The sequence below is a fragment of the Pseudomonas sp. LBUM1648 genome (genome assembly GCF_059716145.1).
In genome coordinates this window covers 1,671,975-1,729,515 of sequence record NZ_CP166808.1, presented here as the reverse complement: position 1 = coordinate 1,729,515, position 57,541 = coordinate 1,671,975, and the positions used below count along the sequence as shown (strand labels likewise).

Sequence of the window (57,541 nt, the reverse complement as noted above, 5' to 3'; positions counted from 1 at the left end):
GATCGTTGGCAGCCGGTGTACCGCTGATGTTGAAACTCACACCCGAAGCAGTGGCCACGCCTGCGACCACAGTGCCGCTGGACACCGGTTTGCTGTCAGCGGTCAACGGTGCAGCGTACAGATCGAACGCGGTCGCGCTGGTGAATTTCATCACCGCTGAACCGGTCGGGAAACTGGCTTTGTAGTCCGTCGAGTTGGTGACGCTGCTGCCGGTGATCTGGGCCGACGACGGGTTGCCCGGGCTGCGGGTGCCGGTGAAGGTGTCAGGCTTGGCCGCCAGTGTGAACGTGTGACCCGGCAGCACGGTGCCCGGTACATCGCCCGATTGCAGGTTGATGTTCAGCGTCAGGTCCACGCCCCGGAAGCTGACCGTCTGACCGGCCGTGCTTTTCGGATCGAACGCGCCACCCTGACTGGCTTCGGCCGTCACATCATTACCGGCCGAGTCAGTGATTTTGAGCTGGGTACCGCTGACAAAATCAACAGTGTACGGCTCGCCGCTACGGAACTTGCTGTTGTAGCTGACATTCGACGACACCTGACCGTTGGACAGAACCACGCGATTGTCATTGACCGCTGGCGCTGTCATGGTGACCTGGCTGCGGCTGGTGTTGACCGCTTGCTGGAAAGCTTCCCAACCGGTGGTGTTGGTGGCCATCTTCATGTTGTCACCGATCGCCAGATCGAGGGTCACCTGGTCGCCGTTGTAGGCGTAAGTGCCATCGTCATTGCGAGTGAACGGTACGGTGTCGCCCTTGGAGCCGGCGAAGATGTATTTACCGTTCTCGTCCTTGCTGTTCATCAGGCTGAGCAGTTGCTCTTCGATCTGACCCAGCTCGGACGCCGTGGCCTGACGGTCGGCGTCCGTGTACCCGGCGTTGCCGGCACTCACAGCCAATTCCTTGGCACGCTGCAGCACGTTGTTGATGCTGGTCATCACCGCTTCAGCGGTACCCAGTGTGCCTTTGATGGTAGTGGCGTTGGCTTCGTACTGATCAAGCATCGAAGCCTGTTGGCCCAATTGCAGCAGACGCGAAGCGCCAACCGGATCATCTGCCGCCGTGTTGACGCGAATCAGGCTGCTGGCCTCTTCGCTGCTCTTGACCACGTTGGCGAAGTTTTTCTGATAGTTGGCTGCCGAAGATTCGTAAAACTGGCCGGTAGAAATGCGCATGGATTACGACTCCCTTAAAGACTGTTGATCAGTGTGCTGAAAATTTCCTGCGCAGCCTTGATGATCTGCGAGGACGCGGTGTAGTACTGCTGAAACTTGACCAGGTTGCCGGTCTCTTCGTCGAGGTCGACGCCGGACAACGAATCACGCGCGCCCTTGGCGTTGGCCAGAATGGCGTCGGTGGCCGCGCTGTCGAGCTTGCCCTGGGCAGCTTTGGCGCCGACACCTTCGACCAGTTTGCCGTAGGAGTCGGTCAGGGAAATACCTTTGCTGGCCGAACCGGTGTCCACTGTCTGCTTGGTCTGCAAGTCAGCCAGTACACCGCCGTTGCGGTTGTCCAGTGTGCCCGGCTGGCTGAGGCTGACATTGATCGCCGAGCCTTTGCCTGGCGAGCCGGCGACGGTCATATCGAAATTGACGGTGTACTGGGTGGCCGGAGCTGGCGGGATCGCAGCGCCGGTCGAGTCCTTGAGCGGAATACTCAGGTTCAGGGTGTTGTTCTGGCCCGGCTTGATGGTGCCGCTGCTCAACACACCGCCCTTGGCATCGAGTAGCTGGTAACCCTGACTGGTGCCGTCCGCCGAAGGATCGCCAAACACCACTTTGACCGGCGTCGAGTACTTCATGCCGTTCTGCATCGCCGTGGTGGTGGTGGCGTCGTAGATATCAAACTTCGTGGTCAGGGTCGGTTGACCGCTGGCCGGAATAGTCAGCGTGCCGCTGCCGCCGGGGGCAATGGCAGCGCCCAACGGAGCTGCGATGGCCAGACGCTTGGAGTCGGTCATCTCGGTCTTGATGTTGGCCGCCGCGCTGCGCGTCGGGGTGATCTTGAACGTGTCGCCCGCCGCCGCCGTGCCGCCAGTGAGTTTCAACGAGAAGCCGTCGATGACCGGAGGCGGGTTGGTGGTGGTACTGAACGCGCCCATGGCGGTGCCTTCCGGCAGACGCTGCACGGTGTAGTCCGTGGCGCTGGTGAAGGTCACTTTGTAATCGTTGATGGTCAGCTTGCCGGTGTCTTCGATGCTCACATCGAATTTGCCGGAACCTGCGCTGTTGCCGATAGTGGCGGTGCTGCGCGCAGACATGTTCGCCGCAGTATTGATACTGGTGAACAGGCTGCCGCCAAAGTCACCGTTCTTGTCGATGCCTTGCGCCTGAATCGTGTTCATCTGATCGGCAACGACCAGTGCCACGCGGCCCAGCTCGTTCATCGCAGGGTCGAGCACGGTGCTGCGATAACGCAGCAGGCCACCGATCTCGCCACCGGTGATGCCCGAGGTGATGTCGACAGTGCTGGAACCGTTATTGAGCTGCAGGGCCATACGCGATGGGTCGGTCTTGCTTGGCGTGACTTCCAGCTTGCTGACCGTGCTGCCCATCACCAGCGGCTGACCGTTGCCCAGATATATATCCATGTTGCCGCCACGCTCGACGACCTGCGCACCGGTGAAGGTCGACAGTTGGCGAATGGTCTCGTTACGCGCGTCGAGCAGCTCGTTGGGCTGGCCACCGGAGTTGGAAATTTCGGAGATTTTCTGGTTCAACTGAGCGACAGTGTTCGCCAGTTTGTTGACCTGATCAGCCATGCTCGTCAGGTTGCCGTTGATGTCCGAGTTCTGCGCGTTCAACTGGCTGGAAACCGAGTTGAAGCGCGCGCTCAAGGCTTGGGCATCACTGAGCAGCAGTTGGCGCGAAGCATCATCACCCGGCTTGGCGTTGACGTTCTGCACCGAGGCGAAAAACTTGGTCAGCGCGCCATTGAGGCCGGTGCCGCTATCGGACAGCAATTTGTCGAGCGGAGTGACCTGACCCAGGTAAGCCGCCGCATCGCTGTTGAGCGAAGTGGTGGTCTGCAACTGGGCGTCGATGTAGCTGTTGTAGACACGGCGCACGTCGGCCAGGGTCGTACCGGTGCCGATCCAGAGGTTGCCGTTCTGAATCGAGCTTTTTGAATTCTGCACGGTTTGCTGGCGCGAGTAGCCGGCCGTATCGACGTTGGCAATGTTGTTGCCCGTCACCATCAAAGAAGATTGGCTAGCGGATAAACCCGACATCCCGATGTTGAGCAAACTCATGGTTCAAACCTTACTTTATGTTTTATAGAGGCGTTGTCGAAACGCCCGCCGCAGCGTAGTTCTGGTTAACGTTCATCTGCTTGGCAATCTGCGAAATCTTGCTTGCGTAGTTCGGGTCGGTGGCGTAACCGGCCTTTTGCAACTCGCGTACAAACTGTTCTGGGTTATCGGCCGACTTCAGCACTTCTTGATAGCGATTATTGCTCTGCAGCAAAGTCACCAGATCGTGGAAGCTGTCCTTGTACGAGGCATAGGAACGGAACTCGGCCGTCTCCTTGACCATCGCGCCATTACGGAACTCGCTGGTGATTGCCCGGGCCGAATCACCCTTCCAGTTGCTGCTCGCCTTGATACCGAACAGGTTGTGGCTGCTACTGCCATCCTGAGCACGCATGACCGACTTGCCCCAACCGGTTTCCAGTGCGGCTTGCGCCACTAGGTAACGCGGATCGACGCCGATACGAGCGGCGGCTTCCTCGGCCATCGGCAGCATGGTGTTGACGAATTCGTCGGCAGAACTGAAGGCTTTTTTCGCCGGCGCCAATGGAATCTGCGCCATCGCCCGGCCGTAAACCTGCATCTGCCCACCGGAGGCTTTGTCAGCCTCGGCGCGTGCCAGCCAGTCGCCGTTGTACAGCGGACCTGCGCCAGTGGTGGCGGTAGTCGTGGCGCGCTGTGGCAATTGCGTTGCGGCGCTTGTCGTGGTGGCCGAAGGCACCAGGCCTGCGAGCAAACGATCGGCCAGTTTCGGCGGCAGGGCCAAACGGCGCTGGTTGATCAATTCCATGTCGTTGCGGTGGGCCAATTGCGTGTTAGGCGCATTGACCGAACGCGAGGCCCACAGCGGACGCTCACCATTGAGGCGCGACAACGGGCCATTGGTGGCGACGGTGCCAGCGGCAATCGGCGTTGCCACGGCAGCGGCCTTGGCTTTGGCTTCTTCCTGCTTGGCGGCGGACGCGGCCGCAGCCTCACCCGGCGCCATTGGTTTGTTCTTCGACATCTGGCGCATCAGCACGTCGGCCAGACCGATACCACCGCCCTCGCGGGACATGGAAACGGCCAGTTGCTGGTCGTACATTTCCTGATACTGCTTGGCGGCCGGCGTGTTGAGAGGATTGTCCTCACCCAGGGCATTGGTCGCCGAACGCATCGATTTGAGCATCTCGCCGAGGAACAGCGATTCGAATTCCTGCGCAACTTTGCGCATGTTCGCATCACTGTCCTTGTCACCGACCTTTAGCTGGTTCAGACGATTGAGGTCAGAGTAAGAACCCGAATCGCTGCTGCTGACCAGACCGCTCTTGCGCATATCCATAGTCGTCGGCCTCAGATCACGATCAGGTCGGCTTGCAACGCGCCGGCCTGCTTCAGTGCTTCGAGAATGGCCATCAAGTCACCCGGTGCCGCGCCGACCTGGTTCACCGCACGGACGATCTCGTCGAGGGTGGTGCCCGGGCCGAACTTGAACATCGGTTTGGCTTCCTGTTCGGCGTTCACGCGCGAACGTGGCACGACAGCGGTCTGGCCGTTGGAAAGTGGGCCTGGCTGGCTGACGATCGGGTCTTCAGTAATGGTCACGGTCAGGCTGCCGTGGGTTACGGCGGCCGGCGAGACTTTCACGTTCTGACCGATGACGATGGTGCCGGTGCGCGAGTTGATGATGACTTTCGCCACCGCCTGACCCGGATCGACTTCGAGGTTTTCCAGGATCGACAGGTAGTCGACACGCTGGCTCGGATCGAGCGGTGCGGTAACGCGGATCGAGCCGCCGTCGATGGCCTGAGCGACACCAGGGCCGAGCATGTCGTTGATCTTGTCGACGATGCGTTTGGCGGTGGTGAAGTCGGAACGGTTGAGGTTCAACGTCAGGCTATTACCCTGATTGAAACCACTCGGCACCGAGCGCTCCACCGATGCACCGCCAGGGATGCGACCAGCCGACGGAACGTTGACAGTGATCTTCGAGCCGTCTCGACCTTCAGCATCGAAACCGCCCACGACCAGGTTGCCCTGGGCGATCGCATAGACGTTGCCGTCGATACCCTTGAGCGGGGTCAGCAACAGGGTGCCGCCACGCAGGCTCTTAGAGTTACCGATCGAGGCAACGGTGATATCGACCTGTTGGCCTGGCTTGGCAAACGCCGGCAGATCAGCACTGATGGACACCGCCGCGACGTTCTTCAACTGCACGTTGCCCGATCCCGGCGGCACTTTGATACCGAACTGCGAGAGCATGTTGTTGAAGGTCTGCAGGGTGAACGGAGTTTGCGTTGTCTGGTCACCGGTGCCGTTAAGCCCGACCACCAGGCCGTAACCGATCAATTGGTTGGACCGCACGCCGGAAATGCTGGCGATATCTTTCAGCCGCTCGGCGTGGGCACCAAAGGCTGCGGACATCATGGCCGCAGCGAGCATGAGGCTCTTGAAGTTCAACGTAGCCACCTAGAAAGGGAACAGCGGGCTGAGGAAGAAACGGTCGAACCAGCCTGGCTGACTCGCATCGGCAAACGAACCGGTGCCCGAGTAGGTGATGCGCGCGTCGGCGACACGGGTCGACGAAACGGTGTTGTCAGTGGCGATGTCATCGGCACGCACCAGACCGGCGATCCGCACCAGCTCATCGCCCGTGTTGAGGGTCATCCACTTCTCGCCGCGCACGGCGATGATACCGTTGGGCAGTACGTCGGCCACGGTCACGGTGATCGAACCGGTCAGGGTATTGCCCTGCGCAGCCTTGCTGTCGCCCTTGGTCGCGCGGTCAGCGCTGTAGCCGGCGTTCAGGCTCAGGTCATTGCTGCCCAGCGGGTTATTGGTGGTCAGACTGGAACCGAACAACGAAGTCAGGCCGACCGTGGTATCGCTGTTCTTGCCGATCTGCGAGTTAGCGTTTTTGCTCGCCTGGGTTCTCTCGTTCAGGGTGATGGTGATGATGTCACCGACCCGGAACGCCTTGCGATCGCTGTACAGGTTCTGCTCGAAGCCGGCCTGATAGATCGAGCCGTTGTTGGCGGCCGCCGGCAACGGCGTGCGCGGCAACACCGGGGCGTAGTAAGGGTCATTGGGCTTGGGCGTCGGAGCGACGCAGCCCGCGAGCGAGACGACTCCACTCAATGCCAGAACAGATACGAAGCGATTCATGACCCTACCTCACGGTGTTGCAGGCGACCTCATGGCCGCCTCATAGACTTGATTACAGATTCTGCGTTACGAACGAGAGCATCTGGTCGGCGGTGGAGATCACCTTGGAGTTCATCTCGTAAGCGCGCTGAGTGGTGATCATGTTGACCATCTCTTCAACGGTGCTGACGTTGGACGTTTCCAGGGTGTTCTGCAGCGTGGTACCGAAACCGTTCAGGCCCGGAGTACCGACTTGCGGCGCGCCGGAAGCAGCGGTTTCCAGGAACAGGTTGTTGCCCACCGCTTGCAGGCCGGCCGGGTTGATGAAGTCGGCGGTTTGCAGGTTGCCAATCACTTGGGAAGCCGGGTTGCCGGCAACGGTGATCGATACGGTGCCGTCACGGCCGACGGTGAAGGTCTGGGCATCGTTCGGAATGACGATGGCTGGTTCCAGAGCGAAACCGCTGGCGTTGACGACCTGGCCATTGGAATCGAGGTGGAAAGTACCGTCACGGGTGTAGGACGTGGTGCCGTCCGGTTGCAGAATCTGGAAGAAACCGCGACCGTCAACGGCCAGGTCCAGCGGCTGTTCGGTGGTTTGCAGGCTGCCGGCGGTGAAGTTTTTCTGCGTGCCGACAATGCGCACACCGGTACCCACTTGCAGACCCGACGGCAGTTCGCTGTCCTGGGTCGACTGGGCGCCTGGCTGACGCTTGATCTGATACAGCAAGTCCTGGAACTCGGCGCGGTCACGTTTGAAACCCGTGGTCGAGACGTTTGCCAGGTTGTTGGAAATGGTGGTCAGGTTAGTGTCCTGGGCGGACAGACCGGTTTTGGCAACCCATAGAGCCGGAAGCATTCGATTCTCCTCGTGCGCCTGTTTTACGGCGCGACGTTCTGATAATTAGCTGATCTGCAAGACCCGAGCCATGGCCTGGTCGTCGTCTTTGGCGGTGTTCATCATCTTGACGTGCAACTCGAACTGCTTGGCCAGGGCCAGCACCGAAGTCATTTCTTCCACGGCATTGACGTTGCTCGACTCCAGGAAACCCGACACCAGTTTGACGTTGGCATCGATCGGCGCAGGCTGGCCGTCCTTGGTGTAGATCGAGCCGTCGAGGCCCTTGTTCATGTTCTTGATGTCCGGGTTGACCAGTTTGATCCGGTCGACTTCCGCCATGACGCGCGGGCCTTCGCCCATCGCACGAATACTGATGGTGCCGTCTTCGCCGACTTCAATCTGCTGCTCGGGTGGCACGGCGATCGGACCGCCATTGCCCATCACCGGCATACCGTTGCCGGCACGCAGGACGCCGAGGGCGTCGACATTCAGGCTGCCGGTGCGCACGTAGCTTTCGCCGCCGTTGGGATTCTGCACGGCGATCCAGCCATTGCCGGTCACGGCGACGTCGAGGTCACGGCCGGTCTGCACCAGCGAGCCTGGCGTGAAATCAGTGGCGGGCCGTTCGCTCAGGGCAAACGCGCGCGCCGGAAAGCTGTCACCGAACACCGGCATCGAACGCGCCTGCTCCAGGTCGCGCTGAAAACCGTTGGTGGAGATGTTCGCCAGGTTGTTGGCATGAGCCTTCTGCGCCAGTGCGTTCTGGCTGGCGCCGGTCATTGCCACATAAAGGTACTTGTCCACACTCTTTCCTCTGCATGCCGGACGTTTGCCGCCCACCGCTGTACTGCTGAGCCATAAGCAATTTGCAGACCAACTTTTTTCTGGCGGCTTGAGGCCCGGCAAACAAAGGACTTGAGGGGTATTGCGGGGAATTGGGAAATGTATCGAAGTCGAAAAACCGGCGGTGTTATGCCGCTTCGCGGCAATCGACCAAAAGATCGCAGCGTGCCGCAGCTCCTACAGGAATCCGCATTCCAACTCTAGAAGCTGCCGAAGGTTCGGGCCGCGTCCGGACGATCTTTCGATCTTAGGCTTCAGGCTCTTTGCCCACCTCATACTCACGCAACTTATTGGCAATGGTCGTATGCGAAACCCCGAGGCGCTTGCCCAATTGCCGACTGCTCGGGTGCTCGGAATACAGACGTTCCAGCACGGCCTTCTCAAACCGCCCGACGATCTCGTCCAGCCCACCTTCAAGGGAAAAATCGCCAAGCGGCTGACGCACGCCATAATCCGGCAGGCGAATATGCTCGGCCTTGACCGTGCCGCCATCACACAGCGACACCGCCTGAAACAGCACGTTCTCCAACTGCCGCACATTACCCGGCCAGTGATAATGACTGAGCCGATCCATGGCCGTCGGCGCCAGTTTTGGTAGCGAACAGCCGATCTGTCGACTGGCCTGATCAAGAAAGTGCTCGACCAGCGGCGTCAAACCGTCGAGGCATTCGCGCAGGGGTGGAATATGCAGCGAAAGCACGTTCAAGCGGTGGTACAAATCCTGACGAAACTCGCCGCGAGCGCACAACTCGGACAAGTCCACCTGTGTTGCGCAGATCACCCGCACATCCAGATAAACCTCTTCATCGCTGCCGACGCGACGGAAGCAGCCGTCCTGTAAGAAGCGCAGCAATTTCACCTGCAAGCGCGGGCTCATTTCGCCGACACCATCGAGAAACAGCGTGCCGCCCGCCGTCAACTCCAGCAGACCGAGCTTGCCTTCAGCGCGTGCGCCTTCGAAAGCACCGGGGCCATAGCCGAACAGCTCGGTCTCGGCCATCGACTCCGGCAGGCCGGCGCAGTTGAGCGCCATCAGCGGCGATTGTCCGCGCGGACTGGCGAGGTGACAGGCGCGTGCCAGCAACTCCTTGCCGGTGCCGGTTTCGCCTTCTATCAATAGAGGTGCATCGAGGGGCGCCATGCGACGCGCTTCGCGCACCACCGCCGCCATGACTTTCGAGCTTTGGAAGATGCTGTCGAAACCGCGCAACTCCTGCTTGCGCACGTTATAGATGCGCTCGCCGACACGGTCGGCGCGATGCAAGGTCAGCACCGCACCGGCCATGGCTTCGCTGTCGTCGTGCTCCGATTGCAGCGGAGCGATGTCGGCGAGAAAAACGTCGCCCTTGACCTTGACCCGCATGCCGTTGATTCGCGATTTATTGGCGCGCACCAGTTCCGGCAGGTCGAAATCTTCGGCGTAGCGGGACAGCGGAATCCCCGGCACCTCGTCGACGCGCACGCCGAGCAACTGCGCCGCCGCGCGGTTGGCGGCGACAATCGAGCCACCCATATCGATCGACAACACCGGAAATTCCAGCGCACCGAGCAGTGCGTTCAACTCCATGTGCCGCCGCTCGCTGGGCATCAGCCCTACCCGCTTGACGCCGAACACCCCGGCAATCGATTCGAACTTCGGGCGCAACGCCTGGAACTGGATGTTGATCAGGTTCGGGCAATGCAGATAGATCGCGTTGCCATGCTCACCACCAACCTCGCCGCGCGCGACGTTGATCCCGTACGCCACCAACAGGTTGAGAATGTCGCGCAGGATGCCGATGCGGTTTTGGCAGTGGACTTTGATACGCATATAAAAGGCCCGAAAACGATGATTAACCTGTAGGAGCGAGCCTGCTCGCGATGAGGCTAGCCCAGCCAACTTCCCCATTGACTGATACACAGCAATCGCGAGCAGGCTCACTCCTACAGGGGGGTTGCGCCAGACTTTTCTGTCGCAGCGCGCAGATAATTGTCAAGATTATGTGACAGCAATGACCCTTTTCAAACCTGCAAATCACTGCAAACGCGAGATATCCGTCAAAGCGTAACGATTACTTTACGAATTAAAGGGAAAATTCCTACGCGAAGGCGATTCAACCTGCTGCACATCAACGCGCTCTCGGGTAATTCTGAGTCCATCGCTGGACATAACAAGAACGAATTCCCCTAGCAGGAGAGCAGTATGAAGCAGACGCAATACGTGGCCCGCGAGCCCGATGCGCAAGGTTTTATCGACTACCCCGCCGAAGAACATGCGGTGTGGAACACGCTGATCACTCGCCAACTGAAAGTGATCGAAGGTCGTGCGTGCCAGGAATACCTGGACGGTATCGAAAAACTCGGTCTGCCCCACGACCGCATTCCGCAACTGGGCGAGATCAACAAGGTGCTCGGCGAGACTACCGGTTGGCAGGTCGCGCGCGTTCCGGCACTGATTCCGTTCCAGACCTTCTTTGAATTGCTCGCCAGCAAGCAATTTCCCGTGGCCACCTTTATTCGCACCCGCGAAGAGCTGGACTACCTGCAAGAGCCGGACATTTTCCACGAGATCTTTGGTCACTGCCCGCTGCTGACCAACCCGTGGTTTGCCGAATTCACCCACACCTACGGCAAGCTCGGCCTGCAAGCCACCAAGGAAGAGCGCGTGTATCTCGCGCGCCTGTACTGGATGACCATTGAATTCGGCCTGGTCGACACCCCGCAAGGCAAACGCATCTACGGCGGGGGCATCCTCTCCTCACCGAAAGAAACTGTTTACTCGCTGTCGGACGAGCCCGAGCATCAGACCTTCGATCCGCTGGAAGCCATGCGCACGCCTTATCGCATCGACATCCTGCAACCGCTGTACTTTGTCCTGCCGAACCTCAAGCGTCTGTTCGACGTGGCCCATGAAGACATCATGGCCATGGTCAAGCAAGGCATGCAGCTGGGATTGCATGCACCGAAATTTCCGCCGAAGCCGAAAGCGGCCTGAGCAGAACCCGCTCGCGACTTGCGCGCAAAGATAGTAATTTCCAACAAGAATCGAATTCAGGAATACACCATGTCAACTTTGAACCAAGCCCACTGCGAAGCCTGCCGCGCCGATGCGCCACAAGTCAGCGACGAAGAACTGCCGATCCTGATCAAGCAGATCCCAGATTGGAACATCGAAGTTCGCGACAGCATCATGCAGCTGGAAAAAGTCTTCCTGTTCAAGAATTTCAAGCACGCGCTGGCGTTCACCAACGCCGTCGGCGAAATCTCCGAGGCCGAAGGTCACCACCCGGGTCTGCTGACCGAGTGGGGCAAAGTGACCGTGACCTGGTGGAGCCACTCGATCAAAGGCTTGCACCGCAACGACTTCATCATGGCCGCGCGCACTGACGAAGTGGCCAAGACCGCAGAAGGACGCAAGTAATGCACTTCGACGCCATCGGCCGGGTGCCCGGCGACCCGATCCTCGGTTTGATGGAGGCGTATGCGCAGGATGCCAATCCGCGCAAATTCGACCTCGGCGTTGGCGTCTACAAGGATGCCCAAGGCCTGACGCCCATCCCTGAAGCGGTGAAAATCGCCGAAGCGCGGCTGGTCGAAAGCCAGGACACCAAAACCTACATCGGTGGCCACGGCAACCCGCTGTTCGGCAAAGTCATCAATGAGCTTGTGCTGGGTGGCGACTCGAAACTGATCGCCGAACAGCGTGCAGGCGCCACCCAGACCCCGGGCGGCACCGGTGCCCTGCGTCTGGCTGCCGACTTCATCGCCCAATGCCTGCCGGGCAAAGGCGTGTGGTTGAGCAACCCGACCTGGCCGATCCACGAAACCATTTTCGCCACGGCTGGCGTCAAGGTCAGTCACTACCCTTACGTGGGCAGTGACAACCGTCTCGACGTCGACGCCATGCTCGCCGTGCTCAACGAAGTGCCGAAAGGTGATGTGGTGCTGCTGCACGCGTGCTGCCACAACCCGACCGGTTTCGACCTGAGCCACGACGACTGGCAGCGCGTGCTGGACGTGGTGCGCCGTCGCGACCTGCTGCCACTGATCGACTTTGCCTACCAAGGCTTTGGCGACGGTCTGGAGCAGGATGCGTGGTCGACCCATTTGTTCGCCGCGCAAGTGCCGGAGTTGCTGATCACCAGTTCCTGCTCGAAGAACTTCGGCCTGTATCGCGACCGTACCGGTGCGCTGATCGTCTGCGCGAAAACCGCCGACAAGCTCATCGACATTCGCAGCCAACTGGCCAACATCGCCCGCAACCTGTGGTCAACGCCACCGGATCACGGCGCGGCCGTGGTCGCGACCATCCTTGCCGACCCGGAGCTGAAAAGCCGCTGGGCCGACGAGGTGGAAGCCATGCGTTTGCGCATCGCGCAGTTGCGTAGTGGTTTGGTGGAAGCGCTGGAGCCGCACGGTCTGCGCGAGCGTTTTGCGCACATTGGCGTGCAGCGCGGGATGTTCTCTTACACCGGCCTGTCGCCGGAGCAAGTGAAACAACTGCGCGAGCATCACAGCGTGTACATGGTGAGTTCGGGCCGGGCGAACGTGGCCGGTATCGATGCGACACGTCTGGCGCTGCTGGCCGAGGCCATAGCCAACGTCTGCAAGTAATACCGCAATACCCCTGTAGGAGCTGCCGGAGGCTGCGATCTTTTGATCTTGTTTAAAAGCAGGATCAAAAGATCGCAGCCTTCGGCAGCTCCTACATTGGTTTCGGCGACCTGCCTCCCTGCGGCCATTTGTCGCAATAATTCGAATTAAAAGTCTGATTGTCATTTTTCCTGCTGTATCCTGCGCAGGCTTTCCAAAAGCGCGGATCTACCAGATCTATCAACAGACTTAGCGAGGAGCGCAACCATGCACGAGATTCCTAATCTCCCCTTCCCAAGCCTGCACGTACCTGAGCAGACGACCACGCAACAAGCCGGTGCCCAACAGCCCGAGTCGAAAGAAGCCGTTGAGAGCCGCCCGGCCGACAGCGAAGAGTAAAACCCGCCGTACAGACCGTGTGGAAAGCGCTAACATGCGCTTTCCACACTGCCTGAATGCCCGAGCCCTGCCATGACCGACGAATTCTCCGAAAACCAAGCCGCCGTTCTGATCGGTGCCACCGAGAAAATGATCGAGATCTGGAGCCGACTCTCCCCCGAAAAACAGGCCGCTCTGCTCGCCCGTTTTGGCAGCGAAGAAAACGCCCTCGCCGCACTGGTCACCACGCAACTGGTCGCCCCGGCCAAATCCTGAAACCGCCGTCTGGCAAATAGTTTTACTTTTCCCCGCCCCAGAGCCGTTCGCGTCGGTATCATAAGCAGCCTATCTAATCTGCTGCTCCCGTGGACCTTTTCCCATGTCGTTCTCCAAGTCAGAGCCCCAGCGCCCCCTGGCGGTCACGCTGCAAGTCGTTTCCATCGTCCTCTTCACCTTTATCGGCTATCTCAACATCGGCATCCCGCTCGCTGTGCTGCCGGGCTACGTCCACAGCGACCTAGGTTTCGGCGCAGTAATCGCCGGTCTGGTGATCAGCGTGCAATACCTCGCCACCCTGCTCAGCCGCCCTTACGCCGGCAAGATCATCGACAACAAGGGCAGCAAACTCGCGGTGATGTATGGCTTGGCCGGGTGCGGTTTGAGCGGCGTGTTCATGCTGATTTCGGCGTGGACTCCGAACATGCCGATGCTCAGCCTGATCAGCCTGTTGATCGGTCGACTGGTGCTGGGCAGCGCGGAAAGCCTGGTCGGTTCCGGCTCGATTGGCTGGGGGATCGGCCGCGTCGGCGCGGCGAACACCGCCAAGGTGATCTCGTGGAACGGCATCGCCAGTTACGGCGCACTGGCCGTCGGCGCACCGTTCGGGGTGTGGCTGGTCGGCCAACTTGGCTTGTGGAGCATGGGCGTCAGCATCATTTTGCTGGCGGCGTTAGGCCTGCTGCTGGCATGGCCTAAGACTGCCGCGCCGATTGTCATCGGTGAGCGTCTGCCGTTCATGCATGTGTTGGGACGGGTCTTTCCTCACGGTTGCGGACTGGCGCTGGGTTCGATCGGCTTCGGCACCATCGCCACCTTCATTACCCTGTATTACGCCACTCAGCATTGGGACAACGCGGTGCTGTGCTTGAGTCTGTTCGGCGCCAGCTTCATCGGCGCGCGCCTGCTGTTCGGCAACCTGATCAACCGCCTCGGCGGCTTCCGCGTGGCGATTGCCTGCCTGTCGGTTGAAACCCTTGGCCTGTTGCTGTTGTGGCTCGCGCCGGATGCGCACTGGGCATTGGCTGGCGCGGCATTGAGCGGTTTCGGCTTCTCACTGGTGTTCCCGGCGCTGGGTGTGGAAGCAGTGAATCTGGTTCCAGCGTCGAGTCGCGGCGCAGCAGTCGGCGCCTATTCGTTGTTCATCGACTTATCGCTGGGGATCACCGGACCGGTGGCCGGGGCAATTGCTGCCGGATTCGGCTTCGCCTCGATCTTCCTGTTCGCCGCCCTCGCCTCCCTGAGTGGGTTGGCGTTGAGCGTGTATCTGTACAAGCACACCGCAAAATACCGGGAAGACTAGAAATCCACCTTGCCACGCCCGGCCTTGATACTGCCGCGCTTGGTTTTCGACTCGAGCCGACGCTTCTTCGAGCCGAGCGTCGGCTTGGTCGGACGGCGTTTCTTTTCGACTTTGGTGGCGCTGAGGATCAGCTCGACCAGACGCTCCAGCGCATCGGCACGGTTGGCTTCCTGCGTGCGGTACTGCTGGGCCTTGATGATCAACACGCCATCGCTGGTGATACGACTGTCGCGCAACGCCAGCAGCCGTTCCTTGTAGAACTCGGGCAAGGACGAGGCCGGAATATCGAAGCGAAGGTGCACGGCGCTGGAGACCTTGTTGACGTTCTGCCCCCCGGCGCCCTGGGCGCGAATGGCCGTCAATTCGATCTCGGCATCCGGCAGATGCACGTTGTTGGAAATCACCAGCATGGAAAAGCGTCCGTATTCAGAACGCGCAGGATACCGCGAAACAGATGCCGGGCTTGCTCGCCATTTGAATCAGGCCGCCACCGTGTTTGAGTTACCATTCCAAATCTTGCCCTTACTACATCAATGCAGGAAGCATAAGCATGACCAACAAAGCAGTTATCGTTTTCAGCGGCGGACAGGACTCAACCACCTGTTTGATCCACGCACTGACTCACTACGATGAAATACACTGCATCACGTTTGACTACGGTCAGCGTCATATCGCCGAAATTGAAGTCGCGCAGCATCTTTCCAAAAAGCTCGGCGTGACCGTGCATAAAACCCTTGATGTGTCCTTGCTCAATGAGCTGGCGATCAGCAGCCTCACGCGCGACAACATTCCGGTCCCGACCGTGAATAGCTCCGGAGAAAGCCTGCCAAGCACTTTCGTGCCGGGAAGAAACATTCTTTTTCTGACCCTGGCTTCAATCTATGCCTATCAAGTTCAGGCTAAGACGGTCATTACCGGTGTTTGTGAAACAGACTTCTCTGGTTACCCCGATTGCCGGGATGAATTCGTCAAGGCACTGAATAAAGCCCTTGAGCTAGGCATGGATTATAAGTTGCAACTTGAAACGCCACTGATGTGGCTGAACAAGGCAGAGACCTGGGCCTTGGCGGATCACTATAACCAGTTGGAACTGGTTCGCGAAGAAACACTGACCTGTTACAACGGCATCAAAGGCAGCGGATGTTCCGATTGCGATGCATGTAATCTTCGCGCGAAAGGGCTGAATGAGTTTCTGACCAACAAAGAACAGGTTACGCGCAGCCTGAAAGCGAAACTGAGTTTGAAGTAAACCCACAGCAAGAAGCGCTCACTAAAGCATGAAAATATCATGCCCAGTGAGCGCCATCCTTCATTTATTGCGTCTGCGCACCTGTCAGATATTTCTTGAACAAAGACCTCGCGCCGTAGGCTGGCAAAATATTAAAAAACGCGAAGCCTACCTTTATCGCAATCTGAACATAGATCATGCCGAGTATCGCGCTGTTCTCCATCGTTCCGTAAAAGGCGATATAGCAGAATAGAAAACTATCGATGATCACCGCAAACAACGTACTTAAGAACACTCGCAAAAACAGAAATCTGGAATTGGTGAGTTCTTTTATCTTGCACAACAAATATGAATTTATATTCTCGGAAACCAGAAACGAAACCGAAGAGGCTACCAGGACTGCAGAGAGTTGACTGATAACATCATTGTAAGCCCCATCAAGCTTCCAACCCGGCAGCCCTGGAAGATGGGTAGTAATGGCAAGCAAGATGATAATGGCCGCATTACTGATGAAAGCAAAGAGAATCGCCTTTCGCGCGAGCCTGAGGCCGAACGTCTCATTCAGCAGGTCAACGATCAGAAACGTCAGCGGATAAAGAAAGGTCCCCGGCGTGACGACAATATCAAAATATTCCAGATAGATCGGCTTCGTGGCGGCAATACTGGTAAAGATGTAAAGCGTGAACAGCATCAGGTTCAGGATGATGTAGATCATCCAGGAACTCTCGTGACGGTCATTTATTTCGTAGGCGGTGAGCGCTCCGCCCTGGGAATAAAACTTCTTGTACAGGTTTTTCACTTCTATTTTATTTAGATTATCCATAATCTCACTATTCAACACTTCACTTAGCTTTATTTTGATTATTTTTCCGGTCGCAATGACCATAATGACGGCCAGGCTTTTTCCATTTTCAAACCCTAGCAGCTTGTACTTGCTGTTTTCCGTTTCAACGCTGCAGTCCATTAAATCGTTCCTCGATTATATCCCCGATAACACAAACACGATCAGAGCCAGCGTCAACTTCATGGGTAATAAACATTTTGCCTGTGAGTTTGTCATACACCAGCTTTTCCTTATCGCTGCTCGCCGCCCCCTTCTGCACGATCAATAAGTCGCCCGGCTCATTCATACCCCTGATCTCATTCTCCAGCAGCACGCCTATCAAGTTGAAGGATGTACCGAAGTAGTAAGTCAGTGGGTAAATCGTGGCCAGTTCACCAATTCTTTTGTCAAGACTCTGGACAACCAGGCTTTCCTTTATCACTGGCACGGCCGCTGGATTCATGTTTCCCTGCGGCGAAATGCTGCTGTCTATTATTTCTTTCTCTTCAAAGTCGATCGTCTCTATTTCCTCATAAGAAACCCCGAAGAAATCAGAAATCTTGCGGACAGTGGCGTGCTGTACATTGACCACCTTGCCCTCAAGAATGTTGTAGATGGTCGTTCTGGTCAATCCACTGGAATTGCACAGAGACAACTGCGTCTCGCCCCTGCTCTTTATCAAGTATTTGATATTGTTTTTCAGATTCTCCGATCTTTCTCTTCTGTGCATAAAATGCTTACCATCTTTTTATAAAGGCAATTGGAAACACGCCACGAGTGATCATTCAGTGGTCACAGGCAAACTATGCAGATAGTTGTACTGGTGTTAGAGCCGCGAGAGATCATAGCATTCTCCATCCTTGGTTCCGGTACAAAAAGTCATCTGAAAAACAGCGCATGGTGCAGCTTCGCAGGATCACTTCGCAATCTGTAATGACTCGTTAATTCACTTGGCCTCCCCCGAGGCTTGGAGCGCCCAAGCTCCCGACCTGCAGTTCTACACCCACCTACCGGACAAAAAGAATCATTTTCTTTGAACAATGTTCATTTTTTTGATTAATTTTTCTGGCGTTCCCCAGTGAAAAATCTATGATGCGTCGAGCAACCCGCTCCTCCACCAACAAACGGCGGCCATGGAAACGGGTTATTCATACAGGGATAAGTTTGCGCGTACTGACGCCAAAACACGGAATCCAACTGTATAGCGCTCAGCCAACACGGACGTACGCGAACACGCGAAACCAGGGAAGGAATAGCAATCATGGCAGTCACTACCGAACCGCTTGTAAACCAGGCTGACCTACTGCAACGAGGCCTGGCGGAACTTCGAACGGAAGATGCCGAACTGGCGGCGATCCTCGACGCTGAAGTCGCACGCCAACACCAAACATTGTCACTGGTCTCTTCCTCCTGCGCAGTCAAGCCTCGTACTTTGGTGGCATCCGCGTCAGCGCTGGTCAACGTGACGGCCGAGGGCATGCCCGGCAGGCGCTATAACGCAGGGTGCGAGAACGTCGATCTGGTCGAGTCGCTGGCCATCCGCAGAGCTCGGGAGCTGTTCGGCGCCCAATACGCAAACGTCCAATCACACTCGGCATCGAACGCCACTTACCAGGTGCTTACTGCTTTGCTCGAGCCGGGCGATACCCTGCTGGGAATGGCCGTTGAACACGGCGGTGATCTCACCCACGGCAGCTCAAAAGCCTTCTCGGGCGCCTACTACAAAGCGATCCAGTACGGGACGACTTCAGAGGGTGTCATCGACTACGACAATGTGCGCAGACTGGCCCTTGCTCACCGCCCGCGCATCATCATGTGCGGCGCAACAGCCTATTCGCGGGCCGTGGATTTCGAGCGCTTTCGCGAAATTGCCGATGAAGCCGGGGCCATTCTGCTCGCTGACATTTCGCATATCGCCGGACTGGTTGCCACGGGACGGCATCCCAGCCCGATCGACGTCGCACACATCACGACGACCTGCACACACAAGCAACTGGCGGGACCTCGCGGCGGGTTGATCCTCTCGGGTCGTGACGCGAACACCAAAGTTCCCGGCTTGCGGATAACCTTCCGTCGCGCCCTCGATCAAGCGGTGTTTCCGCAAATGCAGGGAGCGCCAGCCGTCAACATGATCGCGGCCAAGGCTGCCGCGCTGGGCTACGCAATGTCTGCAGAGTTCGACGCGTACATGTCGCGGATTCGCAGCGCAGCCGATGAACTCGCCAGTGCGTTTCAGGCCCATGATTACGAGGTAGTGGGCGGGCGCAGTGAAAACCACACCGTACTGATTCGCTTGCGTGGCGGCATTACTGGTGCCATTGCCGAGTCGGCGCTGGAGCGCTGCGGGATCATCGTCAACAAACATCGTGTTCCCGGCGAGACCCGACCTGCGCTCATTACCAGCGGGTTGCGCATCGGCACCGGCTCGATGGCGCAACGTCACATCGACGGCAAGGGATGCCGTGAAGTCGTCGATTTGATCTGCCAGATCCTCGACAAGGTGACGCCGCTCGGCGAGCTGGAGTACACACTGGATCCCTCGTTACAGGAGCAATTCCGTTCTCAGGTCGAAGCGTTGTGTAAGGCCTATCCCATCGCCGATTACGTATAACGGCGAACACAAAAAACCCGGCACTTGGCCGGGTTTGTTGTTTTTGCGGTTGGCTTACTTCGCCGCAGAACCCGCCGCGTGCAACGCCTGCTGCGCACCACGCTTGTTTTTGATCACGTAGCAGCCCCACATGAACACAACCCACACCGGAATCGCGTAGACCGAGATCTGGATGCCCGGGATCAGCAGCATCACACCAAGGATGAACGCTACGAACGCCAGGCAAATGTAGTTGCCATACGGATACCACAGGGCCTTGAACAGCGGCGTCTGTTTGGTCTTGTTCATGTGCTGGCGGAACTTGAAGTGCGAGAAGCTGATCATCGCCCAGTTGATCACCAGGGTCGCCACTACCAGCGACATCAGCAACTCCAGCGCGTGTTGCGGGATCAGATAGTTGAGCAGCACCGCCACCAGCGTCACCGCCGCCGAAGCGAGGATCGAACGCACTGGCACGCCGCGCTTGTCGATCTTCGCCAGACCTTTCGGCGCGTCGCCCTGCTCGGCCATGCCCAGCAACATGCGGCTGTTGCAGTAGGTGCCGCTGTTGTACACCGACAGCGCCGCAGTCAGCACGACGAAGTTGAGGATATGCGCTGCGGTGCTGCTGCCGAGCATCGAGAACACTTGTACGAACGGGCTGCCGCTATAGGAATCGCCGGACGCATTGAGGGTTTCCAGCAGGCTGTCCCACGGGGTCAGCGACAGCAGAATAACCAGGGCGCCGATGTAGAAAATCAGGATCCGGTAGATCACCTGGTTGATCGCTTTCGGGATCACGGTTTTCGGTTTGTCGGCTTCGGCTGCGGTGAAACCGAGCATTTCCAGACCGCCGAAGGAGAACATGATGATCGCCATGGCCATCACCAGACCGCTAACGCCGTTGGGGAAGAAGCCGCCGTGAGCCCAGAGGTTGCTGACCGAGGCCTGCGGGCCACCATGGCCGCTGACCAACAGGTAGCTGCCCAGCGCGATCATGCCGACGATCGCCACGACCTTGATGATCGCGAACCAGAATTCGGCTTCACCGAAGACTTTGACGTTGGCCAGGTTGATCGCATTGATCAGCACGAAGAATGCAGCGGCGGAAACCCAGGTCGGGATATCCGGCGCCCAGTAATGAATGTATTTGCCGACCGCAGTCAGCTCGGACATGCCCACCAGAATGTACAGAATCCAGCAGTTCCAGCCCGACAGAAAGCCGGCGAAGCCGCCCCAGTACTTGTGCGCAAAATGACTGAAGGAACCGGCCACCGGCTCTTCGACAATCATTTCGCCGAGCTGGCGCATGATCATGAAGGCGATGAAGCCGCAGATGGCGTAGCCGAGGATCATCGACGGGCCAGCGGATTTCAGCACCCCGGCCGAGCCGAGGAACAATCCGGTACCGATCGCGCCACCGAGGGCGATCAGTTGAATATGGCGATTTTTCAGGCCGCGTTTCAGCTCGCCTGATTGCGAGGGTTGTCCACTCATGAAAAAGGTCTCACGCAAGGTTTGATGATGTTCAGTAGACGTTGCTGCAAGGTTGCGATTTCAAGCAGCCCCGATCAAACCCCAGCGCAGGCACCAGGAGTTCAGCTTTTTTACAACGGTCATGCGTCACCTGTTTGTTTTTATCTGTGACGAAATCGAACCCGACACGCTTGTGGCGCGGCGGAGTGAACAAGGCGGGTAGCCTTGAGATTTGCGCGATTACGCAGAGGGTCACAGTTAAAACGCGGCGCATTGTACACCGCTAACCCCCTGCTGCCAGACTCCGCTGGATCAGCGTGTCGGTTGCCGGGATTGCGTGTGTCCGCCTCGAGACGCTCGAGCGGCTGCAAAAATTGAGTCAGACCTTTGCAGGTCATCGACGGGGACGAGGGGAAAACCGTCCCACGGTGAGAGGTGGAGATCAGTCACGGCGTTCATTGCGCCTCCTTCTTGTTATGCACCTGCACGACAGGCATGGGACGCATCTCACCCTTCCAGCGCAGCTGAAACAAGCGTGCCAGAGCCTTGCACAACACCCAGCTGGGCGAGCTCCGGCAGTTTTTCCTTACAGCTTCGGCGCACGTTGTCGTTCATTGGGTTTTCGCGTGGTTTTCGTAAATATTTCTTTACGAGGCGTAACGTGAAATTTCCATTTCAGAATTTTCTGTCAGACGTCTGCACATTGACGGTGGTTTGCGCTGGATGACAATCCGCTGGCTGATGGGCGTTTTGTTTCCAAGTGAGCGGAAATATTTTTGCCAGACGAAAAAAAACGCCAACCCTGAGGTTGGCGTTTTTCATTCAGTCACTGAATCCGATCACTCAGGCTTCTTGCGACCGAACCCCGGACGCTGACCAGAACCGGCCGGTGCGCCACGGCGATTGCCCGACGGCTTGTCACCGTCAACAAGCTTGATGCCCGGACGCTTCGGCGCCGGTTTGGCCGGACGCTTGTTGGTGGTGTCAGCAGGACGATCCGCTACCGGTGTACCGCGACCGGCAGGTGCACGGCCTTCGCCACGCTCGGTACGGCCGCGTGGAGCGCGCTCGCCATCCGGACGCGCGGCAGGCTTGCGACCCGGACGCTCACCTTCGATCTGCGGCTCGCGGCCTGGACGTGGGCCGGTCGGCGCGCCAGCGGCTGGACGCAGAGTGCGCACGCGCTCGGTCTTGGCCATCGGCCGCGACGATTTGCGCTGCATGCGCTCAAGCTTGTCTTTGCTCTTGGCGTTCAGTTGTGGCATCGCTACCGGCGTCAGACCGACTTCAGCACTGAGGATGTCGACTTCGTACTGACTCATTTCGCGCCAGCGCCCCATCGGCAGGTCGGAGTTGAGGAACACCGGGCCGAAACGCACGCGCTTCAGACGGCTGACAACGAGACCTTGCGACTCCCACAGACGACGAACCTCACGGTTACGACCTTCCATGACCACGCAGTGATACCAGTGGTTGAAACCTTCGCCGCCCGGAGCCTGCTTGATGTCGGTGAACTTGGCCGGGCCGTCTTCCAGCACGACGCCAGCCTTCAGACGCTCGATCATTTCGTCATCGACTTCACCGCGTACACGCACGGCGTATTCACGGTCCATCTCGTAGGACGGGTGCATCAGGCGGTTGGCCAGTTCACCGTCGGTGGTGAACATCAACAGACCGGTGGTGTTGATGTCGAGGCGACCGATGTTGATCCAGCGTCCTTCTTTAGGACGTGGCAGCTTGTCGAACACGGTCGGACGGCCTTCCGGGTCGTCACGGGTGCAGATCTCGCCATCGGGTTTGTTGTACATGATCACGCGGCGTACCGATTCGGCAGCTTCTTCACGCTTGATCACCTTGCCATCAATGGTGATGGCGTCGTGCATGTCGACGCGCAGGCCGAGGGTGGCGTCTTTGCCATTGACCTTGATCCGGCCCTGGCTGATCCAGGCTTCTACGTCGCGGCGTGAGCCGACGCCGATACGGGCGAGGACTTTCTGCAGTTTTTCGCCTGCTGGGCCGATTTCCTGGTCGTCTTTCTGAATGATGTCGCTCATCTGGGCACCTCCCGGTGTGGTCTGTTCAGGCGGCGCCTGAAGCATTGAAAACTGTTTGCTTTGCCGAAGGGATCGACGAAGGGTCGCGAATCATACGCGGATGTGGGCCATCGCGCATCAGAGACTAGCTGATCGATCGACAGTTATTTCTTTTTCCGCCGACCGGCGCCGCCAAGCTTGATCAGGCGCAGCGCAGCTTCGGCCAGCACGATGCGCTTGTCATCCTTGTCGAGTTTCTTCCAGGCTTTGATTTCGCGCTTGCTGCGCCCGCAGCCGAGGCAAATGTCATCGGTGAATTTGCAGAGGCTGATGCAGGGGTCTTTAGTCGAGCTCATGGGGTCTCACTTGAAGATCAAAAGATCGCAGCCTTCGGCGAGCCTCAGTCCTCGAACTCGCGGCGTTCGGCTTCGATCGCTTCGGCCAGCGCGCGGGCTTCGGCTTCTTCTTCGCTCAGTTCGGGTTCTGGTGCGGACTGCTCCAGGGCAGCAACGGCAGCCAAGAGTTTTTCCCGGGCCTCGGCAACACCAAGAATGTCCTCTTCAGGTTCGGCTTCAGGCTCGGTCTCAGGTTCAACATCAATGACTGGCTCGACAATTTCAACCTCAGGCTCGGTCGGCAGCACGTCGCCATCGGCACCATCACGCAGCAAATCGTCGAAGTCGGTCTTGATCCCCTCCTCCATGCTGTCCAGCTCCAGCAGCAAGGTGTGGAAACTGGTTTCCTCCTTCTCCTCTTCCGGCTCGGCACTGGCGTCGGCCAGTTCCTGCAAACTCTGCGGCACCGGGGCATCGTCGAAATCCAGCACCGGGTCGGCTTCCATCTCGCGCAACTCGGCCAGCGGCGGCAGGTCTTCAAGGTTCTTCAGGTTGAAGTGATCGAGAAACGCCTTGGTGGTGGCGAACATCGCCGGTTTGCCCGGCACGTCGCGGTAACCGACGATGCGGATCCACTCGCGCTCGATCAGGGTTTTGACGATGTTGCTGTTGACCGCCACACCACGAACGTCTTCGATCTCGCCTCGGGTGATCGGCTGGCGATAGGCAATCAGCGCGATGGTTTCCAGCAAGGCACGGGAATAACGCTGCGGGCGTTCTTCCCAGAGGCGGCCAACCCACGGCGAAAACTTCTCGCGAATCTGCAGGCGATAGCCGGACGAGACTTCCTTCAGCTCGAACGCGCGCCCATCACAGGACTTGGCCAACAATGCCAGGGCTTTCTTGAAGACCGGCGGTTCTGGCCGCTCGCCCTCTTCGAACAGTTCGTAGAGGCGCTCAAGGGATTGCGGTTTTCCCGAGGCCAACAGAAAGGCTTCAAGCAGGGACGCCAGCTCGCGGGGTTCAGTCAGGTTCATGTTTCGACTCGTTATTCGGCTCGGGCTCGCACGTGGATCGCGGCGAACGGCTCATTCTGCACCAGCTCGACCAAGGATTCCTTGACCAGTTCAAGGATCGCCATAAAGGTCACTACCACACCGAGGCGACCTTCTTCGGCAGTGAACAGCTCGACGAACGGCACAAAACCGCCGCCCTTGAGCCGTTCCAGCACATCGCTCATGCGCTCGCGGGTGGACAGGGCCTCGCGGCTGACCTGATGGCTTTCAAACATGTCGCCACGGCGCAGCACTTCGGCCATGCACATCAGGATTTCTTCCAGCGCCACATCGGGCAACAACTTGCGCGCCCGGGCTTCCGGGGCGTCGAGCTTGGGCACCACGACGTCGCGGCCAACCCGGCTCAAGCCATCAATGCCTTCAGCGGCCGCCTTGAAGCGTTCGTACTCCTGCAAGCGGCGGATCAGTTCGGCGCGCGGGTCGTCTTCTTCGTCTTCGACGGTTTCGGCCCGTGGCAGCAGCATGCGCGACTTGATCTCGGCCAGCATCGCGGCCATCACCAGATACTCGGCGGCCAGTTCAAGACGCACCGACTGCATCAACTCGACATAACCCATGTACTGGCGGGTGATTTCCGCCACCGGGATGTCGAGGATGTTGATGTTCTGTTTGCGGATCAGGTACAGCAGCAGGTCGAGCGGGCCTTCGAAGGCTTCAAGGAAGACCTCGAGTGCATCCGGTGGAATGTAAAGGTCCAGCGGCATTTCCATGACCGCCTGGCCATAGACCATGGCAAACGGCAGTTCCTGCTGGGCGCCGGCCTGCGGATCGACAACGGTTTCTACTGCGGACATTCAGGCCTCGACCATGAACGGGGCAGGATCGCCGCAACCGACGCGGATCACTTCCGGATCGTCGCCGGTCAGGTCGATCACGGTGGAGGCCTTGATGCCGCCAAAACCGCCGTCGATGATCAAGTCCACTTGGTGTTCGAGCAACTGGCGCATTTCGTACGGATCGCTCAGTGGATCTTCGTCGCCGGGCATGATCAGGGTCACGCTCATCAGCGGCTCGCCGAGTTCGGCCAACAGCGCCAACGCAATCGGGTGGCTCGGCACGCGCAGGCCGATGGTGCGCTTCTTCGGATGCAGGAGCAGCCGCGGCACTTCACGGGTGGCATTGAGAATGAAGGTGTACGGCCCTGGCAGGTGCGCCTTGAGAATGCGGAAGGTGCCGGTGTCGATCTTGGCGTAGTTACCCAGTTGCGACAGATCGCTGCAGATCAGCGCGAAGTTGTGTTTCTCATCGAGCTGACGCAGCCGCCGCACGCGCTCAATGGCCGTCTTGTCGCCAATCTGGCAACCAATGGCGTAGGAAGAGTCCGTGGGATAAATCACCACCCCGCCCTTGCGGATGATCTCGACTGCCTGTTTGATCAGGCGCGCTTGCGGGTTTTCCGGATGAATCTGGAAAAATTGACTCACATTCTCTACCTGTTCAGACGGCGGCAATAACTGTGTCATGTTTGAACCGACACCACAGGGGTGGAAGGTCCTCGGGAACCGGCCGGTATTGGCCGATCTCGGACCAGCCTCCAGGGCCATGAAAATCACTGCCGGCGCTGACCAGCAGACCGAACTCACGGGCAAGGATTGCCAGGCTGCCCACCTGTTCCGCAGGCTGATGGCCATTGACCACTTCGATCGCATGCCCGCCCGCTTGAATATAGTCGGCAATCAGCTTTCGGCGCTTGCTGCGGGTGAAATCGTAGTGCCATGGATGCGCCAGACTGACCCAAGCCCCGGCGGCGCGCAGAGTACCGACAGTGTCTTCCAGAGTCGGCCAGTGCAGTTTGACGTCGCCCAGCTTGCCGGCGCCAAGCCATTTGCGGAATGCCTCGGCGCGATCCTTTACATAACCTTCACGCACCATCCAGTCGGCGAAATGCGGACGGGCCGGCGCGTTGCCGCTGTCACCCAGTGCTTGCTGGATCTGTCGTGCGCCGTCGAGGGCGCCGGGCATGCCCTTGAGGGCGAGCTTGCGGCTTATTTCTTCCGACCGCAGCCAGCGGCCATCGTGCAACTTGGCGATGGCCTCGACCAGCGGCGCGGCGTTGACGTCGAAACCGTAGCCCAACACATGGATGGTCGCGCCGCCCCAGGTGCAGGAGAGTTCGACGCCATTGACCAGTTGCATCCCCAACTCAGTCGCGGCCATGCGCGCTTCGGCGAGGCCTTCGAGGGTGTCATGGTCGGTCAATGCCAAGACTCGCACGCCGTTCTCGAACGCACGCGCAACCAGAACCGCAGGCGCCAGGGCGCCATCGGAGGCCGTGCTGTGGCAGTGCAAATCAACATTCACGGGGAGTTGTAACCTCAAATCAGCCGGCGCTATCGCGCGCCCATATGTTTGTTATTATGCCGCCACATCCAGCTTCTGGCTCTCACTGTGAAACAATTCATCGATTTCATCCCGCTTCTGCTGTTTTTCATCGTTTACAAACTTGATCCACGGGTCGTCGACATTGCGGGCCATGAAGTCACTGTAGGCGGTATTTACAGCGCCACTGCGATGCTGATCATCAGCTCTCTGGCGGTGTACGGCGCGCTTTTCATCAAACAGCGCAAGCTGGAAAAGAGCCAATGGCTGACCCTGATCGCCTGCCTCGTGTTCGGCAGCCTGACCCTGGCCTTCCACAGCGAGACGTTCCTGAAATGGAAAGCCCCGGTGGTCAACTGGTTGTTCGCTGTCGCCTTCATCGGCAGCCACTTCATCGGTGACCGCCTTCTGATCAAGCGCATCATGGGCCATGCACTGACCCTGCCGGATCCAGTCTGGACGCGCCTGAACATCGCCTGGATCGCCTTTTTCCTGTTCTGCGGGGCCGCCAACCTGTTCGTCGCCTTCACCTTCCAGAGCATCTGGGTGGACTTCAAGGTGTTCGGCAGCCTGGGCATGACCGTGCTGTTCCTGGTGGCTCAGGGCATTTATCTGTCACGTCACCTGCACGACACCGATACCACAACACCAAAAACCGAGGACTGACATGCTCTACGCAATCATTGCCACCGACGTTGCCAACTCGCTCGAAGCTCGCCTGGCCGCGCGCCCTGCGCACCTGGAACGCCTGCAAGTGCTCAAGGGCGAAGGCCGCATCGTATTGGCCGGCCCGCACCCGGCCGTCGACAGCAATGATCCGGGTGCAGCGGGTTTCACCGGCAGCCTGATCGTCGCCGAATTCGATTCCCTTAGCGCCGCGCAAGCCTGGGCCGATGCCGATCCGTACATCGCTGCCGGCGTGTACGCCACTGTGATCGTGAAGCCGTTCAAGCAAGTCCTGCCGTAACTTTCCCCCGCAAATCCTCCACGCGATGAACCTTGTCGGTTCATCGCGTTCTCAATCGCTCATTATTCTTGTTTGCCTGCCGACAACCTGCCCAATATCCATTTGGAAACAGGTGTCGCGATGCGCAAGGGTCCGTTGTGTCTGATGTTGGTCACGTTGTCGATCATGGCGCCCGCCCATGGTGAGGAAGCCACCGAAGGCGGCAGCTCTACGCCATTGTCATTGAGTGCCGGCAGCCAGATCACCGAGTTGCAACAGCGTCTCAAGGCCAGCGAGCAGCAGCGCGAAGAATTGAACAAACAACTGCAAAATGCCGACAACACCCAGCTCGCCCGGTTGCGCCAAGAGAACCAGCGCCTCAAGCTGCAACTCAAGGAAGCCCAGGCCAGCACGCTGCCGCGCCTGCTGACCGATCAGCAGCAGTGGTTCGTCACCGGCGCCGGGGTAGCGCTATTGGCGCTGCTCTGCGGTATCTTTGCCAGTGGTGCAAGCCGAAAACGTCGGCAATGGCTAAATTGAGTGAGTCATGAGCGAGCTGTTACTTATTGATGATGACGTGGAGCTGTGTGAGCTCCTGAGCAGTTGGTTGAGCCAGGAAGGCTTCCAGGTGCGCGCCTGCCACGACGGTCAGAGCGCCCGCAAGGCCTTGGCCGAAACCGCTCCGGCGGCAGTGGTGCTGGACGTGATGCTGCCCGATGGCAGTGGTCTGGAACTGCTCAAGCAATTGCGTAACGATCACGCCGATCTGCCGGTGCTGATGCTCTCCGCCCGTGGCGAGCCGCTGGACCGCATTCTCGGCCTGGAACTGGGCGCCGACGATTACCTGGCCAAACCCTGCGACCCGCGTGAACTGACTGCCCGCTTGCGCGCCGTGTTGCGCCGCAGCCATCCGGCCGCCGTGTCGACGCAGTTGGAACTGGGTGACCTGAGTTTCAGCCCGGTGCGCGGCGTGGTCAGCATCGACGAGAAAGAACTGACCCTTACCGTTTCCGAAAGCCGCTTGCTCGAAGCGTTGCTCAAACAGCCCGGCGAGCCGCTGGACAAACAGGAACTGGCGCAACTTGCCCTCGGCCGCAAGTTGACCCTGTACGACCGCAGCCTCGACATGCACGTCAGCAACCTGCGCAAAAAGATCGGCCCACACCCCGACGGCCGCCCGCGGATCGTGGCTCTGCGCAGCCGCGGTTACTACTACAGCCTCTGACGCTGTGTCATTTTTGTCAGGTCAGCGCCGTATCGTCTTTACCCAAGCTTTACGTAGCGCTGACCGCCGCTGACCTTGATCTCCGTAATCTGAACTCATCCGGAACGTACCGGGAACGAGACAAGGAGATACACCATGCGCAAGACTCTTATCGCTCTGATGTTCGCTGCCGCTCTGCCAACCGTCGCCATGGCCATGCCGCAAGATGGCGGCCCGATGGGTGGCCCGCTCGACGGCCCACGCCACGGCGGTCAGATGCACGGCATGCACGGCAAAGGCCCGTACAGCCAACTCGACCTGTCCCGCGAACAACGCGAGCAGATCCGCAAGATCATGGGCGAGCAGATGCACGAGCGTAAGCAAGTGGTCGACAAGTACCTGGAAAAACTCTCGCCAGCCGACCAGAAAGCCATGAAGGACGAGATGGCGGCCAACCACAAAAAAGCCGAGTCCGATGTCCGCGCCGTGTTGAAACCGGATCAACAGAAGAAATTCGACGAGATGCAGAAGAAACAGGCCGAACGTCGCGCAGAATGGGCCGAGTTCAAGGCCTGGAAAGCGCAACAGCCGCAAAAGGCGCAATAATGTTCTGACTTCAGGCCCAACGGCTTAAACCGTTGGGCCTGCTTACATTCGACCCTGCAGGAGCTGCCGCAGGCTGCGATCTTTTAGCTGTGGGACGCAGAGCGTCCCCGGCTGCATTCCCACGCAGAGCGTGAGAACGATCAGATCGCAGCCTGCGGCAGCTCCTACAGGGGTTTTGTGTCTGATTGAGGATTTTCTGTGCGTTCATTGTTCTGGCGTATTCTCGCGAGCTTCTGGCTGGCTATCGCTCTGGTGGCAGGGCTCTCCATTCTGCTGGGGCACATGCTCAATCAGGACGCGTGGATCCTCAGTCGTCACCCGGGCCTCAACACTCTGGCCGCCGAGTGGACGCAGACCTACGAAGCCCAAGGCGAAGAAGCCGCCCAGAACATCCTCGAGCAACGCAAACGCCAGTACCACATCGACGTTCAGGTCCTCAACGAGACCGGCGACCCAGTGGTGCGCGGCACCTTTCCCCGCCGCGCGGCAGCCTTCGAAGCCCGCCAGAACAACGATGACCGCCGCCTGCCATGGCGGCGTCTGACCGATGAATTCACCAGTGATAAAACCGGCGACACCTACCTGTTCATCTACCGCATCCCGCACCCGGAACTCGACGCCTGGCACCGCGAAAGCCTGCTCTGGCCGTTAAGTGCGCTGGGTATCGCGCTGGTGGTGCTAACCCTGTTCAGCCTGCTGGTGACGTTCTCCATCACCCGCCCGCTCAGCCGCTTGCGCGGCGCGGTGCATGATCTGGGGCAAACGACTTATCAGCAAAATAGCCTGGCGAAACTGGCCAACCGCCGCGATGAATTCGGCGTGCTGGCAACCGACTTCAACCGCATGGGCGCGCGCCTGCAAAGTCTGATCGGCAGTCAGCGTCAATTACTGCGAGACGTGTCTCACGAACTGCGTTCACCGCTGGCACGCCTGCGCATTGCCTTGGCGCTGGCCGAACGGGCAAACCCTGAAGAACGGGAAAAGCTCTGGCCCCGCCTGACCCGCGAATGCGACCGGCTCGAAGCGTTGATCAGTGAAATTCTGGTGTTGGCGCGGGTCGATGCCGACAACGCCAGCGCTGAAGACGTGGACTTGAACGCACTGCTCAGCCTTCTGCAAAAGGACGCGCAACTCGGCTCGCCAGAGCAGACCGTGCACCTGGACGTCGAGCCGCAACTGAATTTCAAGGGTTGGCCGACCATGATCGAGCGCGCTGTCGATAACCTGCTGCGCAATGCCCAGCGTTTCAATCCGGAGGGCCAGCCGATTGAAATGAAGGCCTCACGTCAGGGCGAACGCATCGTGGTGAGCGTGCGTGACCATGGGCCGGGGGTGCAGGCCGAGCATTTGAACCAGTTAGGCGAGCCGTTCTATCGGGCGCCGGGGCAGACCGCAGCGGGGCATGGTCTTGGATTGGCGATTGCCAAGCGGGCGGCGGAGCGCCATGGCGGGAGTCTGGTGTTGGCGAATCATTCTGAGGGCGGGTTTATTGCCAGTCTGGAGTTGCCGTTGGTGCCGGGTGCTGTAGTGCAGCCCTAAGAGCCACCCTCACCCCAGCCCTCTCCCGGAGGGAGAGGGGGCCGACCGAAGGGTCTTGCGTCATACATCGACCTGAAAAACCGTGTCGATTATGGTTACACCAAGCGCTAAACCGAGTCGATTCCGGATTCACCAAAAATCGCTCAGGTCGGCGTATCTCTGGAGTATCCCCCAATCAGTCCCCTCTCCCCCCGGGAGAGGGTTAGGGTGAGGGGCTTTTGATCTTCAGGCTTTACCCGGCCAAGCGCTGACAAACTCCGCCAGATCAACCTTCTCGGCCACACGCGGTTCTTTCTGCGGCGTGCCGAGGTACAGGAAGGCAATCACTTCTTCACCTTCCGCCAGCCCCAGGCCTTTGGCCACATGCGCCGAATAAGCCAGATCACCGGTACGCCAAACAGCACCAATCCCCTGCGCATACGCTGCCAGCAAAATCCCGTGTGCCGCACAGCCCGCCGCCAGCAATTGCTCAGCCTTCGGGTACTTGACGTGTTCCTGCAACTTCGCGATCACCACAACTACCAACGGCGCCCGCAGTGGGCCGTTGCGGGCTTTGTCGATCATTGCTTCAGTGACTTCGCCTTCCTGCTTCTGCGCAGCCTCGGCCAGCAACTCGCCCATCTGCTCACGCGCCGCGCCTTCGACAGTCAGGAAGCGATACGGCTGCAAATGCCCGTGATCCGGTGCACGCAGCGCCGCGCCAAACAAGGCTTCGCGCTGCTCGGCAGTCGGGGCCGGTTCGACCAGTCGGGGAACGGAAACACGGTTGAGCAAAGCGTCGAGAGCCTGCATCGGCCACCTCCTGAGAAAAATGTGCGGCTATTCTAGCTGTATCTGTCAAAGGGATGCCGGTTTACATGCCCTGCCCCACAGGTAGAATGGCGCCCTTCCCACATCAGCCCGAGCGGACTTCATGGCGTTGCCGACCTTACGGATCATTGGTTTCATCATCGGCATCTTCCTGATCACCCTGGCGATTGCCATGGTCGTGCCCATGGCCACCCTGGTGATTTTCGATCGCACCGGCGATCTGCCGTCGTTCCTCTGGGCAAGCATGATCACCTTCGTCGCCGGCCTCGCGCTGGTGATTCCCGGTCGCCCGGAACACATTCATCTGCGCCCGCGCGACATGTACCTGCTGACCGTCAGCAGTTGGCTGGTGGTGTGTATCTTCGCGGCGCTGCCGTTTCTGCTGACCCAGCACATCAGCTACACCGACTCGTTTTTCGAAAGCATGTCCGGCATCACCGCCACCGGTTCGACCGTGCTCACGGGTCTGGATAACATGTCCCCCGGCATCTTGATGTGGCGCTCGTTGCTGCACTGGATCGGCGGCATCGGCTTTATCGGCATGGCGGTGGCGATTCTGCCGCTGTTGCGCATCGGGGGCATGCGCCTGTTCCAGACCGAATCGTCGGATCGCTCGGAAAAAGTCATGCCGCGCTCGCACATGGTGGCGCGGCTGATCGTGGCGGCTTACGTCGGCATCACCATCCTCGGAAGCCTGGCGTTCTGGTGGGCCGGGATGAGCCTGTTCGACGCGATCAATCATGCGATGTCGGCGATTTCCACCGGCGGGTTCTCGACCTCCGACCAGTCGCTGGCCAAGTGGACGCAACCGGCGGTGCATTGGGTGGCGGTGGTGGTCATGATTCTCGGCAGCTTGCCGTTTACCCTCTACGTAGCCACGTTGCGGGGCAACCGCAAGGCGCTGATCAAGGATCAACAGGTGCAGGGTTTGCTCGGCATGTTGCTGGTGACCTGGCTGGTGCTCGGCACCTGGTATTGGTGGACGACCAATCTGCATTGGCTCGAAGCTTTGCGCCATGTGGCGCTGAACGTGACGTCGGTGCTGACCACCACCGGTTTTGCCCTCGGTGACTACAGCCTGTGGGGCAACTTCTCGTTGATGTTGTTCTTCTATCTGGGTTTTGTGGGTGGTTGCTCGGGCTCGACTGCCGGCGGGATCAAGATCTTCCGTTTCCAGGTCGCCTACATCCTCCTCAAGGCCAACCTTAACCAGTTGATCCACCCGCGCGCGGTAATCAAGCAGAAGTACAACGGTCACCGCCTCGACGAAGAGATCGTGCGCTCGATTCTGACCTTCTCGTTCTTCTTCGCCATCACCATCTGCGTGATCGCCCTGCTGCTGTCACTGTTGGGCGTGGACTGGATGACCGCGCTGACCGGCGCCGCCAGTACCGTATCCGGCGTAGGCCCGGGGTTGGGCGAAACCATTGGCCCGGCGGGCAACTTCGCGACGCTGCCGGATGCTGCCAAGTGGATCCTGTCGTTCGGCATGCTGCTCGGCCGACTGGAGATCATCACGGTGTTTGTGCTGTGTATTCCGGCCTTTTGGCGTCACTGATCGCATTCGGCGCCTGTAACAACCGCGCCCGGTAATCGCCGGGCGTGGTGTCGAACCAACGCCGGAACGCGCGAAAGAAATTGCTCGGATCGGCAAAACCCAACAGATAGGCGATTTCCAGCAGGGTCATGCTCGGTTGCGCCAGGTACTGCTCGGCCAGTTCGCGGCGGGTGTCATCGAGCAATTGCTGAAAACTCGTGCCCTCCTCCTGCAACCGGCGCTGCAGCGTGCGCTGCGACAAGTGCAAGGTCTGCGCGACGGTATCGCGCTTGGGCTCACCCTGCGGCAGCAAACGGCAGAGCACCTGGCGGGCCTTGTGGGTCACGCGACTTTCGGAAAATCGCGCCAGGTATTCCCCGGCAAACCGGTCATGCAGCAGCGCCATCGCCTCGTTGGCGGTGGGCAGCGGCGCCTCCATGTCCGCACGTTCGAAGATCAGCGCGTCATACGGCGCGTTGAACATCAGCGGTGCATGGAAGGCTAGTTTGTAGGGTCGCAAGTCAACGGGTTCATCGCCCTGCACCAGCACTTTGACCGGGTGCAGCGTGCGCCCGCTCAGCCAGCCACACAGGGCCAACGCACACGCCAGCGAGGCTTCAGCGCTTTGCCGGGTCGGCGGCAGGTGGTCGCCATGCACCGTCAGAATCAGCGCATAACCTTCTTCCAGCAGGCGAAAACTCAGGTCGGCACTCTCGGCAATGATCCGCTGATAGCGCACCAGTCGCTGAAAGCCTTCGGCCAACGTGTTGCTGGACATCAGCGCATAACCGGCGACATGAAACGACGCCGGTCGCACCACTTTGCCCATGTTCAGGCCGATCGCCGGGTTGCCGGACAGCTCGACCGCCCGTTGCCAGAGTCGGGTCATGGAATCTTGCGGGAAGCGCGCATCCGGATCATCCAGGGCGGCGTAATCGAGCCCCAACTGCTTGAACAGAACCCGGCAATCCAGGCCGTCCATCTCCAATGCTTTGACAATCCCCATCGCCCAGCTTGCAGAAGTCGTTCGTTCGCTCATGGTGTTTTTCTTTTACATGAGGGGCCGCGTGCTACGGCCTGATTTGCGAAGGATACTAAAGTGGCGCCGATAGTCACTGGCCCACGCCAATGATCACTCTAGACTCAAATAAGCTACCCGCAGAACAACTCGTCGCCAGAACAACAACCACAGAGAACGCGGTCGTGGAAAACATCAAGCATTTCAACAGCTTCGCTGAGTTTTACCCGTATTACCTCAGCGAACACAGCAATAGCACCTGTCGTCGCCTGCATTTCATCGGCACGACACTGGTGATTTTTATTCTCGCGCTGACCATCGCCAAGGGTGCCTGGCTGCTGTTGCTGGCCTTGCCGCTGGCCGGTTACAGCTTCGCCTGGGTCGGGCATTTCTTCTTTGAAAAGAATCGACCGGCGACTTTTCAGCATCCGCTGTACAGCTTGCTCGGCGATTTCGCCATGTACCGCGACATGATTCTGGGTCGCGTGGCCTTCTGAAAACCGACATTGAGGATGGCCAATGAACGCCAATGCCCGCTTCACCCACATGAAGGACGGTACGCAGGAGGACTGGGCGATCATCGCCGCGGACTTCAGTGCCTACGCCAAACAGCTGCCGTCACGGATCATGACCCACCTGAAATTGCTTGAAGGTGATTTCGGCGGTTTCCCCGTGGATCGCCTGACCCACTCGCTGCAAACCGCGACCCGCGCGTATCGTGACGGGCGTGACGAGGAATATGTGGTGTGCGCGTTGTTGCATGACATCGGCGACACCCTCGGTTCTTACAACCATCCGGATATTGCTGCGGCGATTCTCAAGCCGTTCGTCAGTGCCGAAAACCTTTGGATGGTGGAAAAGCACGGGATCTTCCAGGGCTATTACTTCTTCCATCACCTGGGCATGGATCGGCACCTGCGCGAGCAGTTCAAGGAGCACCCGCAGTTTCAGGCGACCGCCGAATTCTGCGCAAAGTACGACGCGGCGGCGTTCGATCCGGCGTATGACACCCTGCCGCTGAGCTTTTTCGAGCCGATGATGCAGCGGTTGTTTGCCCAGCCGAAGCACTCGATTTACAAGGCGGCGATGGAAGAACACGCCTGAAGATCAAAAGCTCGCAGCCTTCGGCAGCTCCTGCATGAGGCCATGTGCAGGAGCTGCCGAAGGCTGCGAGTTTTTGCTTTTAAGCGATCTCGGCCACTTTGGCAGTCTTGAGTTCAGCCTCACGCGCCTGCGCATCCGCCAACCGATAAAGCTCGATCGTGCCGTCCCAGTGTTCGATCAACGCCGTACACGACTCCACCCAATCGCCACAATTGAGGTAATCCACCTCGCCGACCTTACGGATCTCGGCATGGTGAATGTGCCCGCACACCACGCCATGCAATTCACGCTTCACGCACTCATGGGCGATCGCTTCTTCAAAATCGCTGATGAAGCTCACGGCGGTCTTCACTTTGTGTTTGAGATAGGCCGAAAGGGACCAGTAACCGTAGCCATACCGCGCGCGCCAATGGTTGAGCCAGCGATTGAGCGTCAGCGTAAATTCGTAGGCCGAGTCGCCGAGGAACGCCAGCCAGCGGTGGTATCGAGTGATCACATCAAACTGGTCACCGTGAATCACCAGCAGATGCCGGCCATCCGCCGTGATATGCACCGCCTCATCGACCAACTGAATGTTGCCCAGAATCAGCTTCGAATAACGACGCAGGAATTCATCGTGGTTGCCGGTGACGTAGATAACCTCGGTGCCGCGCTTGCTCATGGTCAGCAGGCGGCGAATCACATTGGTATGCGCCTGAGGCCAGTACATGCCGCCACGCAGTTTCCAGCCGTCGATGATGTCGCCGACCAGATAGATCTTGTCGGCGTGATAGCCCTTGAGAAATTGCGACAAGTGTTCGGCCTGGCAATCCCGAGTGCCCAGATGCACGTCGGAGATCCACAAGGTGCGCACCCGTTGTTTGCGGCTGGGTTTGGCGAGCTCGGCGCTGGTCATGGGCAACCCTCTGCGATGTTTTCGCCACAGTGCGCCCGTCCGGTTAATCGACCATGACAGTCACGAGTCAGTCCTGTGACAGCGCATTCCGGGGGCGCTGGTGTAGACTGGCGATCACTTCGGAGACGATCTGCCATGCGACCGATCCTTACCTTGCGTCAGTACACCCGCGATCTGATCGTCCACAGCCACGAGCACGCCCAACTGGTGTTCGGCCTGTCCGGCGCGCTGGATTTCGAGGTGGAAGGTTGTGGCAGTCAGGTGCGTCAGCAGAGCTTCGTGGTGGTCCCCTCCGGCGCCCATCACGCCTGCGGCAGTCCACAGGGGAGTCGTTGTCTGGTGCTGGATATTCCCGATGGGCAATGGGTCGCGGATTCACTCGGTGACCATGCCGACGCCAGCCGCCGCTTGCTCGACAACCCTGCGCGCCTGTCGCTGGATTCCGGGCAAAGCCAGTTGGTCAACTGGCTGGCGAACAGTCCGGTCACCGATCCAGTGATTGCGCAGCAAGGTGCAGTGCTGTTGTTGGCCAGTCTGAATCACGCCAAACCTGCCGAAGTCTGCACTCGGCGCCTGCCCTACGCGGCGCTGGATGCGCACATTGAGCAAAACGCTGCATACCCGCTGCAAGTCGCCGATCTGGCGCAAGTGGCCGGGTTGTCTACGGCGCGCCTGCACGCACGGTTTGTCGCTGAATGCGGGCAGACACCGATGGACTACATTCGCAGTCGGCGGCTGCACAAGGCCATGGGCCTGCTGCGCGAGACTGTGCTGCCCATCGGTGAAATCGCCAGTCGCGTTGGCTACAGCTCGCAAAGCGCTTTCTCGGCCGCTGTCCTGCGTGAGTTTGGTTCATCGCCCGGCCAGCTACGACGCGATTCCTGCAACAAAACCCGATAGTCCGCCGACAGACATATACGTCGTTACACGGTTCAATGTGTAGGAGCTGCCGCAGACGATTGATCGTTCCCACGCTCCTGCGTGGGAACGATCAATCAAAAAAACCTTGTCTGGATTAAGGATTGCAATGACCCCGCGTACCGCCCTCGGCGCCCTGCATATCGGCGCTCTGATGTTCGGCCTGACCGGCGTGTTCGGCAAACTCGCCGCAGCATCGCCGGCCGTGATCGTCTTCGGACGTGCCGCTTTCGCCGTACTTGCCCTGGCGTTTTTCGCCCGTTTCGCCAGCCAGAGCGGCTGGCAAAAACTGCAAGCCGTGGACTGGCGGCGCCTGGCGCTGAGCGGCGTACTGTTGGCCGGACATTGGGTGAGCTTTTTCATTGCGGTGAAGGTTGCCGGCGTGGCGATCGCGACGTTGGGCTTTGCCAGTTTCCCGGCCTTCACGGTGATTCTCGAAGGGCTGATCTTCCGTGAGCGCATCCGCGCTAATGAAATTGTGCTGGTGGTGCTGGTGAGCGTCGGTCTGGTGCTGGTGACCCCCGCGTTCGATCTGGCCAGCGGCTCTACCGTCGGTTTACTCTGGGCGGTGCTGTCCGGGCTGTTGTTTTCCCTGCTGTCGCTGACCAACCGCGCCAGCTCCGGGCGCATCCCGGCGGTGCAGGCGGCGTTGTCTCAAAACGTGGTGGTGGCGTTGTGTCTGCTGCCGGTCGCGGCGCCGCAACTGAGCGAAGTGCGCGCACTGGACTGGCTGTGGATCGCCCTGCTCGGGGTGTTCTGCACCGGCGTCGCCCACAGCCTGTTCGTCGCCAGCCTGGCGGTGATCAAGGCGCGCACCGCCGCAGTGGTGTTCGCCATGGAGCCGGTCTACGGCATCACCATCGCCTGGCTGCTGTTCAATGAGAACCCGACGTTACGCATGCTTCTCGGCGGCGCATTGATCATCGTCGCCATCGTGGTGTCGGCGCGCATGTCTGGCCATGCCGACAAAAAAACCGTCGCCGCCGAAGCAACCTCTCATTGAGTACGGTCGTTGTGGCCGAGGTCGCGGTCAGGATCGATCTGATCGCGCACTCGCTGCTTGAGCACCTTGGCTTCGGGAAAACCACCATCGGCCTTGCGCTCCCAGATCTGCACGTCATCGCAAGTGATGTGAAACACCCCGCCGGTGCCCGGCACCAGTGACACTTTGCCCAGATCATCGCCGAAGGTGCTGAGCAGTTCCTGCGCCAGCCACGCGGCGCGCAGCAGCCACTGGCATTGGGTGCAATAAGTGATGACAACTTCTGCTTTTGCGACGGTCATGTTCGTGGAAACTCCTGAGACAGAGGGCGCCGCTATAATAGCCGGCTTTACCGCTTGCCCCGAGACTCACAATGCGCCGTCTGCTGTTCTGCCTGCTGCTTGGTTTCCTTCCTCTGTTCGTTTTCGCCAGCGAAACGCCGCGACCGAAAGTCGGCCTCGTGCTGTCCGGTGGCGCCGCTCGCGGGTTGGCGCACATCGGCGTGCTCAAGGCGCTGGAGGAGCAAGGCATCAAGATCGATGCGATTGCCGGTACCAGCATGGGCGCGGTGGTTGGCGGCCTGTATGCCTCGGGCTACAAGATCGACGAACTGGAAAAACTCGCCCTGAGCATCGACTGGCAACAGGCGTTGTCCGATGCGCCGCCCCGGGAAGACGTGCCGTTCCGGCGCAAGCAGGATGACCGCGATTTTCTGGTGAAGCAGAAACTGAGCTTTCGCGACGACGGCAGCGTCGGCCTGCCGCTGGGGGTGATTCAGGGCCAGAACCTGGCGCTGCTGCTGGAAAGCCTGCTGGCGCACACCAGCGACACCCGGGACTTCGACAAACTGCCGATCCCCTTTCGCGCCGTGGCCACCGACATCGCCAACGGCGAGAAAGTGGTGTTCCGCAAAGGCCACCTGCCCCAGGTGATCCGCGCCAGCATGTCGATCCCTGCGGTGTTCGCCCCGGTCGAACTTGATGGCCGACTGCTGGTGGATGGCGGCATGACCGACAACATCCCGCTCGATGTCGCACGGCAAATGGGCGTCGATATCGCCATTGTCGTCGACATCGGCACACCGCTGCGCAACCGCAAGCAACTGACCACCGTGGTTGATGTACTTAACCAGTCGATCACCTTGATGACCCGGCGCAACTCCGAGGAGCAACTGGCCGCGCTGAAAGCGACAGACGTGCTGATCCAACCGGCGCTGGCGAGTTTCGGCGTCACTGATTTCGGCCGCGCCCAGGAAATGATAGATGCCGGTTACCGCGCTACCAAAATCCTCGATGCCCGCCTGGCACGGCTCAAACCGGTGGTTGCTCAGGATGCCCAACTCAACGCCGCGCGCGCGCCCGGCCAACGCACGCCGATCATCACCGCGATCAAGGTCGAGAATGACTCGAAAGTCGACGACGATGTGATCCGTTACTACATCCGTCAGCACATCGGCGAGCCGTTGGATCTGGGCCGACTGCATTCGGACATGGGCACCTTGTACGGCCTCGATTACTTCGAGCAGGTGCAATACCGCGTAGTGCACAAGGGTCAGGATCACACGTTGGTGATCAGCGCCCGGGGCAAGCGCAGCGGCACCGACTACCTGCGAGTCGGCCTCAACCTGTCGGACGACATGCGCGGCGCCAGCGCCTTCAACCTTGGCGCCAGCTACCGTATCAACGGCATCAACCGCCTCGGTGCGGAATGGCTGACCCGCGCACAGATCGGCGAAAAACAGGAGCTGTACAGCGAGTTTTATCAGCCACTGGACGTCGGCTCTCGCTATTTCATAGCGCCCTCGGTGGTGTTTGAGGCACAGAACGTCGATGCGGTGCTCGACAATGATCCGATCGCTCAATACCGGGTCGAGCGCTACGGAATGGCCCTGAATGTCGGTCGGCAGATCGGCAATAATGGCGAAGTGCGTTTGGGTGTCGGTGAAGCCTGGGGCAAGGCCGACGTGCGTATTGGCGATCAGGATCTGCCCAGCGAAAACTTCAACGAAGGCTTCTATTCGTTGAAATATTCCTACGACTCGCTGGACAACGTTTACTACCCGCACGAGGGCAAGGACGTCAGCCTGACCTTCCTGCAATTTGAACCGAGCCTGGGTTCAGACACACGCTACCGACAATGGGAATTCAAACTCGACAAAGCCATGAGTCACGGACCCGACACGCTGATTCTGGGGGGACGCTATGGCCGCACACTCGACGACACCAATGTGGTGACGTCGAGCTTCCTGCTCGGCGGCGCTCGGCAGTTGTCAGGTTTCCGTGAGGACGCGATTTCCGGGCAGAACGTCAGTTTGATGCGGGCAGTGTATTACCGTCGGCTGACACCGCGCTCATATCTGCCGCTGGATTTCCCGCTGTACGCTGGCGCGTCGCTGGAACGTGGGCGAGCGTGGAACAACGACAATGAATTCGACAGTGGCTACATCAATGCGGCCAGTGTGTTTATTGGCTTCGATACACCACTGGGGCCGTTGAATTTCAGTTATGGGTTGAATGATGCGAATGAGCAGGCTGTGTATTTGAATCTGGGCCAAACCTTTTGAATACCCCCTGTAAGAGCTGTCGAGTGAAACGAGGCTGCGATCTTTTGATCTTGCTTTGAAAAGATCGTCCGATCGCGGCCCGAGCCTTCGGCAGCTTCTACAGGGGATCAGCGGATGCCTGCCAGAAGGGTCCGCGCGGTTTGCTTTAAAGGCTCATCCCCTTCCTTGAGCAATTCATTGAGCAACGCAATTGCGCTGTCGATGTCGCCGTCATCGATGCAGGTCTGAGCCTGTTCGAGCTTCCCGGAACCTGCCGCTTCTTCGGGCTCCGACATTTGCAACGCCAACGGCTCCAGCGCGAGCGATGGCTCCGGATCAGAAAATTCATTGAGAAAGTCATCGTCCAGCGGCTGCGCGTCCGGCTCGGGGATCCACTCAAGCTCGGCTTCATCGCTGGTCACGGTTTCCGGCAATTCAAAGTCCTGCGGCAACACTTGCAGGCTGGAACCCAAAGCGGACGCTTCGGCTGGTGGCTGAACCGGTGCCGCACGGCTGTCCTCCAGATCCCAGCTGGAATCCATCGACAACTCATCCAGATTCAACTCGAAATCATGCTCAGCCGCAGCGGATTCGGGAGCGGCAACAATGACAGGCGTAATGCTGGCGACCAATGGTGCCGTTGCCGCCAGCGGCTCAGTACTCGTCAGTTTCGGATGCCGGGCGCGAATATCCTGCAACTGGTGAGCCTCCACTCCACGCGCACGCAAATGACTTTCCTGCTGCTCGTAAGCAGCACTATCGCCCTGACGCCCCAGCACCTCGAGCAATTGCAGACCGAGATCGATGCGCTCCGGCTCCTTGTGCTGCGCATCGCGCAACAACCCGGCTGCTTCGCCAAGTCGCCCGTATGCCAGGTAAATGCCCACGGCTTCCAGGACATCACCCGCCGCCGGCTCTTCACGATGCTCGGCTGAGGCGTGAGTCCTGACCGGTTCGGCGCTCTCGGGCTCATCCACATCGACCTCATTGCGCAGCGGCAACAGCGGCACTGGTGTGTCACTCGGCACCTGTTGTTGGCGTCGACGATGAACGAACAACGCAGCCAATGCCCCCAGCAGTAACAACAGACCTCCGAGCAGTGGCCAGTTCAACCCGTCGTCCGTGGACTCGACCGGTGCAACAACCGCAGCAGGTGCCGGAGTTACCACCGGCGCTGGCGGTGGCTTCTGAGATTCGGCCAAGCGTGTCTGCAGATCACTGACCTGCTTCTTGCCGTCGGCAATCTGCACATCCTGTGCCTGCAGTTTCGCATTCAGCTCGTCCAGGGACTTTTGCAATTGTTGGCTCTGCAGCACGCTGGCGGCCAATTGCTCGGCCAGCGCCTCGTTGGCCGGCGCCGTCGTCGGTGGTGGCACCGCAGGTGTTCCGCGCTTGCCCTGCGCTGCCTGGGGCAGCGCGGTGACCGGTTCGACCGTGGGAAACGCCGAAGACTGCGCACGCGGATCCGGTTCATCGGTGGCTGGCACGATACCCGGCGAGCCCGGCGGATCGATCAGTACGGTGTATTCGCGCAACAAGCGGCCATTGGGCTGATTGAGCTGCACGAGGAAATTCAGAAAGGGTTCGTTGACCGGTTTGCTGGAGGTGACCCGGATCATCTGGCGATTGCCATGCAGGATCGGCGTGAACTTGAGGTCGTTGAGAAAGAACACCCGTTCGACCCCGGCACTGCCGAATTCGTCTGCCGTGGCCAGGCTCACCGACAGGTCACTTTGCGTCAAAGCACCGACATCGATCAGCGCAATATCGGCCTTGAGAGGCTGATTAAGGCCCGAATGAACCGTGATGTCACCCAGCCCCAGAGCCAACGACAAGGTTGAATAGCCGACGGCGCCAGCGACCAACAGCCCTTTGGCGCAAATGCGCAGTACCACGTGCCAACTTGCGAGCATGAGCATCCCTTTAATAAGCAAAACCGACTTCTATGCGTTCGCACATCCGGTACGAACACGATATTGCCTAGTAGTTCTTATAGCTTGCTCAACGCGATCCCTCAAAAAACCGGCACGTGGTTATGCCTCAAGATTTTTCCAGGTTGCCCAGAATGTGCCCGTGAACTCGCATGCACACCTTCAAATCCGCCTCGTCGACGCCTTCGAACAATTCGTGACGCAGTTGGGTGGCAATGGTTTCAATCTGCTCAATCAGTGGCAGGGCCGGGGCACAGAGGACGATTTTTTTCGCCCGGCGGTCTTCCATCACGGACTGGCGTTGCACCAGACCCTGGCCTTCCAGACTATCGAGCAAGCGTGCCAGCGTCGGGCCTTCAACGCCGACGCTTTGCGCCAGCTCTCGCTGGGTCGGGGCGTCTTCGAAACGCGCCAGGTGCAGCAGCACCAGCCAGCGTGCCTGGGACAGCCCCAGGCCCGCCAGCCGGCGGTCCAGTTCGGCACGCCAGCCGCGCGACATCTGGGCCAGTTGCATGCCAAAGCGGTGTTGATCGGTTAACGGCATAAAACTCTCGTGATTAAACTGAAGTAATAGAGAAAAACTAATTATTAGTCAGCTAAGCATGAGCTGCAGCTATAGGCAAGTGGCGCTCTGTACTGAATCGTTACAACTGTATGGGGCTTGGCGCAAACGCCGCCTTACATTTCGAATTCCGATTGCAGCGCAGCCCGCACGCAATAAAGAACACCTTCTGGAACACGACCAGCAAACAGCTCAGCCACTTCGGCGACCGGCGGCAGTTCGCCCTCGCCGTCAAGGAATGCGTCCTGCACTTCACCCATCAGTTCTTCCGGCAGGTCGAGCGCCTGCTCCAGCGATAACTGCTGCTTGCCAATAGCCTCGGCGAGCATGGTGTAGACGTTCTTTTCCGAGCATTGCAACTGACCGGCGATCTGCATCGGCGTCATGCCGGCGCGAGCCAGGGTGATCAATTCGTGACGCACGTCGGCCACCACTTTCGGCGCCTCCGCTTCGCCGCCGAGCACTTCGAGGAAGGCCTCGCCATAACGTTCCAGCTTGCGCGCGCCGACGCCGCTGACACGAGCCATGTCCGCCAGCGATGTCGGTTGGCTGCGGAGCATTTCCAGCAAGGTCGAGTCGGGGAAGATGACGTACGGCGGCACACCATGCTCTTCGGCGAGTTTGCGCCGCAGCGCACGCAGGGCTTCCCACTGTTCGCGCTCTTCGCCGCGCACCAATTGGCTGGCCGGGCTCTTGCTGCCGCTTTTGGCGGTGACCTGCGGCTTGAGATCGCGGCGCAGTTCCAGCGTAACCTCGCCCTTGAGCAGTGGCCGGCAGGTGTCGCTCAGACGCAGGCCGCCGTAGCCTTCGTGATCGACATCGGCCAGGCCGCGCGCCACCAACTGGCGGAACAGCGAGCGCCATTCGCTCTCGCTCAGCGCCTTGCCGACGCCGTACACAGAGAGATGCTGATGGCCGAAGCTGCGAATCTTTTCGTTGTCCTTGCCCAGCAGCACATCGACCAGATGGCCGACGCCATAACGCTGACCGGTGCGATAGATCGCCGACAGCGCCTGACGTGCAGGCTCGGTGGCGTCCCAGGTCTGCACGCCATCGACGCAGTTGTCGCAATGGCCGCAAGGTTCGGCCATCTCTTCATCGAAATAGGCCAGCAGGGTCTGACGACGGCAGCGGGTTTCCTCACACAGCGACAGCATGGCGTCAAGCTTGTGCTGCTCCAGACGCTTGTGACGTTCGTCACCTTCGGAGTTCTGCAGCATCTGCTTGAGCATCACCACGTCTTGCAGGCCGTAGGCCATCCACGCATCCGCCGGCAGACCGTCACGGCCGCCGCGTCCGGTTTCCTGGTAATACGCCTCAAGGGATTTCGGCAGATCGAGGTGAGCGACGAAGCGCACGTTGGGCTTGTCGATGCCCATGCCGAACGCCACGGTGGCGACCATGATCAACCCTTCCTCATTGAGGAAGCGCTTCTGATTGAACGCACGCAACTCATTGGGCAGGCCGGCGTGATAAGGCAGCGCCGGGAAACCCTGCTCGCTGAGGAACGCCGCGACTTCCTCGACCTTTTTACGCGACAGGCAATAGACGATGCCGGCATCGCTGCGCCGCTCGGCCAGAAACGCCAGCAACTGCTTGCGTGGCTGCTCCTTGGGCACGATGCGATAGAAGATGTTCGGCCGGTCGAAGCTCGACAGGAAGCGCTCGGCGTTCTGCAGATGCAGGCGGGTGACGATTTCTTCGCGAGTTCGCTTGTCGGCGGTGGCAGTCAGGGCGATGCGCGGCACATCGGGGAACATCTCGGCCAATTGGCCAAGTTGCAGGTATTCCGGACGGAAGTCGTGGCCCCATTGCGATACGCAGTGGGCTTCGTCGATGGCGAACAGGGCAATGTTCAGCCCTTGCAGGAACGACAACATGCGCGGCTGCACCAGACGCTCGGGCGCCAGATACAACATCTTCACTTCACCGCGCTTGATCCGCGCCGCCAGATCACGCTGCTGTTCGGCGCTCAAAGTGGAGTTCAGCGCGGCGGCGGCCACACCCAGCTCTTCAAGGGTGGCGACCTGATCGTCCATCAAGGCGATCAACGGCGAGACCACCACCGCCAGGCCATCGCGCAACAACGCGGGCACCTGGAAGCACAGGGACTTGCCGCCACCGGTAGGCATCAGCACCAGCGCATCACCGCCGCTGGCCACGCGCTCAATGATTGCACCCTGCCGGCCACGGAAACTGTCGTAGCCGAAGATGTCCTTGAGGACGCGTTGAGCCTGTTCGAGCATAAAAACTCCAAAAATCTACCGAAACATCCCTGCTCAGGCTGGTTCAAGACAGCCTGAGCTGCTTAAACAAAACGTAAGGGCGCGTTGCATGGCGGCCGCAATACGGGCAGGGATCGCAAAACTAGGCAGTATACCCGAGCCCTCCCCCGCAGAGGGTGCCGCTGATAAGAGACTCGAGAAACCTGCCGCAATCAGGCAAATCTGCCATGCGGCTGGCTTGAGCGCTCAAGAAGGCCTAGAATTCCCGCATTGTTTATTCCCCCAAGGTAGCCCCGTAATGTCCTTCGCTGAGCAACTGACCCGCCTGCAAGTCTTCCTCGACGCCGACGAACTGCATGACGAGGCGCTGGATTACGTGGCCGCCCACGGTTACCTCACCGCGTTGTCGATCTGCGCGGAAGACGTATCGGAACGTGAGTGGATCGACGCCCTGTTCGCCGAAGAGCCGCATTACAGCAGCGAGGCACAGCGCGAAGAGATCGAAGCCACCCTGATCGGCCTCAAGGCGCACATCGCCCGCCAACTGGCGTCCGACGAAGAATTCGAACTGCCATGCGAACTGGATCTGGGCGAAGAGCCGGACGATTCGGAACTGCGTGGCTGGTGCATCGGCTTCATGGAAGGCGTGTTCCTGCGCGAAGCGGCCTGGTTCGAAACCGCCGAAGAAGAAGTCAGCGAAATGCTTCTGCCGATCATGGTCGGTTCGGGCCTGTTCGACGAACAGCCAGAGTTCGAAGACATCGCCAAAGACGCCAACCTGATGGACGACATGATCGTACAGATCCCGGAAGCCCTGACCGCGCTGTACCTGCTGTGCCAGGCTCCAGACGAAAAACCGGCGATTCTCAAGCCTCGTCACCACTAAGATACGGCCTATGGACAACCCCATAGGCAACCGCCCCCTGATGTTGCGCTACATCCTGCTGGCCATCGGCTGGCTTAGCGTCGCATTGGGGGTGATCGGGATTTTCCTGCCTGTCCTGCCCACTACCCCCTTTCTATTGCTCGCGGCCGCGTGTTTCGCCCGCAGCTCTCCGCGTTTTTATCGCTGGCTGGTCGAGCATCCGCGCCTTGGGCCGTGGATTCGCGATTACCTCGATGGCAACGGCATTCCGCTCAAGGGCAAGGTCTACGCGATCGGGCTGATGTGGGCGAGCATACTGTTTTCCTGCTATCTGGTGCCGCTGCCGTGGGCGCGAGGGTTCATGCTGACCAGTGCGGTGTTGGTGACGGTTTATATTCTTCGGCAGAAGACCCTGCGTAAATCCTGAAACGCTAAAAGATCGCAGCCTGCGGCAGCTCATGAAGATCCTCTGTAGGAGCCGCCGCAGGCTGCGATCTTTTGACTTTAAACACCTACGTTTAAACCAGGCCTGCAAACACTCTCTGAGGCTACACAGCCTTGCGTAATTGCCTACAGCTACGCCAGAATCCGCCGGCTTGTGCGCCTTGGGGGCGGGTTCTGTTGTGGCTCGGTCGCTGACTTTTCAGTGATCGGGTTTAGCAGCCCGGGTTTTCTCTAGACGCACAAAGTCCGTTGCCGTTATGGCGGCTTTGCGTGGGGCACTTCGGTGCGCCGGGTTCTAGAGTCCTGGTCTGCTAACCCGCGTACAGCCGCCACCTCCTTCGTTAGCAGCGAACGGTGATAGCTTCACTACTCTAGAGACTTTAACCATGATCAAACCAACGCCCAACCCGCCTGAAACCGACCCCACCTCCCCCTACGAATCCCTCGACTCGAAAAAGCTCAACGAAGCCGCCGACCGCGCCCTCGATCATTACCTCTGCTCGCCTGGCTCGACGCCTCCGCCACGTAAAAACCGCAGAATGTACGCCGCTACCGCGGACTTCAAAAACGAGGAGCTACTGGCCGATGCCTGCGAAACCCTCGCTTCAGCACGAACCATCGCCAATGACTTCGCCCATCTCATACCCGCGTCGCAGCGCAGAACCCTACAGGGCATTGCGCAACTGATCATGCTGGGAGAACTGGCGGTGAATCGGGTGCTGGATAATCTGGAGTTGCCGGGCTGATGCCGGCGTGGTGAACACCCGCTGAACATTCGATGGCAACTCTGGCCCCTTCGCGAGCAGGCTCGCTCCCACAGTGGAACGCGGTCAATGGTGGGAGCGAGCCTGCTCGCGAAGGCAGCCCCTCAGATAACACCTGTCTTCGGGCATGAAAAACCCGCCGCCCCGTTCAACCGGGACGGCGGGTTTTGTGGTTTCAGGCCTGAATCAAAGGCCGATCACACCGTATCCACCTTCAACGAATGATCATTCAGCATGCCGCTGATGATCGTCGCCGTGTCATGCCCGCTGGCAATCACCCCACCCGCCCCCGGCGTAACGCCGTAGTGGCTAGCCAGGTTGACGCCGGCCAGGTCGATGGTCTGGTTCGGCGTGGCGCCGGCCATGGCGCTGACGTCGATGCTGGTGAGGACCGACGCGCCACTGCCGGTGACGGTGAAGTGCAGGTAGTCATCGAGTGACGACGTGCTGCCGTTTTCACCTTGCAGCAGTTGCGACAGGTCGAGCTTGTCGGTGCCGGGGGTGAAGTCGGTGATGAGGTCGTGGCCGCTGTTGCCTTTGAGCCACTGGAAGGTGTCGGCCCCTGCGCCGCCGGTCATCGTGTTGTTGCCCAGGCCGCCGATCAGCAGGTCATCGCCGCCGCCACCGTTGAGGGTGTCGTTGCCCAAACCGCCGTTGATCACGTTGTTATTGTTGTCGCCGGTCAGGCTGTCGTTGAAGTTCGAGCCGACGAGGTTTTCGATGCCGGTCAGGGTGTCCGTCCCGGCGCCAAGGGTGTTTTGCGCACCAAGCAGGCCGAGGTTGACCGTGACCCCGGCAGTGGCATGGGCGTAGCTCGCGGTGTCGATGCCGCTGCCGCCGTCGAGCAGGTCATTGCCCGGGCCACTGTAGAGCAAGTCATTACCCGCGCCGCCATGCAGTTCGTTATTGCCGGAGCCTGCGGTGAGCACGTCGTTACCGTCGCCCGCGTTGAGGATGTTGTTGCCGGTGCCGGCCACCAGCACGTCATCGCCCGCAGTGCCGGTGAGGGTGTGACCATCCTGATAGCTGATGGTTACGGCGGCCGTGTCGCTGCCACCGTGGTTGTCGTTGGCGGTGTAGGTGCCGTTGTAATCCGGAGTGATGTCATGTGCCCCGGCGTAGTTGAGGGTCATGGTCAGTTGGTAGTTTTCCAACCCGTTGGCGTTACCACCCGTGGGGTTGGTGATGTTGGTGATGTGGATCTGGTAGACGCCGTTCGACGTCGCGGTGAGGGTTTGGCCGTCCGCCAGCGCCATGTAGGCGCCACCGTTGATCGAGTACTCCATGCTGACGTTACCGGCTGCCAGGTTGTGATCCAGATTGAGGGTTTCGCCCTGGCGCAGGTTGACGGTGATGCGATCTTCATCGTTGGCGTTGGTGTTGGTCACCGCACCGAGGTAGCCGCTGACCACCAGCACGGCGGTCATGGTTGCCGCGTTGGCCGAGAACGAATTACGCACGTTGGCCAGGTTCTGGTTGGCAGCAGTGTTGGGGTTGGTGCCGGTGAAGCTGATGGCGCCAGTGCCGGTGAAGTCCGCCGCTTTCGAGATCCAGCCGGTGTTGAAGCTGGTTGGCGTAGCGTTGAGCGTATCGCCGTTCGGATCGGTGTCGTTGGCCAGCAGCAGCTCACCCGGCACGACGATGTTGCTCGACAGCACGTTGGTGATGATGTGGTCGTCCATCGCCACTGGCGGCGCGTTGGGGATCACCTTCACGGTCAGCGTCGAGCTGGCGAGGTCGCCGTCGTTGTCACTCACGGTGAAGCCGATGCTCTCGGTGATCACCGTGGTGGTGGTTTTTTGCGAGGTGTAGGTGTACTCGCCGGTGTCGAGGTTGATCAGCAGCGTGCCGCTGTTGTTGGTGGCGATGCTCAACGTGTTGTTTGCGGTGTTGAACGTACCGTGATTGACGCCGCCGCTTGGCACCAGCGAACCCTGTCCGCCGTTGGCTTTCGGATCGTAGGTGTAGGTGGTGCCGTCAACCACGATGGATTTGATGAACCCGCCATCGGCGCCGAAGGTGCCGCCCTGGCCCAGCAACGAACCGGTAACCGGTGCGCCTTCCACGGTGCCCGACAGCACCGAGTTGAGCTGGTTGAGGTCGGTGACCACCACCGCGTTGGTGTTGGTGTGGTTGATGCCGTCGTAGGCCAGTGGATCGAGGTTGGCATTGCTCACGCCGCTGCCCAGGCCGATCGCGTAGTTCTTGATGTTGTTGGCATCGAGGAAGTTTTTCAGCGCGGCTTCGTCAGCGGCGTTGATGTCGCCCTCGTTGGGTTTGCCGTCGGAGAAGAAGTAGCCAACGTTCTGCGCCCCGGTGAGTTTGCCCGAGGTATTGAACGCAGTTTGCATCACCGCCACGGCAGCGTCGTAGTTGGTGCCGCCACCCGCCGTGAGCCCGGCGAGAATGGTTTTGGCCGTGGCCACGTCCACCCACACCGCGGTTCTGTCAGTGGCGTTGCTGCTGAAGGTGACGAGCTGCACTTTCACATCACCCAGATCATCGTACTTGTCGAGCAAGGCGCTGATGGCCTGCTTGGCCAGCGCCAGCCTCGACAGGCCCGGCACGCCGGACGCGTCAGCCATACTGCCGGAGATGTCGAGGACGATCAGCAGATTGGAATCGATCTCCACCGCTGTCACCGAACGATCCGAGGCCACGGCTTTCGGCACGTCATCGACGATGTTGACGACAAGGGTGCTGGTGGTGCTGTTGCCCAGCGCGTCGGTGGCTTTGTAGGTGAAGCTTTCGCTCAGAGTGTTCGGCCCGTCGTTGGCGTTCGGCGAGGTTTTCGGCGCCGAAGTCAGTGTGTAGGTGTAGGTGCCGTCGGCGTTGAGCTGGATCTGCCCGTAGGTGCCGGTGGCGCTGCCGACCAGTGTGTAAGTGATCGCGCCACTGCCGCCGGTGACGGCGCCAACCAGTGTTCCGGTGGCGGTTTCGCCAGTGTTGGTCGGGTCCCTGCCGGTGACCGTACCCGGTGCCAGATCCGCGCCATCCTTGGTCAGGTCGAGGGCTTTTTCGTAAACCGTCACGTCCTGATCGACCGAGGCCACGAGCTTGCAGTCAGCGACGTTGATGGTGATGGTCGTGGTGCTTTCATCGCCGTCACTGTCACGGATGGTGTAGGTGAAGGTGTCAGTGGCGCCCGGCGGGCTCACCGAGTTCGGGTTGCTGTGGTAAACGGCGTTGCCTGCTGCGTCCAGGGTCAGGTAACCGTAGGCGCCGTTGATATTGCTGTTGAGGCCGCCGACGGCCGAGGTGCCGGTGTTGCTGCCGGCGCGCACGCCGACCACCGTGGCCGCGCCATCGGCACCGCTGACGTCATTACCCAAAACGCTGACATTGACGGTGCCGCCCTCCGCCACTGAGCCGGTGTCGGGTTTGGCGGTCGGCAGGTCATCGACGATGTTGACGTTGATCTGGCCGCTGGCGGTGCTGCCATCGGTGTCGGTCGCCACCACGGTGAAGTTCTCGGTGAGGCTGTTGGCACCGTTGGCATTTGGATGGGTTTCGTTATCCACCAGGGTGTAGCTGTAGCTGATCACACCGGTCGCCGGGTTGTAACCGGTGATGGTGAACGTGCTGCCCAGTGGCGAAACAGTCGATTGCGGGAAACCTGCGGCCACGCCGTTGGTGACCACCGCGATCCCGCCGACGGTAAGGGTTTGCAGGCCATCAAGCGCGGTGACGGTAAAGGTGCCGCTTTGGGTCAGCGCCGGGGTGTTGGGGCTGGTGCCGTCGCTGAGGTTTTTCTCGTAGACGGTGAGTTCGCCGCCGTAGACGTCGAGGCCGTTGAGTACCACCGGATCGTTGTTGTTGTGGATGTTCAGCACCAGGTTGGCGGTGCTGGTGTCGCCGTCGGCATCGGTGAGGTTGTAGGTGAAGGTTTCCGTGCCGTTGCCGCCACCGTTCAGGGCTTTGAAATCGGCGTCGCTGGTGTTCAGCGTGTAGGTGTAAGTGCCGTTGGCGTTGAGCACCAGGGTGCCGTAAGTCCCGACAAACGTGCCGGCAGTGATCGGCCCGGTCGCGACCACGTCCGCACCTTGAACATCATTGGTCAGCACATTGCCGTTGAGGGTCAGCAACGATTCCGAAGCGGTGTTCGCGTTGCTGTCGTTCACAGCTTTTGGCACGTCATCGACGATGCTGACAACGATGGTGCTGGTGACAATATTGCCCAGCGAATCGGTGGCCTGATAGGTGAAGGATTCGGTCAGGGTGTTGGCGCCGTCGTCGGCATTCGGCGAGGTGGTCGCCGGCGCTGTCAGGGTGTAGGTGTAAGTGCCGTTGGAATTGAGCACGATCTGCCCGTAGTTGCCGGTGGCACTGCCGACCAGCGCATAGCTGATCGCACCGACCGCACCGGTGACCGAGCCGACCAGCGTGCCGGACGCGGTTTCGCCAGTGTTGGTCGGGTCGCTGCCGGTGACCGTACCAGGGGCCAGATCGGCGCCGTCCTTGGTCAGGTCGAGGGCTTTCTCAAAGACGGTGACGTCGGTGTCACTGACCGCATACAGTTTGCTGTTGGCTACATCAATGGTGATGGTCGTGGTGCTTTCGTCACCGTCGGCATCGCGCACGGTGTAGGTGAACACATCCACCGCACCGGGGCCGTTCACCCCATTCGGATTGCTGTGGTAGACCGCGTTGCCGTTGGCATCGAGCGTCAGGTAGCCGTAGGTGCCGTTGATTTGCGCGTTCAAGCCACCGATGGCCGAGGTCGACGTGTCGGAACCTGCACGCACGCCGACCACCGCGCCGGTAACCGCCGGGCCGTCGGCGCCGCCGATGTCGTTATTCAGCACATTGCCGCTGACGGTACCGCCCTCGGCCACCGACGCCGCATCGGGATAGGCGCTAGGCAGATCATCGACGATGTTGACGTTGATCTGGCCGCTGGCAGTGCTGCCGTCGGTGTCTGTGGCGACGACGTTGAAGTTCTCGGTGATGCTGTTGGCGCCGTTGGCGTTCGGATGGGTTTCGTTGTCGACCAGGGTGTAGCTGTAGCTGACCACGCCGGTTGTCGGGTTGTAACCCGTGATGGTCAGCGTGCTGCCCAGCGGCGTGACGATCGATTGCGGGAAGCCTGCGGCCACGCCGCCGGTCACCACGTTTATGCCGCCCACGGTGAGGGTTTGCAGACCATCCAGCGCCGTGACAGTGAAGGTGCCGCTCTGAGTCAGCGCCGGGGTGTTGGGGCTGGTGCCGTCGCTGAGGTTTTGCTCGTAAACCGTCAGCTCGCCGCCGTTGACGTCGAGGCCGTTGATGATCACTGGATCGTCGTTGTTGTGGATCTGCAAAACCAGATTCGCAGTGCTGGTATCGCCGTCGGCATCGGTGAGGGTATAGGTGAACGTTTCCGTGCCGTTGCCGCCACCGTTCAAGGCTTTGAAGTCGGCGTCGCTGATGTTCAGCGTGTAGGTGTAAGTGCCGTTGGCGTTGAGCTGTAACGTGCCGTAAGTCCCGGTGAAAGTGCCGGCAGTGATCGGGCCGGTCGGCACGCGGTCGGCGCCTTGTACGTCGTTGGTCAGGACGTTGCCGGTCAGCGTGAGCTGGCTTTCCGAAGCGGTGGTTGGGTTGCTGTCGTCCACCGCTTTTGGCAAGTCGTCGACGATGTTCACGTCGAGGGTCGCGTTGGCGGTGGTGCCGTTGTCGTCGACCACGGTGACAGCGAATTGCTCAGGCAGGTTGTTGGCGCCGTTGGCGGTCGGATGCGCTTCGTTATCGGCGAGGGTGTAGCTGTAGCTGACCACGCCGGTTGTGGCGTTGAATCCAGTGATGGTGAGCGTGCTGCCCAAAGGTGTAGTGATCGATTGCGGGAAGCCTGCGGCCACGCCGTTGGTGACGACTGCGATGCCGCCAACCGTTAGGGTTGTTACGCCGTCCAGCGCGGTGATGCTGAAGGTGCCGCTTTGGGTCAACGCGGACGAATCCGGCGCACTGCCGTCGCTGAGGTTTTTCTCGTAGACGGTGAGTTCGCCGCCATTCACATCCAGGCCGTTGATGATCACCGGGTCGTCGTTATTGTGGATCTGCAGAACGAGGTTCGCGGTGCTGGTGTCGCCGTCCGAATCAGTGAGGGTGTAGGTGAAGGTTTCTGTACCGTCGCCGCCACCGTTCAAGGCTTTGAAGTCGGCGTCGCTGATGTTCAGCGTGTAGGTGTAAGTGCCGTTGGCGTTGAGCACCAGCGTACCGTAAGTCCCGGTGAACGTGCCGGCCGTAACCGGGCCGGTAGTGACGCGGTCGGCGCCTTGCACGTCGTTAGTCAGCACGTTGCCGGTCAGTGTCAGTTGGCTTTCCGAGGCGGTGGTGGTGTTGCTGTCGTCCACGGCTTTTGGCAAGTCGTCGACGATGTTGACGTCGAGGGTCGCGTTGGCAGTGGTGCCGTTGTCATCGACCACGGTGACCGCAAATTGCTCGGGCAAGTTGTTGGCGCCGTTGGCGGTCGGATGCGCTTCGTTATCGGCGAGGGTGTAGCTGTAGCTGACCACGCCTGTTGTGGCGTTGAATCCAGTGATGGTGAGCGTGCTGCCCAAAGGTGTAGTGATCGATTGCGGGAAGCCTGCGGCCACGCCGCCGGTGACGACATTGATACCGCCAACGGTCAGGGTTGTTACGCCGTCCAGCGCGGTGATGCTGAAGGTGCCGCTTTGAGTCAGCGCAGTGGAATCCGGCGCACTGCCGTCGCTGAGGTTTTGCTCGTAAACCGTCAGTTCCCCGCCCTCGACGTTCAAACCGTTGATCACCACCGGATCGTCATTGTTGTTGATCTGCAAAACGAGGTTGGCGGTGCTGGTATCGCCGTCGGCATCAGTGAGGGTATAGGTGAACGTTTCCGTGCCGTTGCCGCCGCCGTTCAGGGCTTTGAAATCGGCGTCGCTGGTGTTCAGGGTGTAGGTGTAAGTGCCGTTGGCGTTGAGCACCAGCGTGCCGTAAGTCCCGGTGAACGTACCGGACGTAATGGGACCGGTCGGAACGCGGTCAGCGCCTTGTACATCGTTGGTCAGAACGTTGCCGGTCAGCGTGAGTTGGGTTTCCGAGGCGGTGCCATTGCTGTCATCGATCGCTCTGGGCACGTCGTCAGTGATGTTGACGTCCAGCGTTCCGGTCGCGGTGTCGCCATTGCTGTCGCCAGCAATCACGGTGAATTGTTCACTGAGACTATTGCTGCCGTCACCCGCCGCGTGGGTTTCATTGCCATTGAGCGTGTAGCTGTAAGTGACCACGCCTGTCGCCGGGTTGTAACCGGTGATCGTCAGGGTGTTGCCCAGTTGCGTGGTGATCGACTGCGGGAAGCCGACCGCCACGCCGCCGTTGATCAGGTTGATGCCACCGATGCTGAGGCTGGTCAAACCGTCCGGCGCCGATACGGTGAAGCTGCCGCTCTGGGTCAGGGCGCCGGGATTGGCCGCCGAGCCGTCAGGCAGGTTAGCTTCATTGAGGTTCAGCTCTCCGCCGGGCGCCGCCAGGCCGTTGAGGGTCACCAGATTATTCACCGGCGGCGGTGGCACAACGGGGGCGGGGGCGACGCCGTCGTCGCCATTGTCGATGACCGCGTTACGCCGCTCTTCGGGAAACTCGGGAATGCCGTTGAACCCGGCGGTGGGGAACCCGATGATCGGATCGACCCGCCCGCCGACTTCCGTCAGCAGGACAAAACTGTGCCCGCCGCCCAATTCGCCACTGGGGTTGCCGGGGGCGTTGGGGCCGGCGGCGGTGGCTTCGGCGGTTTTGGTCGGGTCGTCACCGGCAGCGATGGCTTTCTGGATCTGCTCGACATCGGTCAGTTGCGCGTCGCTCGGGGTCAAGGCCTCCGCGGTGTTCACATGAGCAACCTGCCCGGCCAGCAGCTCACTGGTCATGGTCAGGTTACTGCCGCGGCCCAAGGTCAAATCCTGGCCATTTTGCAGATGAACGGCGACGGCGCCTTCGGCTCCGGTGATCAGTTGATCGCCGGCAAACAACTTGTCGCCCTCAACCAAGGCGCGACGAGTGCCGTCGATGCCCTGCGCGAAAACCTGACCAATGACTTTAGTAACGGTGCCGATGAGCGTTGCCATGTGAAATCCTCCGCTGCCGACCACCGTCGGCACTGGTTCGCGAAGCAGCCCATGGCTCAATCGGGTTGTCGGGGCGACGCTCGCACCCTCGACAGTTCGTTTCGCAGGTTCTGCCTGAGCGGGAAACTTGAGTGCTATCAAGCACTTCCGAACCCTGATCAAGGCAGCACACCTACTAACGCTACGTAACGGTGGTGAATCACTCGAGTGACAAAAAACTGTCACTCATTGACCGTTACGCGTCCCTCCCCTTCAGCAGTACTTCGCCGTATGTCGCAAAGTGAATGGAACTTTCCTCAAGCCTTTTTGAGCTCCCTGAAGCGCATAAAACAAAGGCTTTCGAGCTGAACAATGTGCCGGTTTTTACAAAGCGCATAAGTTTTTTTCGGCATAAGCCTTATGAAAATTTTTTCTTAGCTACGCTTCAGGATGTTCTTAGCTCTGTTGTTACAAGAGTGAAACGCTTACACCTAAAAATATCGTCAAATATTTGGCGACAGTAAGACACCATCAGGACTCAGGGAGATGCACCCATGCGCGTTCTAACCCCCCTCTGCAGCGCGGTTTTGCTGGCCATGGCTTGCACTTCTCAAGCCCAGGCCATGAACCTCACCGAAGCCATCCAGAGCACTATCGCTACACACCCGGAACTTGCTTCGCGCGTGGACGCACGCCTGTCGGCAGATGAACAAGTCAAAGTCGCCAAGGGCGGCTTCTATCCGTCGGTCGATTTGAACGCCGCTTATGGTCGCGGCTACAGCGACAACACCAACACCCGCGCGTTTGGCAATCACGACACGCGCATTCTTAACTACACCCAGTCCGAGCTGCGCTTGCGGCAGATGCTGTTCGACGGTTTCAACACCGCCAACGAGGTCGAGCGCACCAAGGGCGTGTCCAACTCGCGCGCCTACTATGCGCAAGGCACCGCGCAGGATCTGGCCCTGCGCACCATCGAGGTCTATCTCGAAGTGCTCAAGCGCCGCGAACTGGTGACCCTGGCTACCAACAACCTGCAAGCACACTTGCGCGTCAACGATCAGATCGGCCTGCGCACCGAGCGCGGCGTTGGCAGCACCGCCGACTCCGACCAGTCGGGAGCCCGTAAGGCGCTGGCGCAAAACAACCTCGACACCGCCGAAGTCGATCTGTCCGATGCCGAAGCCAACTTCTACAGCGTGGTCGGGCGCATGCCCGATGAGCTGGAAACCCCCGCCTCGACCCGCGGCGAATTGCCTACCGATCTGCGCGAAGCCCAGCAGAGCATGGTCGACAACAACCCGTATCTGAAATCCGCCCAGGCCGACGTGCAATCGGCTGAAAGCCAATACGAAGTTGCCAAGTCGCCGTTCTACCCACGTTTCGACGCAGAGGCGGCGGTCGGCGCGAACAACAACGTGCAGGGCGATGAGGGCCACGACAACGAATGGCGTGTGGGTGTGGTGATGAACTACAACCTGTTCCGCGGCGGCAGCGACAAGGCTCGCCTGGCTGCGAACGCCCACGACATCAATCAGGCGATGGACATCCGCAACAACGCCCTGCGCCAGCTCAATGAAAACATTCGCCTGGCCTGGAACGCCATGGAGAACGCCAAGAAACAAACCCCGACCGCCCGCGAATACGCCGACACCACCAAACGTGTGCGCGCCGCGTATCAGGATCAGTTCGGCCTCGGCCAACGTACCCTGCTCGACTTGCTCGACAGCGAAAACGAGCTCTACAACGCCAACCGTCGCTACACCGAAATCCGCTACACCGAGGAATATTCGATGTACCGCGTGCTGGCGAACATGGGCCAGTTGCTGAGCAAACAACGGGTGGTGCTGCCGGCCGATGCGATCGCCACAACCGAGGTGAAGAACGAAGCACGTCTGCCAGAGCTGAAATGACGTAAACCTCCTGCCGAAGGCTGCTGATCCTGATCGTTCCCACGCTCCGCGTGGGAATGCAGCCCGTGACGCTCCGCGTCACTGGACTCAGAGCGTCCCTGGAGGCATTCCCACGCAGAGCGTGGGAACGATCAGTAGGCCCAATGAAGCGGTAACAGGGGAGCGATCAATATGACCAGCATGGAACCCGGTAACGTAGGGGTCGATCCGCGGCTGAGCTTCGATGATCCGTTAC

At 59.7% G+C, this 57,541-nt stretch carries 51 protein-coding genes (2 of these 51 only partly in view); 25 read left to right on the top strand and 26 right to left on the bottom strand.

The window, feature by feature from the left end:
* The 8 genes from ACA043_RS07910 to ACA043_RS07875 form a co-directional block, all read right to left on the bottom strand.
* Positions 1–1,174, bottom strand: partial view of a flagellar hook-associated protein 3 gene (locus tag ACA043_RS07910; protein WP_187677352.1) — the 5' portion only. The gene continues 392 nt to the left of window position 1, outside the view; only the first 1,174 of its 1,566 coding nucleotides appear in the window; the start codon lies at positions 1,172–1,174; its stop codon lies off the left edge, out of view.
* 14 nt (positions 1,175–1,188) lie between these two features.
* The gene (gene flgK / locus ACA043_RS07905) at positions 1,189–3,249 is read right to left on the bottom strand and encodes a flagellar hook-associated protein FlgK (RefSeq protein ID WP_401271026.1); all 2,061 of its coding nucleotides are present in this window, start codon (positions 3,247–3,249) and stop codon (positions 1,189–1,191) included.
* Positions 3,250–3,271: 22 nt separating this feature from the next.
* Positions 3,272–4,567: a flagellar assembly peptidoglycan hydrolase FlgJ gene (flgJ, locus tag ACA043_RS07900; RefSeq protein WP_497658940.1), complete on the bottom strand. Its 1,296-nt coding sequence runs from the start codon at positions 4,565–4,567 to the stop codon at positions 3,272–3,274.
* Positions 4,568–4,578: 11 nt separating this feature from the next.
* Positions 4,579–5,667: a flagellar basal body P-ring protein FlgI gene (locus tag ACA043_RS07895; protein ID WP_401271073.1), complete on the bottom strand. Its 1,089-nt coding sequence runs from the start codon at positions 5,665–5,667 to the stop codon at positions 4,579–4,581.
* 27 nt (positions 5,668–5,694) lie between these two features.
* Complete coding sequence (gene flgH / locus ACA043_RS07890) at positions 5,695–6,390, bottom strand: flagellar basal body L-ring protein FlgH (RefSeq protein ID WP_187677349.1); 696 nt, start codon at positions 6,388–6,390, stop codon at positions 5,695–5,697.
* 52 nt (positions 6,391–6,442) lie between these two features.
* Positions 6,443–7,228 (bottom strand): flagellar basal-body rod protein FlgG, encoded by a 786-nt coding sequence (gene flgG / locus ACA043_RS07885; RefSeq protein WP_187677348.1) that lies wholly within the window; start codon positions 7,226–7,228, stop codon positions 6,443–6,445.
* Between the two features lie 45 nt (positions 7,229–7,273).
* A complete protein-coding gene (locus tag ACA043_RS07880; RefSeq protein WP_187677347.1) occupies positions 7,274–8,014 on the bottom strand; it encodes a flagellar basal body rod protein FlgF in 741 nt (246 codons plus the stop codon).
* A 286-nt stretch (positions 8,015–8,300) separates the two neighbouring features.
* Entirely contained in the window at positions 8,301–9,863 is a 1,563-nt protein-coding gene (locus ACA043_RS07875) for a sigma-54-dependent transcriptional regulator (protein WP_489878497.1), read from the bottom strand.
* Between the two features lie 372 nt (positions 9,864–10,235).
* On the opposite strand from ACA043_RS07875, the gene phhA reads away from it, so the two are divergent.
* The 6 genes from phhA (at position 10,236) to ACA043_RS07845 (ending at position 14,582) form a co-directional block, all read left to right on the top strand.
* The gene (phhA, locus tag ACA043_RS07870; RefSeq protein ID WP_158830660.1) at positions 10,236–11,027 is read left to right on the top strand and encodes a phenylalanine 4-monooxygenase; all 792 of its coding nucleotides are present in this window, start codon (positions 10,236–10,238) and stop codon (positions 11,025–11,027) included.
* A 69-nt stretch (positions 11,028–11,096) separates the two neighbouring features.
* Entirely contained in the window at positions 11,097–11,453 is a 357-nt protein-coding gene (locus tag ACA043_RS07865; protein ID WP_003222798.1) for a 4a-hydroxytetrahydrobiopterin dehydratase, read from the top strand.
* Entirely contained in the window at positions 11,453–12,646 is a 1,194-nt protein-coding gene (locus ACA043_RS07860; RefSeq protein WP_497658939.1) for an amino acid aminotransferase, read from the top strand. Before ACA043_RS07865 ends, ACA043_RS07860 begins: the two co-directional genes overlap by 1 nt.
* A 246-nt stretch (positions 12,647–12,892) precedes the next feature.
* Complete coding sequence (locus ACA043_RS07855) at positions 12,893–13,024, top strand: hypothetical protein (RefSeq protein ID WP_262410290.1); 132 nt, start codon at positions 12,893–12,895, stop codon at positions 13,022–13,024.
* Positions 13,025–13,096: 72 nt separating this feature from the next.
* Entirely contained in the window at positions 13,097–13,279 is a 183-nt protein-coding gene (locus ACA043_RS07850; RefSeq protein ID WP_497658938.1) for a hypothetical protein, read from the top strand.
* A 103-nt stretch (positions 13,280–13,382) separates the two neighbouring features.
* The gene (locus ACA043_RS07845) at positions 13,383–14,582 is read left to right on the top strand and encodes an MFS transporter (RefSeq protein ID WP_489878493.1); all 1,200 of its coding nucleotides are present in this window, start codon (positions 13,383–13,385) and stop codon (positions 14,580–14,582) included.
* On the opposite strand, the gene arfB is transcribed toward ACA043_RS07845, so the two are convergent.
* Positions 14,579–14,992, bottom strand: a complete 414-nt coding sequence (gene arfB / locus ACA043_RS07840; RefSeq protein WP_095050152.1) for an alternative ribosome rescue aminoacyl-tRNA hydrolase ArfB — start codon at positions 14,990–14,992, stop codon at positions 14,579–14,581. The genes ACA043_RS07845 and arfB overlap by 4 nt on opposite strands.
* 140 nt (positions 14,993–15,132) lie before the next feature.
* Here arfB and queC point away from each other — a divergent pair, with 140 nt between their 5' ends.
* Positions 15,133–15,831 (top strand): 7-cyano-7-deazaguanine synthase QueC, encoded by a 699-nt coding sequence (gene queC, locus ACA043_RS07835; protein ID WP_497658937.1) that lies wholly within the window; start codon positions 15,133–15,135, stop codon positions 15,829–15,831.
* Positions 15,832–15,895: 64 nt separating this feature from the next.
* Here the strand turns inward: queC and ACA043_RS07830 are convergent, their stop codons facing one another.
* Both ACA043_RS07830 and ACA043_RS07825 read right to left on the bottom strand, forming a co-directional pair.
* A complete protein-coding gene (locus tag ACA043_RS07830; protein ID WP_489878491.1) occupies positions 15,896–16,774 on the bottom strand; it encodes a queuosine precursor transporter in 879 nt (292 codons plus the stop codon).
* Positions 16,758–17,363, bottom strand: a complete 606-nt coding sequence (locus tag ACA043_RS07825; RefSeq protein WP_497658936.1) for a helix-turn-helix transcriptional regulator — start codon at positions 17,361–17,363, stop codon at positions 16,758–16,760. The genes ACA043_RS07830 and ACA043_RS07825 overlap by 17 nt, the downstream gene beginning before the upstream one ends.
* A 531-nt stretch (positions 17,364–17,894) precedes the next feature.
* Between ACA043_RS07825 and glyA the strand changes: the two genes are divergently transcribed.
* Entirely contained in the window at positions 17,895–19,244 is a 1,350-nt protein-coding gene (glyA, locus tag ACA043_RS07820) for a serine hydroxymethyltransferase (protein WP_497658935.1), read from the top strand.
* A 54-nt stretch (positions 19,245–19,298) separates the two neighbouring features.
* Here glyA and ACA043_RS07815 read toward each other — a convergent pair whose 3' ends face one another.
* The 7 genes from ACA043_RS07815 to ACA043_RS07785 all read right to left on the bottom strand — a co-directional run bounded on the left by ACA043_RS07815 (position 19,299) and on the right by ACA043_RS07785 (position 26,444).
* The gene (locus ACA043_RS07815; RefSeq protein WP_497658934.1) at positions 19,299–20,720 is read right to left on the bottom strand and encodes an amino acid permease; all 1,422 of its coding nucleotides are present in this window, start codon (positions 20,718–20,720) and stop codon (positions 19,299–19,301) included.
* An 818-nt stretch (positions 20,721–21,538) separates the two neighbouring features.
* Positions 21,539–22,753 carry a 23S rRNA pseudouridine(2605) synthase RluB gene (gene rluB / locus ACA043_RS07810; RefSeq protein WP_489878487.1) on the bottom strand — a complete coding sequence of 405 codons (1,215 nt, stop codon included), beginning with the start codon at positions 22,751–22,753 and terminating at the stop codon, positions 21,539–21,541.
* Between the two features lie 143 nt (positions 22,754–22,896).
* Entirely contained in the window at positions 22,897–23,088 is a 192-nt protein-coding gene (locus ACA043_RS07805; protein WP_187677335.1) for a DUF1289 domain-containing protein, read from the bottom strand.
* A gap of 44 nt (positions 23,089–23,132) precedes the next feature.
* Positions 23,133–24,104, bottom strand: coding sequence for an SMC-Scp complex subunit ScpB (gene scpB / locus ACA043_RS07800; protein ID WP_497658933.1), 972 nt, complete (start codon positions 24,102–24,104; stop codon positions 23,133–23,135).
* A gap of 11 nt (positions 24,105–24,115) precedes the next feature.
* Positions 24,116–24,937, bottom strand: coding sequence for a segregation and condensation protein A (locus tag ACA043_RS07795; protein WP_103305317.1), 822 nt, complete (start codon positions 24,935–24,937; stop codon positions 24,116–24,118).
* A complete protein-coding gene (locus tag ACA043_RS07790) occupies positions 24,938–25,567 on the bottom strand; it encodes an L-threonylcarbamoyladenylate synthase (protein WP_007966016.1) in 630 nt (209 codons plus the stop codon).
* Between the two features lie 13 nt (positions 25,568–25,580).
* On the bottom strand, positions 25,581–26,444 hold the full coding sequence (locus ACA043_RS07785; RefSeq protein ID WP_187677332.1) for a PHP domain-containing protein: 864 nt from the start codon (positions 26,442–26,444) through the stop codon (positions 25,581–25,583).
* Positions 26,445–26,531: 87 nt separating this feature from the next.
* On the opposite strand from ACA043_RS07785, the gene ACA043_RS07780 reads away from it, so the two are divergent.
* From ACA043_RS07780 to ACA043_RS07755, 6 genes are all read left to right on the top strand, one after another.
* Positions 26,532–27,128, top strand: coding sequence for a septation protein A (locus ACA043_RS07780; protein ID WP_187677331.1), 597 nt, complete (start codon positions 26,532–26,534; stop codon positions 27,126–27,128).
* 1 nt (position 27,129) lies between these two features.
* Entirely contained in the window at positions 27,130–27,429 is a 300-nt protein-coding gene (locus tag ACA043_RS07775) for a YciI family protein (protein ID WP_187677330.1), read from the top strand.
* A gap of 120 nt (positions 27,430–27,549) precedes the next feature.
* Positions 27,550–27,948 carry an SH3 domain-containing protein gene (locus ACA043_RS07770; RefSeq protein ID WP_497658932.1) on the top strand — a complete coding sequence of 133 codons (399 nt, stop codon included), beginning with the start codon at positions 27,550–27,552 and terminating at the stop codon, positions 27,946–27,948.
* A 7-nt stretch (positions 27,949–27,955) separates the two neighbouring features.
* Positions 27,956–28,633 (top strand): response regulator transcription factor, encoded by a 678-nt coding sequence (locus tag ACA043_RS07765; protein WP_187677328.1) that lies wholly within the window; start codon positions 27,956–27,958, stop codon positions 28,631–28,633.
* Between the two features lie 135 nt (positions 28,634–28,768).
* Positions 28,769–29,218, top strand: a complete 450-nt coding sequence (locus tag ACA043_RS07760; RefSeq protein WP_489878486.1) for a Spy/CpxP family protein refolding chaperone — start codon at positions 28,769–28,771, stop codon at positions 29,216–29,218.
* A gap of 198 nt (positions 29,219–29,416) precedes the next feature.
* Positions 29,417–30,757 carry a sensor histidine kinase gene (locus ACA043_RS07755; RefSeq protein ID WP_497617032.1) on the top strand — a complete coding sequence of 447 codons (1,341 nt, stop codon included), beginning with the start codon at positions 29,417–29,419 and terminating at the stop codon, positions 30,755–30,757.
* Positions 30,758–30,982: 225 nt separating this feature from the next.
* Here the strand turns inward: ACA043_RS07755 and ACA043_RS07750 are convergent, their stop codons facing one another.
* Complete coding sequence (locus ACA043_RS07750; RefSeq protein WP_187677325.1) at positions 30,983–31,549, bottom strand: nitroreductase family protein; 567 nt, start codon at positions 31,547–31,549, stop codon at positions 30,983–30,985.
* A 121-nt stretch (positions 31,550–31,670) separates the two neighbouring features.
* On the opposite strand from ACA043_RS07750, the gene ACA043_RS07745 reads away from it, so the two are divergent.
* Positions 31,671–33,125: a TrkH family potassium uptake protein gene (locus ACA043_RS07745; RefSeq protein ID WP_187677324.1), complete on the top strand. Its 1,455-nt coding sequence runs from the start codon at positions 31,671–31,673 to the stop codon at positions 33,123–33,125.
* Here the strand turns inward: ACA043_RS07745 and ACA043_RS07740 are convergent.
* Entirely contained in the window at positions 33,082–34,143 is a 1,062-nt protein-coding gene (locus tag ACA043_RS07740; protein WP_497658931.1) for an AraC family transcriptional regulator, read from the bottom strand. The genes ACA043_RS07745 and ACA043_RS07740 overlap by 44 nt on opposite strands.
* Positions 34,144–34,307: 164 nt before the next feature.
* On the opposite strand from ACA043_RS07740, the gene ACA043_RS07735 reads away from it, so the two are divergent.
* Together ACA043_RS07735 and ACA043_RS07730 are read left to right on the top strand one after the other, a co-directional pair.
* On the top strand, positions 34,308–34,619 hold the full coding sequence (locus ACA043_RS07735) for an Mpo1-like protein (protein WP_187677323.1): 312 nt from the start codon (positions 34,308–34,310) through the stop codon (positions 34,617–34,619).
* A 22-nt stretch (positions 34,620–34,641) separates the two neighbouring features.
* Positions 34,642–35,226, top strand: a complete 585-nt coding sequence (locus ACA043_RS07730; RefSeq protein WP_187677322.1) for an HD domain-containing protein — start codon at positions 34,642–34,644, stop codon at positions 35,224–35,226.
* 79 nt (positions 35,227–35,305) lie between these two features.
* Here the strand turns inward: ACA043_RS07730 and ACA043_RS07725 are convergent, their stop codons facing one another.
* The gene (locus ACA043_RS07725; protein WP_497658930.1) at positions 35,306–36,121 is read right to left on the bottom strand and encodes a UDP-2,3-diacylglucosamine diphosphatase; all 816 of its coding nucleotides are present in this window, start codon (positions 36,119–36,121) and stop codon (positions 35,306–35,308) included.
* Positions 36,122–36,256: 135 nt separating this feature from the next.
* Here ACA043_RS07725 and ACA043_RS07720 point away from each other — a divergent pair, with 135 nt between their 5' ends.
* Positions 36,257–37,021, top strand: a complete 765-nt coding sequence (locus ACA043_RS07720; RefSeq protein ID WP_401268948.1) for a helix-turn-helix transcriptional regulator — start codon at positions 36,257–36,259, stop codon at positions 37,019–37,021.
* Positions 37,022–37,148: 127 nt separating this feature from the next.
* On the top strand, positions 37,149–38,042 hold the full coding sequence (locus ACA043_RS07715) for a DMT family transporter (protein ID WP_497658929.1): 894 nt from the start codon (positions 37,149–37,151) through the stop codon (positions 38,040–38,042).
* Here ACA043_RS07715 and ACA043_RS07710 read toward each other — a convergent pair.
* Positions 38,036–38,323, bottom strand: a complete 288-nt coding sequence (locus tag ACA043_RS07710) for an Rdx family protein (protein ID WP_095187805.1) — start codon at positions 38,321–38,323, stop codon at positions 38,036–38,038. The genes ACA043_RS07715 and ACA043_RS07710 overlap by 7 nt on opposite strands.
* A 71-nt stretch (positions 38,324–38,394) precedes the next feature.
* Here ACA043_RS07710 and ACA043_RS07705 point away from each other — a divergent pair, with 71 nt between their 5' ends.
* Entirely contained in the window at positions 38,395–40,584 is a 2,190-nt protein-coding gene (locus tag ACA043_RS07705) for a patatin-like phospholipase family protein (protein ID WP_497658928.1), read from the top strand.
* A 107-nt stretch (positions 40,585–40,691) separates the two neighbouring features.
* Here ACA043_RS07705 and ACA043_RS07700 read toward each other — a convergent pair whose 3' ends face one another.
* The 3 genes from ACA043_RS07700 to recQ form a co-directional block, all read right to left on the bottom strand.
* Positions 40,692–42,476 (bottom strand): motility hub landmark protein FimV, encoded by a 1,785-nt coding sequence (locus tag ACA043_RS07700; RefSeq protein ID WP_497658927.1) that lies wholly within the window; start codon positions 42,474–42,476, stop codon positions 40,692–40,694.
* Between the two features lie 127 nt (positions 42,477–42,603).
* Positions 42,604–43,038 carry a MarR family transcriptional regulator gene (locus ACA043_RS07695; protein WP_187677316.1) on the bottom strand — a complete coding sequence of 145 codons (435 nt, stop codon included), beginning with the start codon at positions 43,036–43,038 and terminating at the stop codon, positions 42,604–42,606.
* Between the two features lie 134 nt (positions 43,039–43,172).
* Complete coding sequence (gene recQ / locus ACA043_RS07690; protein WP_187677315.1) at positions 43,173–45,302, bottom strand: DNA helicase RecQ; 2,130 nt, start codon at positions 45,300–45,302, stop codon at positions 43,173–43,175.
* Positions 45,303–45,579: 277 nt separating this feature from the next.
* On the opposite strand from recQ, the gene ACA043_RS07685 reads away from it, so the two are divergent.
* From ACA043_RS07685 to ACA043_RS07675, 3 genes are all read left to right on the top strand, one after another.
* Positions 45,580–46,167: a UPF0149 family protein gene (locus ACA043_RS07685; RefSeq protein ID WP_187677314.1), complete on the top strand. Its 588-nt coding sequence runs from the start codon at positions 45,580–45,582 to the stop codon at positions 46,165–46,167.
* A gap of 10 nt (positions 46,168–46,177) precedes the next feature.
* Entirely contained in the window at positions 46,178–46,573 is a 396-nt protein-coding gene (locus tag ACA043_RS07680) for a YbaN family protein (RefSeq protein WP_025110581.1), read from the top strand.
* Between the two features lie 403 nt (positions 46,574–46,976).
* Entirely contained in the window at positions 46,977–47,336 is a 360-nt protein-coding gene (locus ACA043_RS07675) for a DUF6124 family protein (RefSeq protein WP_489878478.1), read from the top strand.
* 215 nt (positions 47,337–47,551) lie between these two features.
* Here ACA043_RS07675 and ACA043_RS07670 read toward each other — a convergent pair whose 3' ends face one another.
* Positions 47,552–55,414, bottom strand: a complete 7,863-nt coding sequence (locus ACA043_RS07670) for a retention module-containing protein (protein WP_497658926.1) — start codon at positions 55,412–55,414, stop codon at positions 47,552–47,554.
* A gap of 533 nt (positions 55,415–55,947) precedes the next feature.
* Between ACA043_RS07670 and ACA043_RS07665 the strand changes: the two genes are divergently transcribed.
* Both ACA043_RS07665 and ACA043_RS07660 read left to right on the top strand, forming a co-directional pair.
* On the top strand, positions 55,948–57,306 hold the full coding sequence (locus ACA043_RS07665; protein WP_187677312.1) for a TolC family outer membrane protein: 1,359 nt from the start codon (positions 55,948–55,950) through the stop codon (positions 57,304–57,306).
* 171 nt (positions 57,307–57,477) lie between these two features.
* Positions 57,478–57,541 carry the beginning of a type I secretion system permease/ATPase gene (locus ACA043_RS07660; RefSeq protein ID WP_497658925.1) on the top strand. It continues 2,096 nt past the right edge of the window, so 64 of the gene's 2,160 nt are visible here — the first part of the coding sequence; the start codon lies at positions 57,478–57,480; its stop codon lies beyond the right edge, outside the window.

What these genes read in the sequence shown, in the direction of transcription:
- flgK (WP_401271026.1), bottom strand. Translation starts at nt 3,249, where the DNA reads ATGAGTTTGCTCAACATCGGGATGTCGGGTTTATCCGCTAGCCAATCT.
- flgJ (WP_497658940.1), bottom strand. Translation starts at nt 4,567, where the DNA reads ATGGATATGCGCAAGAGCGGTCTGGTCAGCAGCAGCGATTCGGGTTCT.
- ACA043_RS07895 (WP_401271073.1), bottom strand. Translation starts at nt 5,667, where the DNA reads ATGCTCGCTGCGGCCATGATGTCCGCAGCCTTTGGTGCCCACGCCGAG.
- flgH (WP_187677349.1), bottom strand. Translation starts at nt 6,390, where the DNA reads ATGAATCGCTTCGTATCTGTTCTGGCATTGAGTGGAGTCGTCTCGCTC.
- flgG (WP_187677348.1), bottom strand. Translation starts at nt 7,228, where the DNA reads ATGCTTCCGGCTCTATGGGTTGCCAAAACCGGTCTGTCCGCCCAGGAC.
- ACA043_RS07875 (WP_489878497.1), bottom strand. Translation starts at nt 9,863, where the DNA reads ATGCGTATCAAAGTCCACTGCCAAAACCGCATCGGCATCCTGCGCGAC.
- phhA (WP_158830660.1), top strand. Translation starts at nt 10,236, where the DNA reads ATGAAGCAGACGCAATACGTGGCCCGCGAGCCCGATGCGCAAGGTTTT.
- ACA043_RS07865 (WP_003222798.1), top strand. Translation starts at nt 11,097, where the DNA reads ATGTCAACTTTGAACCAAGCCCACTGCGAAGCCTGCCGCGCCGATGCG.
- ACA043_RS07860 (WP_497658939.1), top strand. Translation starts at nt 11,453, where the DNA reads ATGCACTTCGACGCCATCGGCCGGGTGCCCGGCGACCCGATCCTCGGT.
- ACA043_RS07855 (WP_262410290.1), top strand. Translation starts at nt 12,893, where the DNA reads ATGCACGAGATTCCTAATCTCCCCTTCCCAAGCCTGCACGTACCTGAG.
- ACA043_RS07850 (WP_497658938.1), top strand. Translation starts at nt 13,097, where the DNA reads ATGACCGACGAATTCTCCGAAAACCAAGCCGCCGTTCTGATCGGTGCC.
- ACA043_RS07845 (WP_489878493.1), top strand. Translation starts at nt 13,383, where the DNA reads ATGTCGTTCTCCAAGTCAGAGCCCCAGCGCCCCCTGGCGGTCACGCTG.
- arfB (WP_095050152.1), bottom strand. Translation starts at nt 14,992, where the DNA reads ATGCTGGTGATTTCCAACAACGTGCATCTGCCGGATGCCGAGATCGAA.
- queC (WP_497658937.1), top strand. Translation starts at nt 15,133, where the DNA reads ATGACCAACAAAGCAGTTATCGTTTTCAGCGGCGGACAGGACTCAACC.
- ACA043_RS07830 (WP_489878491.1), bottom strand. Translation starts at nt 16,774, where the DNA reads ATGGACTGCAGCGTTGAAACGGAAAACAGCAAGTACAAGCTGCTAGGG.
- ACA043_RS07825 (WP_497658936.1), bottom strand. Translation starts at nt 17,363, where the DNA reads ATGCACAGAAGAGAAAGATCGGAGAATCTGAAAAACAATATCAAATAC.
- glyA (WP_497658935.1), top strand. Translation starts at nt 17,895, where the DNA reads ATGGCAGTCACTACCGAACCGCTTGTAAACCAGGCTGACCTACTGCAA.
- ACA043_RS07815 (WP_497658934.1), bottom strand. Translation starts at nt 20,720, where the DNA reads ATGAGTGGACAACCCTCGCAATCAGGCGAGCTGAAACGCGGCCTGAAA.
- rluB (WP_489878487.1), bottom strand. Translation starts at nt 22,753, where the DNA reads ATGAGCGACATCATTCAGAAAGACGACCAGGAAATCGGCCCAGCAGGC.
- ACA043_RS07805 (WP_187677335.1), bottom strand. Translation starts at nt 23,088, where the DNA reads ATGAGCTCGACTAAAGACCCCTGCATCAGCCTCTGCAAATTCACCGAT.
- scpB (WP_497658933.1), bottom strand. Translation starts at nt 24,104, where the DNA reads ATGAACCTGACTGAACCCCGCGAGCTGGCGTCCCTGCTTGAAGCCTTT.
- ACA043_RS07795 (WP_103305317.1), bottom strand. Translation starts at nt 24,937, where the DNA reads ATGTCCGCAGTAGAAACCGTTGTCGATCCGCAGGCCGGCGCCCAGCAG.
- ACA043_RS07775 (WP_187677330.1), top strand. Translation starts at nt 27,130, where the DNA reads ATGCTCTACGCAATCATTGCCACCGACGTTGCCAACTCGCTCGAAGCT.
- ACA043_RS07770 (WP_497658932.1), top strand. Translation starts at nt 27,550, where the DNA reads ATGCGCAAGGGTCCGTTGTGTCTGATGTTGGTCACGTTGTCGATCATG.
- ACA043_RS07765 (WP_187677328.1), top strand. Translation starts at nt 27,956, where the DNA reads ATGAGCGAGCTGTTACTTATTGATGATGACGTGGAGCTGTGTGAGCTC.
- ACA043_RS07760 (WP_489878486.1), top strand. Translation starts at nt 28,769, where the DNA reads ATGCGCAAGACTCTTATCGCTCTGATGTTCGCTGCCGCTCTGCCAACC.
- ACA043_RS07750 (WP_187677325.1), bottom strand. Translation starts at nt 31,549, where the DNA reads ATGCAGGCTCTCGACGCTTTGCTCAACCGTGTTTCCGTTCCCCGACTG.
- ACA043_RS07745 (WP_187677324.1), top strand. Translation starts at nt 31,671, where the DNA reads ATGGCGTTGCCGACCTTACGGATCATTGGTTTCATCATCGGCATCTTC.
- ACA043_RS07740 (WP_497658931.1), bottom strand. Translation starts at nt 34,143, where the DNA reads ATGAGCGAACGAACGACTTCTGCAAGCTGGGCGATGGGGATTGTCAAA.
- ACA043_RS07730 (WP_187677322.1), top strand. Translation starts at nt 34,642, where the DNA reads ATGAACGCCAATGCCCGCTTCACCCACATGAAGGACGGTACGCAGGAG.
- ACA043_RS07725 (WP_497658930.1), bottom strand. Translation starts at nt 36,121, where the DNA reads ATGACCAGCGCCGAGCTCGCCAAACCCAGCCGCAAACAACGGGTGCGC.
- ACA043_RS07720 (WP_401268948.1), top strand. Translation starts at nt 36,257, where the DNA reads ATGCGACCGATCCTTACCTTGCGTCAGTACACCCGCGATCTGATCGTC.
- ACA043_RS07715 (WP_497658929.1), top strand. Translation starts at nt 37,149, where the DNA reads ATGACCCCGCGTACCGCCCTCGGCGCCCTGCATATCGGCGCTCTGATG.
- ACA043_RS07710 (WP_095187805.1), bottom strand. Translation starts at nt 38,323, where the DNA reads ATGACCGTCGCAAAAGCAGAAGTTGTCATCACTTATTGCACCCAATGC.
- ACA043_RS07705 (WP_497658928.1), top strand. Translation starts at nt 38,395, where the DNA reads ATGCGCCGTCTGCTGTTCTGCCTGCTGCTTGGTTTCCTTCCTCTGTTC.
- ACA043_RS07700 (WP_497658927.1), bottom strand. Translation starts at nt 42,476, where the DNA reads ATGCTCGCAAGTTGGCACGTGGTACTGCGCATTTGCGCCAAAGGGCTG.
- ACA043_RS07695 (WP_187677316.1), bottom strand. Translation starts at nt 43,038, where the DNA reads ATGCCGTTAACCGATCAACACCGCTTTGGCATGCAACTGGCCCAGATG.
- recQ (WP_187677315.1), bottom strand. Translation starts at nt 45,302, where the DNA reads ATGCTCGAACAGGCTCAACGCGTCCTCAAGGACATCTTCGGCTACGAC.
- ACA043_RS07685 (WP_187677314.1), top strand. Translation starts at nt 45,580, where the DNA reads ATGTCCTTCGCTGAGCAACTGACCCGCCTGCAAGTCTTCCTCGACGCC.
- ACA043_RS07680 (WP_025110581.1), top strand. Translation starts at nt 46,178, where the DNA reads ATGGACAACCCCATAGGCAACCGCCCCCTGATGTTGCGCTACATCCTG.
- ACA043_RS07675 (WP_489878478.1), top strand. Translation starts at nt 46,977, where the DNA reads ATGATCAAACCAACGCCCAACCCGCCTGAAACCGACCCCACCTCCCCC.
- ACA043_RS07670 (WP_497658926.1), bottom strand. Translation starts at nt 55,414, where the DNA reads ATGGCAACGCTCATCGGCACCGTTACTAAAGTCATTGGTCAGGTTTTC.
- ACA043_RS07665 (WP_187677312.1), top strand. Translation starts at nt 55,948, where the DNA reads ATGCGCGTTCTAACCCCCCTCTGCAGCGCGGTTTTGCTGGCCATGGCT.